This window comes from Desulfitobacterium elongatum (genome assembly GCF_055378975.1).
The window spans coordinates 4,382,232-4,439,902 of the sequence record NZ_AP038772.1; the positions used below are offsets into that span (position 1 = coordinate 4,382,232).

A 57,671-nucleotide genomic window follows, 5' to 3' on the forward strand; every position below is an offset into this window, starting at 1 on the left:
ATGGGGCGATGCGCGAGTTTCCTTTCAGGTTTAGAGAGAAGACGTGGTTCAACAGCCGGTTCAGGTCTCAAATCCCCTACCTGGTGCAGAACACGGTTCACTTCTTTATACGATAAGTCCAATCGGAATCGAAGGGTATAGGAAAAAAACAAAAGCGGCTTCTTCCTCGCATCTACAGATCGGCGAAGAATACGAAGCCCTGAAATACTTTGCTGCGGAACCTTTAGTTTGCGAGCCATCATGAAAGGAAGATTTTCATCGTCCTCTTCCACAGGGACTCGCAAGTTTGTCCATATGAGATTCAAAAGGATTCCTCCACGTATGAGATTACATCTCTTTTCTCTAATCAAAAGCCTACCTAAAAGCAAGGCCTTCAAAGACCTATGACTGTAGCTTTTCGCGCAGAACGAAATCCGTCGTAGGATTTCGGCCTTAGCTGAACGACTTTTAGCGGAGGGGTGATAAATCGAACTAAGCTTCTGAGGGGAAGCGGCGCCACCGGTTCACATGCAGAAAGCAGAAGGGTTTGGCAACGAAAGTGTCCAGTGGACATTTTCGCCCGAGGCGGCATTCCACAAATGATACTCATCCGCTGAAGGTGCTCCCTCAGAAGCGAGTGAGATAACCCTGGAGCTATTGAGTACGTGAGTCTCCGGTGGAGATTCACGCCCGAAGGTACGCTGCGCGAAAAGCTACTGACCCCAGACTTTCATACTTCTTTAAAGGTATCTACAACCCAGGCGTCCCCTTAGCCTTCAAACTGAACGTCACTTTCGGCACTGAAGTCATCTCGACCCCAGCAGGAAGCTGCCAGAACACCTTGCTATCAGGGTGATTTCCAGCAAGTAACCCACTGGCATCCACCCATAAGGAAATCTGATCAGCCGTTAATTTATCCAATACTTCTGGCAACGCCTGCACCGTGATATCGAGCTTAGGGACGGCTTGTTCGACTTCTAGATCTGTGGGAACATTCTTTATCACCACTGGAATTCCCGTCAATGTCTTTGTTTGGACAGCCTTACCCACTTTTGCTATCACTGTGAAATTCGTCTTAGCCCCAAAGGAAACTCCATTCGGCAAACTCACCCTATCCGAAGAAATCTCAAATGTCTTATCCTCAGTAATTCCCGTTAGATCGACGGGTCCAATATTTAGCATATCAAAGCCTTTCAGAGCTTCTGGAGCTCCAAAGACCTGAACTCCATCAGGAATCGTCTGAAGGGATCGTACAATCATCCCTTCTGCCGGGGTTCCTTTACTTAACACTTTTATCGGAATCATCTTATTCCCAAGCCCTTTGGTGAGAATTGGGATGATGATATCCACACTCCCAGGATTTGCTGTCAAGGTTTCCACACTGGGGTCAGGGCCAAAAATAGCTTGCCCTGCTTTATCTCGGAAAAGAATAGGTCGAGAGACTTGCACCGTTTCCGTAGCCCCAGCAACACTGACCTCTACAAGGACTTTATCGACTGAAGCTAAAAGTGTACCTGGTCCCCTAACATTCACCACATCGGGTTTGAGGATTGCTTCTCCAACTTCTTTTCCCTCTGCCGGTACCCCAGTCACATTTAATTGAACAGGAAGCATTTTTTCCTGTACCGTATCTAATTGAAGAGTCACTCGATTCGGGGTAAGCTCGGTTATCTTAATATTAGGAATGGGATCCATCTTAACTTCATAATCTTGTTCCCCCGGCTTGCTTCCCGTGAGATCGACATACGCATATAAGTCCTTTACGTTAACGCTCGGGTTGGATCCTTGTAAGCTTACTCGAATAGAGGGTAGCTTAGTCATAATCATCGAATTCGCGGGCAAATTCTTCGTAACAAGCGGTATGTTCAGGATTTGATCCCTATCTAAAGTCTTGCTTACTCCTTGGCTCGTACTCGTTACATAAAGCCAAAAAAGAATAGCCAAGATAAGGGAAATAACTTTATAACCCAAGTTGCGCTTTAACATCTCATTCATATTTATGACCTCCAAAAGGATACAAAGGGTACAGAACTCTTAGTTGTATTCACTTGTAGCTCGCGGCTTAATATCTCTCTTAAAGCTTTCTCATCGAGGAAGCGACTGAGTACCCCATCGAGAGCTACGGAAATCGCACCCGTCTCTTCCGAGACAATAATAACGAGAGCATCCGAAACTTCGGTCAACCCAATCGCCGCCCGATGTCGGGTCCCTAGTTCTTTCTGGATATTCATGTTCTCAGAAAGAGGCAAAAAACAACCTGCTGCGGCAACCCGATCTCCGCGAATAATTACTGCCCCATCATGAAGTGGGGTATTCGGAATAAATACATTCACAAGAAATTCAGAAGAGACGACACCATCGATTTTGATTCCAGTCTCAACATAATTTTGCACACCGGTCTCCCGCTCTAAGGCCATTAACGCCCCAATCCGATTTTTGGAAAGAACTTGAGTACAACGCACTAATTCCTCGGTCACTTGACTCAAGGCCTCTGGACCAAGTCCCTGTGGATGGCGGATGAAAAAACGTCCCCGTCCAATTTGCTCAAGTGCTCTACGAAGCTCGGGTTGAAATACAACCGGCAAAGCGATAAAGAGCATCTGCCATACTTGATTAAGCAGCCAGCTCATCGTCGTTAACTGAAGAAACTTTGCTGAATTCGATAAAATAAGTAGAACTATAATACCCTTTAAAAGCTGAACAGCTCGGGTTCCTTTGATCAGCATCAATAACTGATAGAGAACGACCGCAACTACAGCGATATCTATAATACTACGCCAATCGAATGCAACACTGAGTTGCGAAAAAAACTGAGCCACGGTCTTCCTCCTCTATCGTTTTCATTCAAACCCACTTCTTTCGATTCTACATGGAGGCCCTGAATCCCTTGCCTGTCTTAAAAATTTATTTTACACTATAGTGAACAGAATATAAAGGAAACTTACTTTAATTGGAGTTATTCCTTTAGGAGGTTTTCACATGGATATCAAAGACTGGCAAAAGCAAGTAGATGATTGGATTTCCCAATTCGAAGAAGGTTATTGGCAGCCATCCTCGATGATGCTCCGTCTGACAGAAGAAGTCGGAGAACTCGCACGGGAAGTCAACCACCGTTATGGGGAAAAACCCAAAAAACCAACTGAACCAGAAGGAGATTTAGCCTTAGAAATGGCTGACATTCTCTTCATCATCGTCTGTATGTCTAACTCCTTAAACATCGATCTTGAAGACGCCTTTGCTCGAATGATGGAGAAATACCGTCTTCGCGATAGTGACCGCTGGACAAAGAAGCAGGAGCCTTCAGATTAAAGGAAACTCACTCCACACTATTTAGGCCCTTTAAAATCCCAAAACATCCCGTTAGCATCATATCTCCATAGGGTGCGACTTCATACCAACCCATACTCTTTGCCATCTCTCGGCGCGGTCCAGCCACTGCGACAAAGTCCCAACCCGGCCTCATGTCCGGATGGAGAGCTACACCATGCCCACCCGCATCGTAGACTTCTTCATGAGTGAGGACTGCCTCTTGGAAACGTCGAACTAAGTCATTTAGGGAATTCTGATCGAGTGCACTGGTATGTTGCTCAAAAATGCCATACACTCGGTTCCCCCGCACCGCAACCCCTAGTGCGTGTGAGTTTCCGATATTGAGAGCAATAATTCCCTCACTTAAATGCTTTTGAACTTGCGGATCGGTCATAATTCCCAGAATCGCTGCAGTTCCAGTATCGGTTACGACTGCATCTGGAATAATTTCGCGTATCGCCTGCATGCGAGTGTACACTGTTGGAATATCTTGAACAAAAATGAGTTCTTCCAAATTCCCACCCTTAGCAACAAATTCTTTCCAAAGTCGAAAACGCAATGTTCGATTACTCTCATAGATGCTATATCCATGATCCTGAACCGCAACTGCATATTTCTGGGGAGGAGTAATTTCGAAGGCAGTTAAAGCTTTTTCAAAGGACTTAACATCGATGTCTCCCATCCAGATTTCCAGAGCTCCGTCAGGAGCTTTTTCAGTGATCTTAACACCCATTTGCTTAACCTTATCTAGGCTATCATGAAAGGTCAAAGCAGTTTTTGGGGTCGCATACGCTTTCAGCCCGGCTTTTATATGCTGCATCAAAGCGAATCCGCACGCTCCTCCACCCATCAAATGCCCGTAGAAGAAAATTTCCTTTCCCAAACGCGTTGCTTCTCGAATTTCGTTGGCTACAATTTGCGTCCGACTTGGGACTACAAACTTAGGGCAGTTTTCTATATTCTTTCCCGATTGATAGACGAGTATATCTTGCGTACCCGAGCCGACATCAATGATCAAATAATCTTCGTTCATCAAACATCCCTCACTCTATCGAAATAGCCTCCGACCCAGCCTTGGCTTAACAATTTCTACCGCCTGATGTGGGCAGAGTTCTTGACAGCAGAAACATCGGATACAGGCCTCCAGATCAATCTGAGGTCTGTTTTTTTCATTGAAGACCAAAGCCTTCGGCGGACAATTCTTTACACAATCCGAACACCCGACACACCGATCATGGTTGAACATAGGTCGTGGGCGGACTCGATTTAGCAAAAATGTTTTCACACTTTGCGGGACAGGTACCATATCTAAGAAATTAAGGGAAACCGTCTTGGGAAGCTCGAAATCCTGGACACGCCATAGCGACCGAGCATCTCCACCTAGCTTAACTTCTTCCATACGGCTCACAAGTCCTCTTTCACGTGCAGCCATTATAGTCGGGACTTTCTCAGGTTTTAACCCAATCAGATGGGTAGCGACGACATCCAGCGCAAAGGGATCCTCGCTTATGAGAAGCGCCCCGACCGACCGAGGCTTCCCTGCTGAGGGGCCATCCCCCTCCATACCAACGATCCCATCCATGATACTCAACGTCGGCTTGACCCAGGTCGTGATATCCACTAATAAATCAGCAAAGCTTCGGACATCAGGCATTCTAAGATGGTACTCTGCTTTAAGCAGCCCTGGAATCACCCCGAATAAAATCTTGACCGCTCCAGTGAAAGTCATCATGCCATGTGTCTTAAGTTTCGATAAAGGAATAACAACATCCGCATCAAGGACATTCTTAGTAACGGTTAAACTTTTAACGATCTTCCCCTCTGGGTGAGAGACAACTTCCTGACCAACATCAAGATTCAATTCGGCGCCTGTTCGCTCAGCGACTTCCTTAAGCCCGGATCGAGCATAGATGCTTTGCAGTGCTGAAACGGTATAAGGCCCCCCTGGACTATCTCCAATAATCGGAATTCCGCCCGCTTCTTGAACCAGTCGTACGACGGCCTCAACGACACTCGGATGAGTAGTCACCGCTTCTTCCGGGCGTTTCTTCATCAGTAGATTCACTTTCAGAAGGACCCTTTGACCGGGCTTAACGAACGCCTCCATTCCACCGAGTTCTTTGAGCCCTTCCTTCAAAATCCCTTCAACACCCGCAGTATATTCTGGACAATATTTTAAAACGACTTTTGAGCCCACTAAGCTCACGTCCTCTCATTTAAACAGAATACTACTATTATACCCTTTTTACTTCGTTTAAGGAAACTTGCATCTTGTGGAGTCTTACTATTCCAAAATAGCAAAAAAACTAACAACTTCATCGATTGCTCTAAGTTGGAATCATATACCACTAGGTTTATCTTATTCATAATGCTATACTCTGTTTGTGCCGAAATGGACAACACATTAAAAAAATGTTTATGGAGGTAAAAATGAAAAAGATTAAAAATGTATCTATTGGTATACAGACACTTGTTATACTTTTTGGACTTGCAGTCCCAGCACAGGCAGCAATTAACGTTGGGACTTCTTATTATCAATCCGGCGGTTCTGTGATTTCCCTTCGTTCTATTACTCCCGCCGTAACAACAACGACTCCTACGACTCCTGCTACTGCTCCAACAAATACTTCTACGAATACTTCAACGCAACCAGGTACCACGCCATCAATTTCGACAACCCCGGTTGTTTCCTCTCCCAATGGGGCAGGTAGTGTTATCTCGCTTAAAAATTATGGTTATAAAATCCCAACAACAACTCAGCCCAGCACAACACCTACCACTGCACCAGCTCCGACGCCAGCTCCAGTTCCTACGTCTCCGACACCAGCTCCGACAACTCAACCTTCACCTCAACCGACAACGAGTCCTGCCTCAGTTCCTGCGGCAACCTCGGTAAGTGCTCAGGAGCAACAAATGATTGACGAGATTAACAAGGAACGTGCCGCTACAGGTTTGTCTGCTCTTAAGATAGACCTACGTCTCGTGGGAGTAGCACAAACCAAAGCAAGTGATATGAAAGCAAATGGCTACTTTAGCCATACCTCTCCGACGTATGGGACTCCCTTTGATATGATCAAGAAAGCCGGTGTTCAGTACCGTTATGCAGGAGAAAACATTGCTCGTAATATCTCGGTCGATGCAGCCATGGCTGCCTTCATGAGCAGTGATGGTCATCGCAAGAACATCTTAAATCCAGCCTACACCCATGTCGGTGTCGGAGTCGTTAGTAGCAGCACAGGCAACTACTATGTCCAAGTCTTCGCGCAGGAATAGAGTACTTCTTAAATTTCAATAAGAAATAGCTAAAAGACAAGGCGTGACCCCGAGGTTGCGCCTTGTTTGTTTTTCGAACTCGAATTTTTCAGTAACAACTGAGCCGTAACCTGAATAGAATACCCCGAAAACACTATAAAGGAGGGAAAATAACACATGGCTGACGTTCCATTCGATCCATATCAAGAAAGAGTCTGCATAATCGTTGAAAAAGTCTTCTTCAGCTGCCAGCAAAGAGAATGTTTCCCAAATCTCGAATTTGCTCTCCCTGGTACCGGCGGCCCCTTCACGTTTGTAAGCATTACATTTAACAATGGAGTGATTCTCCCTGACAGTATCGTTATCACTCCAATTCCAGGCCGGCCTAACTTTGCTAGAGCTCAGTTTACCGTCCGGATTTGCTTCACTGCAACCGTAAGAAATGCTGCTGGCGTACTCATCCCAATCGCAGGTTGCCTACCTGACATCTTCAAGGATATCGTCATTTACAATCCACCAACCCGACCTGAATTTGACTTCAACCTCAGAGTTGAAACCCGCAGTGAGCTCCTCGTTCCAGCGCTAATCTCAGGGAATAACCTCGTAATCACCGTAGGTTCCTTCGTTATCTCCAAACTTACGGGCTTTGTTCAACTCGCAATCGATGCCTTTGGCTATTGCCCAGAGCCACCGTTCTGCGAAGAATTCCCGACCGAAGAGCCATGTATCGACTTCTTGAATCCGAATCTCACACCTTTCCCAACCGATTTCTTCCCACCTCAATTACCCAGTCCGGTGCCTGGCATCCGTTAATCCTTTGATGACTCAATTCTCTCGATAATCTAAACGCACTAGGGCTGTCACCTGACAGCCCTTGCGTATCTACCCAGGAGGTGTGAAAGTTGCCTGCTTTTTCTCCATCGTCTCAATCCTGTCTGATCGTAAACGAAGGCTCATCCTTTTACCTTGAGACGAATCCTCAAGGCATGAGCTTATCCTCGACTTCAAGTAACCTTCTCCTTTTTGAACTCAATGAACCCATCTTTCTTGCTCAGGGATTCGCTGAAGGAGAGAATCAAATTCATATCGCTTACCTTAAAGCGACAGGTGAACTGTGTTACTCCATCATCTCCACAACTGGGGAACATCAAACCACGACGCTCGGGAAGCTGGATACGAGGACATATCGTTATGATCGACTCATTCTTCTTCCGGTCGATAAGGTGATACATATCTTCTATGCGGCTTCTCACCTCGCCCTTCCCGATGTTTGGCGAGTGACCCATCTTTTCTGGAATGCCCAAATTTGGCGGTCAGCACAATTGGGCGAAGTTGTCCACCCAGGTCATCCTCTTTATCACGTACTTATCGACTCAAAGGCCAACCTTCATGTGTTCATGATGACCACCTTAGGAAATCGTTCCGTTCTCATGTCTAGTCTCTTCAATGGAACCTTCCATGTTTGGTCAAAACGCCAAGAAATCTTAAACATTCCCCGCGAAGTCATCGATATGGCAGTTCTCCTTACCCCTCAAAATACGGGCTATATCTTCTGGGCGGCGAAACAACCTGGAACAGACAAGTTCGAAATTGGCTTTGCTTCTCAGCAGCGAGTGTATGATTTTACGAGTGCTTGGCAAATCGAGGCCAACCCAGCTATTAATATCACTGGCCCTTGGAAAGGACTCGGAGCCATTCCTTCTGAAGGAGCTCTTAATTTACTGATTAACGCTGATCAAGCAAGATTACTTCAATTCAAAAACCAAAACTGGAGTTTCGCCTCGAGCTTACCTTCCCAGCGTTCCCCCTTACAGATTGTACAAAAGACAGAATCTGTCCTCAATTACACGGCCTGGCTCAGCGCTGACTCTAAGACTTCTACTCCTCTATTCGCTCGTGAAGTCGGCTTACCCGTTATCTCAACAGCTCCAATCCCTGAGGAGCGCCTTCTAAACCCACTGCTCCCATCGAGTAGTGAGGAGTTAATCGCTTCAGTCTCTCCTGAGGAAGTTCCCCCCGAAATCGAGACCCTAACCGACACACCTCACAGCTTTGAAAACGCTCCTGAAAATCCGGAAGCAAAAGAGGCCCTCGTCTCATTGATCAATGGTATTCAAGTAACAACGTCTTCATTAACAGGCGAGCTACAAGCCTTAGGAGAAAAAGTTGATCCAATCTCCGAGGTCCTGGAGGCCCTAATGAAAAAGAATGAAGAAACACTAGAAGCCCTCCGTCTCCTCGAAGAGAGGGTCAGCTTGAAAATTGAACGTGAAATTGCTACAAAGAAAGGATTTTGGGCACGATGGTTCACATAAGTGGAAAGATGAAGTATGGCGAACTATTAACTCTTTATCCTCAACTCAGATCGATCTTCCAGAAATATAGCATACCCGTCTCAGGCTGAGGGATGCGCTATTTACTCAGTATGAGTATTGAGCAGGTTGCCCAGCTCTACAATCTAACTCCTGAGACAATGATTAAAGCCTTGCAAAGGGGTATTTAATGTGAAAGTTCTTTTTCAAGTGCGGCAGGATTACCGAAAGAATCCTGCCGGAGATACCGTCCAGCTCTTAGCAACAGCCCAAGCGCTAAAAAACCTAGGTATTCAAGTTTACCTGTCCCTTGATCCGCACGTTCGACTTGAGGAATATGACTTGGTTCATATTTTCAACGCAACTCGAGTCTCCGACTCCTCACAGTATTTTGAAAATGCCAAGAAACAGCAAAAACCGATTGTTCTATCCCCTATCTATTGGAATATGGGAAAGTTCTTAGAGAAAGGTGAGGGAAACTCTGCAGCGCTAGCTCAATGGGAAGCCCATCAGCCCTGGAGAGGGCAGCTGCTCCAGGATTCTGATCTGCTCCTGCCTAACGGACAAATGGAAATGGATATGATTCAAAACGACTTTCAGGTCACCACTCCCTATCACGTTATACCCAACGGGTTTCCCGAAGAGTATCTAGGAATCGATGGCTCCTTCTTTCGTGAGCAATGTCCAGGCCTTCCAGAGCAATTTGTCCTTTCCATCGCTCGAATTACCTCACGGAAAAACCAAGTTTGGCTGGCACAGGCTTGTTCTGAACTGGGGCTTACTCTCGTCTTAGCGGGCCCGATCAATGACCCTAAGTATTTCGAGCAAGTGCGCTCTTTTCCTAATGTTATTTATCTCGGCACCTTACAAGGACGACTTCTCGCTTCAGCCTATGCTGCTGCTAAAATTCATGCAATGCCGAGCTGGTTTGAGACCCCTGGACTTTCAAGTCTCGAGGCGGGGGCCTGCGGAGCAGTCGTCTTATCGACGGATCAGGGCTGCACGATGGAGTACTTTAAGGATATGGGAGTCTACGCTAATCCCTTTGAAGAAGATAGCTTAATACCGGCTTTGGAACGAGCCCTAAAATGCTCTCCTGATCCGTTAACAAAACACATACGAGACCATTACTCCTGGTCAAGGATTGGGGAACTGACTCTGTCTGCCTATCGGGCTTTAGTGGAAAAATGAATAGAGATGTAAAAAAACGAGAGCATTCACCTTGAAGTGATCGCCTCGTTTTTTTAATGCTTGTTAACTTTGGGTAATTACAATTTTTTAGGCAGATTTTAGGGGGACTCAGGTTAATTTCCCGTGCGAATGAAATCCAATACTCTCTGACAGGTGGCATAACGATCCGACCCTGATAAAAGGATAGCCCGTTCGATTGGCTTATAGGCCCCCCCCACAACGTAAATTTTCTTCGCAGCATCGAGATATTCTTGCCCAACCCCATCAAGGTAGAGAACAGGCGCTTTGAGGAAATCTGCCAAGTAACCCGCTGCTCTTTCATCTGGCCCACGCCCGACTAAAATCATATGCTCCACTTTCTTGTCACCTCCTGAGCCTTCATCAAGAATTTCTTGCATCTTCCTATCAATCGCCGATAATAAATCGTCCCAAGTGCGCCCATAAGTGCTTAGATACTCAATGGGGTCTGTATGATCTGTTTCCCCATAAGCTCCTGATACACCACGGTGAGACCAAAGCCTTTCTTCCATCCAACCATATCGGATACACGCATCAGCTACTAACCAAACCGTGCGCTTCCAGACTTCCTCAAACCTTGCTGGATCCTTGACTTGTGGTTCACACATCTCCACGGAAAGAAAACGATGATTAGCAGTATACCCCGCATGCCAAGCGACCTCGCTCTCCGGAATTGTCCGCATAATCTCGATCCAGTCCACAAAATAGTGTGCAGAGGCTCCTCGGTAAGCACTATTAAAATAATTGAATTCATTTTGCGCTGTTGCACCAGGTGTCGCCGTGGAATGGATAACCATCCCTTGAGGTTCAAGGGCCTCTCGAGAGCGATTATTAACAATCAGCTTCTCTGTAATGCTGTAAACCGTAAAACTCCCCTCCTTTTCAACTATTCTTTAGGCGCTCCATTTTTCTGCTTATTATAAACGTAATGGAAAAAGTCATGGGCAAAATTAGACCCTTTCCCAATGACTAACCCAGTAATGATGACTCCCACTAAGACATCCTTTGTCTGTATACCGATCAGCTCTAAAGCATTTATCTGCGTTTCATAGGCCAGGAGGATTCCTGTCCCGAGGCTAATCAGTTCTAACGTAAGTGGGCGAAATTTATCCTGTAGGAAAGGGATGGAATAAACTAAAGTCTTAAAAAGATCGACGACTTTCTCGACAACGACGGCCAATAGCATCACTAAGCTTAAAGCATCCACTCGAATCTCTCCTTTTTCTAATCGCTCAATACTCACAACTCCCCTTCTATAACTTATTCGAGTTTCGCTATCTGGTTCTTTGAAGACAAAAAAATGTCTGTCCCTTTAAATATACAAGAGAGAACAGACATTTTCCTGAAAAAGCTGTCACCTATACCTATAATCTTGCTATTTCCTAACAATCAGCCTTTCGTGTTAACGTGATAATTCGACCCCAGTCGTTCTTGCGTAACCTTTAGTATATTCTCGAGCATAGGCAAATCCTTAGTCGAAAGGATCTTTTCTTCATTGGCTTTGATCTTTCGAATGGTTTCCTCCAGTGGGACCACACGAAACTGCTGCTTGCCCTTTTCATAGTAACTGTGAGAATACGTAGGAATAATACGAACCTCTTCTAAGCGGGTTGTTTTTGAAATGCCGACTTCCGGAGTGTCCGAGCTTGAGCCGTTACTAGAGGAAAATCTCTTCTCCTGGAGGAACTTGAGCTCTAAGATGACCCCGCTATTTCTCTCTTCTCCCCTTTGGTCTCCGATAAAGTTACCGAGAGAATACGCTACGAATTTGTCCCTTCCCCCAATATTAAGAACTTCGACCGATTGAAGGACATGGGGATGGCTTCCGATAATTGCATCCGCCCCTGCCTCCAAGAACTGATGAGCTAAACGTCTTTGTTCTTCAGTCGGCTCAGGGCTATATTCAACTCCCCAGTGTAAAATTAATATAAGCACATCCACTTGGGGCTTGAGCTCCGAAATATCTTTTAGTATCCGCTCTTTTTCCAGGATATTGATGAAATACGAATGCTCTTTAGGGAGACCAATTCCATTCGTTCCGTAGGTATAGGCGAGATAACCCACTTTTACCCCACGAATTTCCTTGATGAGGACGCCTGAATCCGTCGCGCTCTTCTTCGTCCCGAGCGTGTCCAACCCTGCCTTCTCTAGGACCTCCACCGTTCTCAGGGCTCCGTTATATCCTCGGTCTAAGAGATGATTATTAGCCGCAACCACGCCATCGATTCCATAGTCCTTTAAGTGCTGAGCAATAGCATCTGGGCTGTTAAAGAGAGGATACCCCGTGTACCCGGTTGCGGGTCCCGCCAGAGCTGTCTCTAGATTCGTTGTGCAATAATCCCCCTGCTCGATTAAGTCTTTGACTTCTGAGAAGAAATTAAATTGATAAGACCCATCAGGCTGCCCCCCTGACCAAATCAGGGTATTATGCATTAATATATCTCCGAGCGCCGTAAGGGTGATTATTTCTTGCTGAGGCTCAGGCACGAGTTCTGCTTGTTTCTCCCCTGAAACTCCCTCTAATAAGCCTTCAGAATTCCCCTCTTGAGCCGGAGGGATGAACTTCAACGACGGCTGGGAGTTACAGCCAACAAGCGTTAATAAAAGGGCTAGAATTATGACCGTGAGAAGCGATGCACGACGCAATATATCCATGACCCCCTTAATAAAACGGATATATTATTGTTCGTTTCTATGTCTTATTTGTCCTGCTTAACTTCACATTGGTTTCTGACCTGAGGCTCCTAGATTATAGAACTTTATTTATTCTTTAATTTATATGAATGCATGGATTTATTTTTTATAATCGATATCGGCTTATCTTGCTTAAAAAGTTTGGTAAAGAAAGCTAACGCTAAACCAAAAACGGCATGTGCGGTCATCGTGACAACCACGCCAGTGGGATCTTGAGGTAACTTCTCCCCCGCTATTCGACTAACTAACATACCAAAAGCACTTACCCAGACAACTAGCCCAAACCCCATACCCTTTAACCATAAGTTCTTTGCGCCAAAAAGGTAAATTACATACACAAAAATCACACCCAATAATGACGTAAAGGTAGCATCTGCAACAGCTCCTATGAGATAAGCGAACTTATCATAGAGGTGCTCCTTGCGGAGAAAGATTGACGCAACAATCTGCCAGAATAAAGCCTTTGAATAACCGAGCGAAAAAAGAATATAATTAGTAATTATTTTCATCACATCCGCTAGAATCCCAATCATAGCTCCTATCAGTATTTTATCTTTAATCAATACAATTCCCTCCTGAATTCAGTTGAGTAATTAACATTATTCCCCTCTGACATTTGCTTTATTATGGCTACCACTTTCCTTAGAGTACAACAAAAAACACCACGATTTCTCGTGGTGTTTAAGTATTCCTTATGGAGCCGATGGCAGGACTCGAACCTGTAACCTGCTGATTACAAATCAGCTGCTCTACCAATTGAGCTACATCGGCTTGTCTTGCGACTTGTTTATATTAGCATAACCCTTTTAAATTTTCAACTCCAAAACCAATAATTTTTTTACCAATTTTTTATAGCCCCATCAGGCAAATCCAAATAAAGATAACCCGCGAAATCATCCGTAGAACTACAAAATGGCTTAAATCCGACGGCTCGCCAAAAATGTGCTGCCCCTTCGTTCTTAGGTTGGAGAATTACTTGTTTGACCGGGGTCAATTTCAGTTCTTCAAGAAAGATATCGGCAAACTTCCTTCCGATTCCATGATGGCGAGGGCTAACCCGGAAGTGTTCCCATTCTAGAAGTAGTGTATAATCCGCTGGAATGCTCTTTTCGCACTCAGGGCCAGCCTGGGATTCCCTGACGCTTACCTTGAACCGGAGCGTAATATAGTATAGTCCGAAACGGTAAACGACCTGCCATTCAGTCCCGTAACCGAGATAGGTAATATCGGTTTTAACTTCTGAATGGGATAGCTCAGCAAGGAATCGAGCTTGATCCAGGAAAAATTCCTCATCAAAGACAACGAATGGGACAACCATAGCCCTCCCCCCCTTTGATGATAAGAACGTTCGCGAAGAAGCTTCTGAATCCCTTTTATCTCACTGGAGGTTTTCTCTCCGGATCCTTTCGTACTTAAAAGCGGGAAGCTTAAGAGTCTTTTAAGTCGGAGAAGATTCCGAGAGAACGTTCTAAGATGCCTGTTAGATAGGCTAGAACCACTCCATAATTCGTGATCGGAGTGCTATTGTCTCGGCAAATGTTAATTCTCGTTTCCATCGTCTTTTGGTTCAGCATGCAAGATCCGCAGTGTATAACCAAGTCATATTCCTTCAGATTAAGCGGAAAATCCTGTCCCATTTTAAAGTCAAACTGAAACGTCTTACCCATCTTCTTCTGAAGTAGGTTCGGAATTTTGTAGCGTCCGATATCCTCATGAGAGTGATTATGCGTGCACCCCTCTGTGATGAGAATCCGAGCATTATCCGGTAAATTCTTAATTACCTGTACTCCTCGAGCAAACTCCTCCAAGTCCCCTTTATACCGCGCAAATAGGATAGAGAAGGAGGTAAGGGGAATCGAAACTGGGACAATTTCGCTGACTGCTTTGAACGCTTGAGAGTCTGTGATGACTAAATCGATGTGTTTCAAATCCTGAAGCGCAGACTCTAATTCACTATCTCGCACGACATAGCTTTTAATACCATGATCTAAGCAATCTCGAATGACTTGAACCTGGGGAAGGATAATTCGACCCTTCGGCGCTTCAGAGTCCACGGGAACCACTAGAACCACGATGCCATTAGAGGGAACTAAGTCTCCTACAATCGGAGGTTCTGTCGTACTCTCCTGAACCCTTTGGATTAGTACCTCTTTCAATTCAAAGATTCCTGTTTTCTCCGTAGAGGAAACGATTAACGCCTCTGGATAGCCCTCCTGAACTCTGAGCCGTTCCTTCTCGCTTACACGATCCGCTTGGTTGATAACCAATAAAAAAGGAATCTTAAATCTCTTGAAATTATCCTTTGCCTCCTGAAACAATTCAGTATCTAAGTCCGCTATATCCATCACATAAAGCGCGAAATCGGTCTTTTGTAGAACCTTAAGGGTCTTCTCTACCCTTAAGCCACCCAGTTCTCCCTCATCATCAAGGCCTGCCGTGTCAATGAACACGACTGGGCCGAGTGGAATAAGCTCCATTGTCTTGCTTACGGGATCTGTAGTGGTTCCCTTTACGGGTGAAACAAGAGAGATATCCTGACCGATAATGGCATTAATGAGCGAGGACTTACCTGCGTTCCTCTTCCCGAACAAGGCAATATGCGGTTGGTTTGCAATAGGTGTCTGGTTGTTCATAGATCGAGCTCCCTTTCTACACTTTGAAGTCGCTTTAGCACCCGTTTGATATATTCATGATCAATAAACATCTATAGTCCTCTGTTTTTCAACCTTCACTAAACTTCCTATGATCTCCTCTTCCCATATCGACTTGGCAGCCCACGCTTTGAATCCGACGTTCGATACAGCCTCGACAATGTGCAGCCTCATCCCCTGTACATATCTTGTTTTCATAGAGCTCATATTTTGCTCGTACATTCGTAGGTGAAAGGTTAGGCATCACAACATTGGCCCCCGCTTTAAGGGCCTTCTCACGCCCGAGCGGATCGATCGTGCCCAAGGCAGTCGTCGAAGGTAACAGGGCTTCTGGCAAAATGAGCCGAGTCAGCGCTAACAAAACGAGGGTCTTCTCGACCGTTCCACCAGGATATTCTCCGAGCGGTGTCTTAGCATGAGGAATAAAGGGGCCGATTCCCACCATTTCCGGCTGAAGTTCCTGAAGAAAAAGCAGATCCTCGACCAAGTCCTCATTTCGTTGACCTGGCAACCCCACCATGAAGCCAGCTCCCACTTGATACCCGATCTCCTTCAACCACTTAAGACAGTTACGACGGTCGTTATAATCCATATCCGGATGCAACTGGCGATAGAGTCTCTCTGAAGCCGTTTCGTGACGTAGAAGATACCGCTCTGCTCCCGCATTATAGAGTCTTTGATAACTTTCAAAGCTTCTTTCCCCGATAGACAGCGTAACTGCCGTATCCGGATAAGTACCCTTAATCCTACGAATGAGTTCTTCTAATACTTCGTCCGTATAGAAGAGGTCTTCTCCACTTTGCAATACGAACGTACGGTAGCCTAAAGAATATCCCTCGGCGCAACACTCCAAAATGTCTTCAAGACTTAAACGGTACCGATCAACCTCTTTATTGTCCCTTCGGATTCCACAGTACGCGCAATTCCTTCTGCAGTAATTTGAAAACTCTATGAGTCCCCTCATAAACACTTTATTACCGTAGTTCGCTTCACGAGTTTGCTGGGCATACTTGAAGAGAAGCTCTTGATTACCTGGATCCAAATGATTGAGTACCAAGAGGAGCTCTTCCCCTTCAGCTTGATGAAAGCGAAATAACTTTTCTAAAATTGATCGGATAATAAGTTCTTTCTCCATTCTTTTTCCTTCCTAGTGTTTCCTTCATTTTTATTATAACACTCTAGATACTTTACGCACTTTCGAGATGCACTATATTTCACTATGTAACTTATTTTGATTTATAGTGACGATAAAGTCAATATCCAATCGACACTCTCCTGCAAGTCGTGCAAATCAGGCAAGTGAGTCAAATCAGGCAAATCTCGCTATTTTCTACCAAAATTGTAAAGTATCGAGGTTTTTTTCAGCTTAAGGGCATACTAATCCTTGATACAAGGAGGATAATTATGACTAAGTTGACGTATGAGGAAATTTTCGGCCGACTCGTAAAAGCCTCTTATCAAGGAAATCTCCAAGCAGAAATCGATTCTCTCGAATCCACAGGTGACGAACACACAAAACAGTATATCCACTATGCCTTGGGCAAGGGGGACCCGGATAAGGTCGTATTCCAAGTCAAAGAGTGTAACAGTGGATCTAAAGATGTAGAGCACAACTGTGAGGCAGGTTGTCTATTTAATGCTATTGTTCGTGATATGGAAGGCAAGGTTGTCATCCAGGATCGTAACTGTACACATTGTGGGCATTGTATTGATACTTGCTCCCTGGATAGCTTAGTGGATAAGAAAGAATTTATTCCTCTCGTCGAGCTATTGAAATCAAGGGAGGTTCCGGTTTTTGCGATTGTTGCTCCTGCCATTGCCGGGCAATTTGGCCCAAACGTGAGCATGGGACAACTGCGCGCAGCCTTTAAACACCTTGGCTTTTACGGAATGATCGAAGTAGCCCTATTTGCCGATGTCTTAAGTCTCAAGGAAGCCCTCGAATTTGATAAGCATGTTCTAACTGACCAAGACTTTGTTCTAACCAGTTGTTGCTGCCCCATTTGGGTGGGTATGGTTAAACGAGTGTATGATACCCTCGTGTCCCATATTTCACCTTCCGTCTCTCCGATGGTTGCCTGCGGACGCGGAGTTAAACGCCTCCATCCTGGAGCAAAGGTCGTATTTGTTGGCCCCTGCATCGCCAAAAAGGCCGAAGCGAAGGAACCAGATATTCGCGACGCTGTTGATGCCGTTTTAACCTTTCACGAGCTTAAGCAAATCTTCGAGGCGACGGATATCGATCCGTCTCAAATGGAAGATATCCCGAGTGAGCATTCATCAACCAGTGGTCGGATCTATGCTCGAACAGGAGGGGTATCCCAATCCATTTCTGATACCTTGAATCGATTGAGACCTGAAAAGCCTGTCAAAATCAAGGCCATCCAGGCCGATGGGACCAAAGAATGCAAAGAGCTCCTACGCGCCATAACAAGCAACGATATCCAAGCAAACTTCTATGAAGGGATGGGTTGCATTGGAGGGTGTGTCGGAGGGCCAAAGGCTTTGCTTGAGATCGAGGTCGGAACAGCACGAGTGAATGAATACGGTCTCGAGGCACATGCTCCAACCCCTGCAGATAATCAGCATGTCCTAGAGTTGCTGACCCAACTGGGAATCGCTAATGTCGATGAATTGCTTAAGGGAGAGTCAGCGAAAATCTTTCAGAGACAGTTTTAAAGACATATAACCACAAACTATTGAAATGGAGGCAAAAATGATGGAAACCAAAATGGTGAACAAGAAAATGACCCTACTTATGTTTAGTGGTGAATATGATAAGGCTCTGGCTGGTCTTATTCTCGCAAATTCGGCCCGAGAAATGGGTCTCGATGTCACGATATTCTTCGCCTTTTGGGGACTCACGCTGGTGCGGGATCCAGGCAAAATGACGATGGAGGATAAATCCTTATTTGAGCAGATGTTTGGGCTTATGACACCTCAAGGGGTGGAAGACTTGCCCCTATCGCGGATGAATATGGCCGGACTTGGCAAGGCGATGCTCAAGGAAATGATGGAGGATGACAAAACCCCTACTCTCACAGACTTCTTAAATGGTGCAAGAAAAAAGGGTGTCAAATTCTATGGATGTAAATTATCTGTCGATGTTATGGGTTTTAAAGAAGAAGAATTTATACCCGAATTAGAGATCATAACTGCCACAGAGTATCTCCAGGATGCTCTCGAATCCCAGATTCAATTATTTATCTGAGTAGGAATACTCGATGAATTGGAAGCTAGATCTAATGTAGACCCATGCATGAAAAGCTTAGCATATAATAAAAGAATCCCCACGTCTGGGGATTCTTCTTGCGCAAGTCTAGAAGAGAAAGCGTCTAGATTTTATGGACTAGATTGCTTTACTTCCTGACTCTTACAAAAAAGTAACACGTGGCATGTCCAAAGTCAATGATTTCAACAAATATAGACATTAAATTAAGAAAAAAATTCTCAAAATGAGCATTAAAACAGCGATTTACAGAATTAAAATTTCTAGGAAAAAGAATTAAGGATTACCTTGGAGAGTGGAAAATATCTCTATTAAATCAAAAGCACCGCAATCACTTGCGGTGCTTCATTACCTTGTGGAGCCGATGGTCGGAATCGAACCGACGACCTGCTCATTACGAGTGAGCTGCTCTACCTCTGAGCCACATCGGCATTTTTTTACCGAATGTCATTCTACCCCATTTTTGAAGGAAAGTCAACTGCACCAAAAAATAAAACCCCCTGCCACTTCTGACAGGGGAACTGAAGAAAGTATATCTTCAAAGGAGGGAAAGAGAAAAAGGTATAGGATTAGTGTAGAAGATAAAAGTGAGCAATCTGTTTCGAGACTGTGAAATATCTGTGAAAAGAAAAATCATTTTTCCATTTTGTGCCAATTACTAAGGACGATACATATCATGTACTATCTAAAGGAAAAGGAGGATACGCAGATGGCATTTGGTGCTGGTGGTGTTGATTGTTGTGGCAAAGGAGTAGGCACAGGAATTGCGATTGTTGTAGTTATCATTCTTCTGCTTATCGCACTGGGAATCGTATTCTAAAAGAAATTTGCTTTAATACGAAAGGAGGAACTTGATTTGTACGGAATGGGAATGGGAATGGGTTATGGCGGCGCATGTTGCCCTCCAGTAGTTACGGGTGGAGGAGTCGGTGTTGGTGTAGCTATTATTGCGATTGCGATTCTGATTCTTATTGCTTTGGGCATAATCTTCTAAATCGACGTGCTCTAGTTAAGAGCTGGGCTCTACTGCCTAGCTCTTAACTTTCTGATTAGCTTATGTTTTATTCCGAGGAAGTGAGGTGCTTTAATGTATTATTCAGATTATCACGTTCATTCCTATTTGACACGCACTTCCTACGCAAACGGGCATATCCACTGTCTAAGTGGGCTGACAGGCCCTACAATCCCTTGGGGAGGCTCTCATGTTCATTATTATAATGGCGTAACAACTTTCGATAATGGTCATGTCCACTGTTACAGAGGATGTACAGGTCCGAGTATACCTTGCCCTGGCGGAGGACACATTCATTGCATGAACGGATGTACTACAGTAGCTGACTATCATTCACATTTCTATGGAACTCTTACAGGTAATGAGGAAACCTCCATGTTATTTAAGAATAAGGCAATCTAACTGAAAGCCCCGGCATGCCGGGGACTCTCAGTTCTACCTTCCTAATCTGGCCGTTCTGCTCGACTTAGTCCTTACCCTAAGAATCCTTCCCAAAAGACCGACAAACCCATCGATTTCCTCCTGTGTATTGTATAGCCCAAAGCTTGCTCTTACCATTCCTGGATGGGGTAAGGACGGATTCGCGATATATCCTTCCATATCACGTTTTGGAATATGGAGGAGACGCTGGACATAAGGCTGTGCGCAAAAGCATCCGCTCCGAACTGCAATCCCACCTTCAAGGGATAACATCTCTGCTACATCCTCATGATGCATCCCTTCAATGTTAAAAGGGATCACGCTGATACGTTGGGAGGCTTGATGGCTGTTCATAGGAACGCCTCCATAAAGCGTTAACCCCTCCATTCCTTGAAGCCTTGCATAGGCATACTCTACCAAGCTTTCCTCATGGCTCTGAACCTTCTTCATACCTATGTTGGACAGTGTCTTTATAGCTGCTACTAAGGCGACTACTCCCATGACATTCGGGGTTCCCGCTTCTTCCTTATGTGGGGGTGCATCCCAAATCACGCGATCTGAAGTGACCATACGGACAGTTCCCCCACCGGAGTATTCCGGAGAGCCCTGTTCAAAAACATCTCTAGGACCGATGAGAACCCCCGTTCCGAAGGGCGCATACATCTTATGGGCGGAGAAGGTAAGAAAATCGATATGTTCTGGTAAGTGGGCGGGGCGCATATCTACCGGGGCATGGGGCACTAACTGTGCTCCATCGACACATATCTTTGCCCCATAGCGGTGTGCCAGTTCCGCGATTTTATAGATCGGATTCCTATGTCCTGTGACATTTGACGCACCTGTTACGGTAACCAATTTAACGGCTCCTTGATACCGTTCGAGCTTTACCTGCAGATCCTCCAGCCTTAACCGACCCTGTTCATCGATATCTACGTAATCAACCGAGTACTTATCACGCCAAGGAAGAAGGTTCGAGTGATGCTCCATCCAGGTCGTCAATACGACCTCTCTTCTGTTTTTATTCAAAAGACGGTAGGAAAGCTTATTAAGCCCTTCTGACGTGTTCTTTAGAAAAACTACCCCATCTGTTCGTGGGTCTGCTCCCACGAACTTCATAACCTCATTACGCGCTTGCTCATAGACCTGAGAGGAGATCACGGACTTATATCCCGCCCCTCGGTGAATTGAAGAATATTGCGGTGCGAATCGAACGATTTCCTCCATTACAGAGAGAAAGGGGGGTGTCGTTGCCGCGTTATCAAAGTTTATCCCTACCGTTGAGCCTCCTAGTGCTATAGGAACGTGGGTATCCAAACCCACAAATAAACTTCGATAATTGGCCCGGTTCTTCAAAGGGAAAAAACGAAAGTTCATCTTCTAGCCTCCTTAGATCACCTTTTACTCTGCATTATATGAACTCCGTTCGAATCGGGTCATCGTCCAGTAAGAGTGCAGGAAATTTATGAGGATATAGCGAATTATTTCAAAGTGCAAATATTCAGAAGGACAAGAAATGTGAGGTGAACCGTTTGCAACGTAAAGACAATATCATCATGTGGGGTGTTTTCTGTTTCGGATTTATTGGAAGCTACATGGTGCTTCTGCAGCAAAGTGAAAGTATTGCTAATAATGCCTATCTCATTAGTGCTTTCATCGCGCTTAGCCTAATGTTTATAGCTGACCGTATCTTGAAGAATCACAAAACCTCTAAGGATAAGAATTCTGGTCCTCAAAAGAAATCCAGGTCGAAAAAAGCTTCTGGTAAACAAAATATGAAAATAGCTAAAGAGAAAACAGATAGAGTCGTTTCAGTGAAACACAGTAAAAGCCATGCCTCAAAAGGGAAAAAGAAGAAGTAAGTATTTTCCTATCTAACATAAAATTGTTCCTTGATATTCGACACGTTACATGATATTTTGACATAGTCAGGAGAATACCGCAAAAAACCTGACATTGCGCTATAAATCCCTGGACGCAGGAATTTGTACCAAGTCACTTCGTTACCCAAAAACGACAAGCGGAGTTAAGCATATGTCTTAGCTCCGCTTGTCGTTTTATTTCTAGTTTCTATCTCCTATGGGAGATTTTTTTTATTCTATACGATTTTATTTCGAATTTGGGGTAAACTACTTTGTCAAGGGGGAGTTTTCTGTGCTAAGACGTCGTGAATTCCTCAAACTTGTCGTCAAAGGAGCTATCTTAGGCAATTTCATTGAGCTAGTTACCCCACCTCTTGAGCGAGCTGTCGCTCAAGGAGAGGTGAGAAGACTCCCCGTCATTATGATCGAAACGGGGACCTGTACGGGTGATAGTATTTCTTTGGATAATATCTGGACCCCCACTTTCTCAGATATCCTCAATAATATCGCAGATTGGCGCTATGATTTGACCATGATGCAATCGCAAGGTGAACCTGCCTATCAGGTGCTTTTAGATACGTACGAAAAAATGCCCCACGAATATGTCTTGATCGTTCAGGGATCAATGTTGCATCGAGATGGGGGACATTATAATCATGTGGGTATCGAGAATGGAAAGATGATTACAGGAATCGAACTTGTACGACGGCTCGGACTAAAGGCCAAATATGTGGTTGCGATTGGACATTGTGCGACCTATGGTGGACCAGTTGCAGGGTATCCTAATCCCACTCAAGCAACTGGCGTGCAAAATATATTGCCTGAACGGCGTGTAATCAATGTGTCTGGTTGCCCTGCCCACCCCGATTGGATTATGGGAACCCTTCTCCATCTTGCACTCTATGGGGAGCCGGAGCTTGAGAAGTTCGGCCGTCCTAAGATGTTCTATGGCGAAACCATTCACAATAATTGCCCCCGTCGTCGTTATTACGACCAAGGAATCTTCGCCACGAATATTGGTCAAAAAGAATGCCTTTATCGTGTGGGTTGTAAAGGCCCGGTCACCTATGCAGACTGTCCCATCCGACGTTGGAACGATCGGTATAATTGGCCAATTGGCTGCAATTCCCCTTGTATCGGCTGCACTGAGCCAGGGTACCCAGACCTAATGGAGCCCTTCACTACTCATGCTCCAGATATCCCTTTTCCTGGAGGAAGCAGAGCTTCTACAGATCGGATCGGTCTAGGTGTGATGGGTTTAGCAATGCTAGGTATCGGTGGCCATTTTCTGACCTCCCTCTATAATGGGCGGCTCCATAAAAATCTCGTGAAATCCTCAGTCAAGGGTAAGCATAGGCCAGCGATACGAAAAGTAAAATCCTTCCGTCAGTACCACCTCAAAACGTTTCAAATTCGTCGTAAGCCTGATTAGTTATAAACAGGTGAAGAAACGCTCTCTGCACAATGCGCTTCCAAGGAGTGAGCTAACTGGAAAAGAAGATTATCTACCCCGTTACCCGAATTCATAACCCAATGCTTGTCGAGGCTTGGCTAGAAGATGGAGTTATCAAAGAGGCCTTTATCGCCGATACCCTTTACCGAGGATTCGAACAAATCCTTGAAGGTCGTCCTGCAGTGGACATGCCCTACTATACCCAGCGAATCTGTGGCATTTGCTCCTCTGCCCATGGAATTGCTGCGGCGTTAGCCGTAGAACAGGCCCTTGGGATGCACGTCCCCCCTAACGGACAGTTTCTTCGCAACTTGATTCTTGCTGGCGACTTTATCCAGAATCACCTCCGACATTTTTATCTTATGTGCATGCCTGATTACTTTCGCGGTCCGGATATCGCACCGTTTATCCCTCATCTCGAAGGAGATATCCGACTTTCTAAAAAGGAAGACGAAGAGATGACTGCTCACTACTTTCAGGCAATAGAAATCTCACGAGACGCTCATGCCGCCTTTGGTGTCTTCGGCGGAAAAGCGCCCCATGGCCACGGAATCGTCGCCGGTGGATGTACGATGAATATCGATGCTGATAAGATCAACCGTTATCGAGGTTACCTTATAAAAATTATAGAATTTATCGATAAAGTAATGCTTCCCGATGCCGAACTTCTCGTGGAGCGCTATCCAGACTATGTCGATTTAGGGAAGGGGAATGGTAATTTCCTCTCTGTAGGTGGATTCAGCAATCCGGATGGGAGTACTTTATATTCTCATGGCCTCTCTCTCCAGGGAAAACGCCAGCCCTTTGATGAGCACCTCATCACGGAAGAGGTCACAACGGCTTGGTATAAGCAAACGGGGCCGATCCACCCCCATGAAGAAAAAACTGAACCTGACCGTAGTCAACCTAAAGGCTATACCTGGGTTAAAGCCCCACGCTACCAAGGTCAAGCGGTAGAAGTAGGACCTCTTGCTCGTGCCGTAATTGCCAAGGAAAAAATCATTGGCTATGGGGCAGTTGCCCGCCTCTGGTCCCGTGCTCAAGAAACAAAACAAATCGCAGAAGCCGCTGAGCTCTGGCTCAATCGGCTTGAGCCGGGAGCCGAAACTCTCGATACTCGAATGGAGCAAGATTCTGGCATGGGAATCGGTTTTTTTGAAGCGATGCGCGGTTCTCTCGGGCATTGGGTTCGAATCGAAAAGGGACGGGTCAAGAACTATCAGATTATTACCCCCTCAGCCTTTAACTTTAGTTCCCGTGATGAAGCAGGTACGCGAGGAGTTGGCGAGATATCGATCATCGGTCTTAAAATCAAGAATCCTGAACTGAAAGAAGCGGGACGAATCATCCGTTCCTTCGACCCTTGTTTTTCATGTAGTGTTCATCTAGTTGACGGAGAGGATCTTCACTCTCTCGATATTCGCATCTGATCTCAGCATAGATTATCGTTGGGAATGAGCTGCCGTGCGGAGGTATAGCCAAAATGAAGCAGACATCAAAACAATCCGTTCAAGCCTCAAAATCACTTCTAACAAAGTGTCAACCTAAGTGTCAATCCCAACTTCGCAGACCTGTTGCAAAACAGCTTCAAAAGGCTAAATTAACCCAGAAAATGGTTCTGACCCAACCAGCTGCAGTGCGCATCTTCCATTGGGGATTTGCCTTCTCTTTATCCGGTCTCATTCTTACAGGGGTAGAGCTCCATAAACCTCTTCCCTTTCTGTCCTTACCCTTCAGCAAAGTTTTCGTTGCCCACTCCGTTTTTGCGTGGCTTGCCCTGAGTTTCTTCGCCATGCGCCTTGTGGATATGCTCCTCCGCAAAGATACCTCTCTCCTTCCCACTTGGAAAGATATAAAGAGCTTTCCTCGCCTCCTAGCTTATCACCTATTTCTTCGCTCAACTCTGCCCCCAGGTGGGAAATATAATAGCGGACAAAAACTCATTTTCTCTTCATGGCTTGTCCTATTTGCCTTTGTCGCCTTTATTTCTATGTCTTCTTACTGGGCGGGTGAGCACTTAGATTGGGTTCCTCGTCTCTTAGGTGGATTTCAGGTTCTACGCTGGATCAAGTTTATCAGCCTTATTTATTTTAGCTCGACGATTCTCCTCCATATCCATCTATCCTTGACCGAGGACATGAGCCGTCTCCAAGCCATGCTTAGTGGGTATGAACAGAAAAAAACAAATGAATAGGATCTGGACCCCCACAAAACAATAAGTCCCTTCGTAAAGGAACTTATAGTGGGTCTTTGTGTAATTTTCAAGATTTGAGATAAATTTGATCATTAATTCCACTCTAGTAATACAGTACGTAGAATCTTTCCTGAGCGAGTCATCGGTAACTTTTCACGGATTTTTACACATATCGCACAACCTAAAGAAAACTGTTGACGAACATATTCGCTGACTTGATTGCCGAACCGATGGTATTCCTCCTCGCTCTCCAAGCCTTCCTCTAAGGCAAGATACACGCTTAAGGTCTGACTTTGCACGAAATCATGCTGAGCAATGACCCCTGCTTCAAGGACCCTTGGATACTCTAGTAAGACTGACTCAACCTGATAGTAGCTAATATACGTTTGACCGGTGTGAAACCCATCCCATTGACTTCCATCAACCCTTTCTGGCTGGTGTAACGAAGCGAAACAATTTCCCATCTCTAACCCCCCTTAGCAGATGGACAGGCCTAATAGTATATCTCTCTTTCTGATTACTATTATAGTACAGTGCTTCCATTGTTCCGTTGTTTTAGCCCTGAATTGCCTGAAATTTCACCCGAACGGTTGCTTTTCATTTCTGAAGGGCGTCCTTGATTTACCATTAACACGGTAAATTGCACTAAAAATTTCCGTGTATAAAATGATACCTTTTGCGTTCATATTGGGTATAATGGAATGTAGAGTTCGAAACTGAAAGGGAAGATGCATCTTGCCATTACATATTCATTTTGTGGGAGTTAAAGGAACTGGAATGAGTGCTTTGGCACAAGTCAGTTCTCAGGTAGAAGGTGCGATAATTACAGGGTCTGATGTTTCAGAACGGTTCTTTACCGATGCTGTTCTTGAACGAGCCAATATTCCAGTCCTTAACTTTTCTGCTGATAATGTAGAGAAGGCAGACTTAATCGTTGCCTCTGCAGCTTACTCTGAAGACCATGCTGAAATCGCCCGCGCACGGGAGTTAAATATTCCGGTCTTATCCTATCCTCAGTATCTAGGCAGACTAATGTCAAAGAAACGGGGAATTGCTGTCTCTGGGACTCATGGTAAGACGACCACAACGGCGATGATCGGCCTGACCCTCCTCCAATCCGGAGTTGACCCGACCATAGTCTGCGGGAGCGACGTACCTAGTATTGGGGGAAATGCTTATTCGGGAAATGGCGATTTCTTTCTCGCTGAATCCTGCGAATATCGTCGGCACTTCTTGAACTACTCCCCTGAATACCTCATCATCACAAATATCGAGTTTGATCACCCGGATTATTTCAAAGATCTCGAAGATGTTATTTTTGCCTTTACAGAATTAGCGCAAAAAATTCCTCCCAACGGTAAAATCTTCATCTGGGCTGAGGACCCCAACCGGAAATTCATCCAAAGCAATGCTCCTTTTGTTACCTTCGGTTTAAGTGAAGAAGCAGATATTCGTGCCACAGACATCCAATTCCATGATGAAGGTAGCTCTATGAAAATCCTTGTCCATGGAAATTACATTGGAGATCTTCATCTCCATGTGAGTGGAAAGCATAACATTCTTAATGCTCTTGCGAGTATCGCACTTTCCTTGGAGATTGGAGTACCCGCCGAAAAAGTATTAGAAGCTCTAGGTCAATTCAATGGAACCAAACGTCGCTTCGAGCACATTGGAGTCAATGGTGGCGCACTCATCGTGGATGACTATGCACATCACCCTACAGAAATTCGTTCTACCTTAGAAGGTGCAAGACTCTCCTACCCTAACCGCCGAATAAGGGCTGTATTCCAACCACATACCTTTAGCCGTACAGAAAAGCTACTCGAGGAATTCTCTCAGGCCTTCCAATCAGCAGATGAAGTCGTGATTGCTGAGATTTTCGCTTCAGCTCGTGAAAAGGATCTGAATACGATCTCCTCCGCTTCTCTCGCCGACCTTATTCAGAAGCAAGGAATAAATGTTCACTATATCCATACCCTCGACGAAATCAAAACCTATCTCGCTCAAACCCTAGCCCCTGAGGATCTGGTCTTAACCTTAGGTGCTGGAGATATCTACAAAGTCGGACAGGGATTAGTCTGCTAAATGAATTCTACTTAATTTAGTCCGCAAAGAATTAATAATTGAGAAGCCCTCCAAGAGAAACTGAACTGAACTCTGTTCAAGCTTTCTTGAAGGGCTTCTTTTAAATGCACTTGAATGTGATGCAAATCAACGATTGTATAGTAGATTATGATAAACTTAACACATTAGATAGGTAATATATTTAATCCGCTTTTTTACTACATACAACTAATAAGCTTTTCGAGATGAGGTGTTTTAGGATGCCCAAATCCCCTCGAGTCGACCGTGAAAAGGCAACCGTTGAAGTTATGATTAAGTTATACTGTAAACAACAACATAAGCCCTCACAGGCGCTTTGCCCAGACTGCCAAGAATTACTTACGTATGCTCACAAACGCGTGGAGCAGTGTAAATTTGGTAAAAAGAAGACAGTGTGCGGGGATTGTCCGGTACACTGTTATAAAAAAGAGATGAGGGAGAAAATTCAGGGGGTAATGCGTTACTCTGGCCCCCAAATGCTTCTCTATCATCCCCTTATGGCCTTTCAACACCTCATTGATAGAAGGAAAAAGAAATAAGGTAATAGCTAGACTACCTACGATTTCCTGCCGAGCAAGCCTGTGGTCTTAGCAATTCCGAGATTTTCTGTATCTCAGTTAAGATCTCTGGCCAATTCTGACACCGGATAACTCCCTGAGGTAGTTTTCCTTGATTATAGCTGGCATCAAGTAAAAGCACCGGTATTCCATGCTCTGAAATTGCTTTAGCATTACCCATATAGTCTTCAATGAAGAGCTCGAGGTTCCACTCCTTTACAAAGTCCACCTTACTTTTATGGCCGGAAAACAGAACCTGCTCATAAGGGATACTACTTTTCTCCATCCAACGCAAGGTAAACTCCTCTTCTTCCTGAGAGCGGGCCGTAACATAAATCACCTCATGCCCATCTTGAAGCAAGCTCTCGATTCCCTTCTTTGCACCTTTCATAGGGTGAGGTATATCAAACAATCGCTCGACATTCTGGACGAAGAAATTATTCATATCATCACAAGGGACATCAAATACAAGATGCATCTCATAATCTTTGAGGACTGTTATATTCTTACCGAAATACTGATTCAGCTCACCTAACCAGGCGGGATAACTATCTGATACCACACCGTCAATGTCTACTCCGATACGCAATATCTCTCTCCCTCTCCTTACATCTCATCTAATGATTAGTCTATACGTAAAATAAGGTTTCCGTACCTTACTCATTATATTCTCGACCAGACAATAAATTCTCCAAAATAGCGAGGGGCAACCGCCCCTCGCTATTTTACTACTAAAAAGCTTATAAGTATAACTAAAAGAGACCTGAAAGCGTAGCTTCTCGCACAGGAGTGAACGATTTGCGTGGAGGTGCGTTAAGGCGAACAAGCTTCAGGGGGGATAGCGGCGCCACCTGGTTCACATGCAGTAAGCAAAAGGGTTTGGCAACGAAAGTGTCCAGTGGACATTTTCGCCCGAGGCGGCATTCCAGAAAATGATACTCATCCGCTGAAGGTGCTCCCCCGGAAGCGAGTGAGTAAGCCCTGGAGCGCTAAGTGAACGGATGTGCGAGAAGCTACACGACCCCTTCTTTTAGGTTTTTACAACTTCTTAAGCTTTGGAAGTTCAAGCCCTGGAGGAAGCTGCCGTTTATGCTCACTCTGACGATGCATCTTTTCAATTTTTGCAACGATATCCTCTGGAATCTCTTCTCCAATAAGATACCGATCGATCAAATCATAGGTAATTCCCATTTCCTGTTCATCCGTCTGCCCCGGCCATAATCCCGCTGTAGGAACACGATTCACAATCGATTCAGGTAGTCCTAATTGAGCTGCCCAAGCACGCACTTCCGATTTGGTGAGAGACGTAATCGGGAGAACATCGACTCCCCCATCTCCATATTTCGTAAAGTATCCCGTGTAACTCTCTGGAGCATTATCCGTTCCAACAACAAGATAATTGAGAGCATTCGCAACCGTATATAACGTTGACATACGCAGTCGCGCTTTTAGATTCCCTTGACTTAATCGCTCTTCCAAAGAATATCCTTGCGTGTGAAGTGCATCTTTTACAGATTTCAGAATTTCCTGATGAGGTTCCGTCAAATCAACTTCAACCACTTTTAGCGACAAGGTCTTCGCGATGAGCAGCGCATCCTCACGATCCACTGGATTAGAGTTTGAAGGCATAATAACCCCCACTGAATGTTCCGGGAAAGCTCGTTTACATAGCCCCGCGACGACTGCTGAATCCACTCCACCTGACACTCCGACGACGAGCCCTTGAGACCGGGCAGATTTTACTCGTTCCTGCAGCCACTCTACTGCGAGATTAATTCGCTGTTCCAGTTCCTCTTTAGTCCACATTTTTTTCAACAACCCCCTTATTGGTAGCCCACCTTTACGGCAGAGCTTGCTTTTTCATTACTTTTTGGTGACTTCCTGAACTTGTTCACTTATCTTATGAAGCAAATCTTGCCTGAGTCCGTAGAGTTTCGGAGACAAATCCACAATATAGCGGTGAGGATTCACTAAACGTTTCACTTCATCCCACAAGGTATCACATTCTTTCTGCGCATAAGTCTGGATATCCTTGAGCTCTGGAAGCTCATAAACCCGTTTCCCACTTCGAAAAACAGGCACAAGTAGTTCGCGGGTCTTAAAGTTCGTAAGCGTTTTGCGTTTCCACGTCTGAATCGGGTCAAATATCGTTAACGGCTCCTTAAATTGTTCCTCATCTAAAGCAATTAAATCGGCCATCGCTTTCCCCTGTGGGTCATAAAAGCGGACAATCTTCTTAATTCCAGGGTTCGTTATCTTCGCGATATTCTCTGAGACTTTGAGGCGTGGTTCAAAAACCCCATCCATCCCTTCAGCGGACAATTTGTAAACCCCACCTAAGGCAGGTGTATCCTTTGACGTAATCAAATTCGTCCCGACTCCCCAGGAATCAATCGAAGCCCCTTGGGTGCGAATCGCGGATATCGTATGTTCATCTAAGTCATTAGAGCCTACAATCTGAGCATGTTTTAATCCAGCAGCATCTAACATCGTTCGTGCTTCCCGAGAGAGATAGGATAAATCGCCACTATCGATCCGAATTCCGAGAAAACGATGTCCCTCAGCTTCTAGCTCAAGTCCGACTTTAATTGCGTTGGGGACCCCGGATTTGAGGACATTGTAGGTATCGACAAGAAGTAAACACTGGTCGGGGAACGTTCGAGCATACGCTCGAAAAGCTTCTAATTCGCTTGGAAAGCATTGAATCCAGCTATGGGCCTGTGTTCCAGAGACAGGAATCCCAAATCGCTTCCCTGCAAGTACATTCGATGTCGATTTGCACCCTCCGATGAAGGCAGCACGGGAGCCTAAAATCCCTGCATCGGGTCCCTGTGCTCGACGCAGACCAAATTCCATCACATTTCCGCCACCTGTAGAGGCGACAATACGTGAGGCTTTCGTTGCGATTAAGGTCTCGAAATTAACGAGATTAAGAAGAGCCGTTTCAATCAGTTGTGCCTCAAAGATCCTTGCCTTCACACGAACTAACGGTTCATAAGGAAAAACCACAGTTCCCTCCGGGACTGCGTCGATATCTCCATTGAAACGGAAGTCTTTGAGTGCAGCTAAGAATTCCTCATCAAATAGCCCGAGACTTTTTAGGTATTCGAGATCTTCGGCCGAAAATTGAAGACTCTCGATATAATCCACGACTTGTTCTAACCCGGCTGCGATAGCATAGCCACCTTCATTCGGTATGATGCGGAAATATAAATCGAAGACAGCCTCTTTCTCCTCATAACGGTTGCGGAGGTACCCCTGCATCATGGTCAATTGATATAAATCGGTTAACAAAGCGATATCGTGCATACTGATCTCCTCCTTTCAAAACTTAAATTCCCCTCTGTCGAATTTTTCGTCGAATTCTTTTTCTAATTCTTGTCGAATTTTCGGCGACTCTTGTATATAATTCTTACTTCTCACAGCTTTATCCCCAGATTTGATTAATCTATCCCCGGTTATCCCCGTCTTTTTAAGACTTATTCTGTAGTTATCCACAAAGTTATCCACACTATACACAGGCTATTTATCATTTTTGTGTACAATAGGGCTTGTACCTATGATTTAGCAAAGATTTCCTTAATTAAGTACTACCCGGTAGGGGTAAAATTCCTCTATTGTCGAAAAAAGGAGCTTCAGTTTAGACTTATCCCCAGATCACTTCTTCGAGAGCTTTTTCTGTTAAATGAATCGCTTGTCCTACACTTTCCGGTGCCGGTCCCCCGGTAATATTCCGATGACGGACACAATATTCGATTCCGATGCTCTCAAAGAGATCTTCTTCGAAGACAGAGGAAAATTCCTGAAATTCCTTCAAAGTCAGATCCTCGAGACCGCATCCTCGTTTCGAACAAAAGAGGACGAGATGACCGACAATCTCATGAGCTTCCCGGAACGGCACAGACTTTTTCGCCAAATAATCAGCTAGATCTGTAGCATTCGTGAAGCCTCCTTTGGCTCCCTCCGCCATCGCACCTGGATTGACTTTCATGGTTCTGAGCATAGGTTCGACGACAAGTAGAGACTTCTGAATGGTATCCACCGCATCGAAGACCTGCTCTTTATCCTCTTGCATGTCCTTATTATACGCGAGAGGAAGTCCTTTCATCACGGTTAAGAGTGCCATGAGATCCCCATAGACCCGTCCTGTTTTACCGCGTACCAACTCTGCGACATCCGGGTTTTTCTTCTGCGGCATAATGCTCGATCCCGTGGAGTACCCATCATCCATTGTAACAAATTGGAACTCTCCAGTAGACCAAAGAACCAATTCCTCGCAAAGCCGACTTAGGTGCATCATCAAGATGGCTGCTGCACTAAGGAATTCCAGAGCGAAATCCCGATCGCTCACTCCATCGATAGAGTTCCAAGTCACTCCATCAAATCCGAGTTCCTCAGCGACCTTCTCACGATTTAACGGAAAAGTAGTGCCTGCGAGCGCTCCAGAACCTAGCGGAGAGCGGTTGAGACGTTTACGCGTATCCTTCAAGCGGTCTAAATCCCTCAGAAACATCTGAGAGTAGGCCATCATGTGATGAGCAAAGGTAATGGGTTGAGCTTTTTGCAGGTGGGTATAGCCAGGCATCCAGGTTTCTTGGTGCTCTTTTGCCAGCTTCAAAATGGTACGCAGCAAGGGCACGAGTAAATCTTTCGTATGATCAATCTCACCACGTAAAAAGAGACGAAGATCAAGAGCAACTTGGTCATTCCGACTTCGACCAGTATGAACTTTTTTCCCCACTGTGCCGACCCGCTCTGTAAGAAGCTTTTCGATATTCATGTGAATATCTTCTGCCCCTACTTCAAATTCGATCTTCCCAGCCTGAATATCGATTAAAATCTCACCGAGTCCTCCCATGATTTGCTCAGCTTCTGCTGGAGACAGCACACCAATCTCGCCTAACATTCGAGCATGAGCAATGCTTCCTTGTATATCCTGCTTGTACAAACGCTGATCAAAGGAAATCGAGGAATGGAAATCCTCGACGAGAGCATCTGTCGATTTCTCAAAACGGCCACCCCAAAGTTTCATCTATTATGCATCCTTTCTTCTTTCCCGTATGTAGATTCAATTTTTGCTTTAATGTAGGGAACCACAAAAGGGGTCTCTCCCTATTATTTCGCTACTTACACTGAAGGTTTAAATAAAAAACCGTGTTTCATGCCTTATTTTACTCTGCTGATGAGATTTGTTCAAATGCTTGAGCAGTTTACCTAAAGAATCCTCATTTAACAGGCTGGAGACATGCGAGAAAAGCGCCCTGCGGCGCTTTCTCTTTATCCTTCTATTATCTCAAACCTGATTTTTTCTCCATCAATGCTCTAACTTTGAGAGGTAGACCGAACAGGTTGATGAACCCTTCAGCATCCTTCTGGTTATAGACTCCATCTCGTCCAAAGGTCGCAAATTCTTCACTATAGAGGGAGTAAGGCGACTTGGTTCCCGCTAAGCTGCAATTTCCTTTATACAGTTTTAAGCGAACGGTTCCCGTAACATTCTGCTGAGTCACGTTCACAAAGGCGTCAAGGGCCTCGCGTAAGGGAGAATACCAAACTCCATCATAAACAAGTTCAGCATATTTTAAGGCGATTTGTTCCTTATAATGCAAGGTTAAGCGGTCCAGTGTGAGGTGTTCTAAGGCTTGATGAGCCGTATAAAGAATCGTTCCCCCTGGAGTCTCATAGACTCCGCGGGACTTCATTCCCACTAACCGATTCTCGACCATATCGACGATCCCAATTCCATGCTCTCCACCCACGGCATTCAGAGCTTCGAGGAGTTTGACTGGTCCGAGCTTTTCCCCATTTAAAGCCACGGGAGTTCCTTGTTCAAATTCCAGCTCGATATAAGCGGGTTCGTCTGGAGCGTCTTCTGGGGAAACTCCAAGAAGATAGAGATCCTTCTTGGGTTCATTCCAGGGATCCTCAAGATCTCCACCTTCATGGCTTAGATGCCAAAGGTTGCGATCCATGCTATACGGACGATCTTTTGTGACTGGAACCGGAATTCCTCTAGCGACCGCATAATCAATTGCATCTTCACGCGATTTGATATCCCATATACGCCAGGGAGCGATAATCTCGAGATCGGGGTTCAAGGCTTTAACGCTAAGCTCAAAACGAACTTGATCATTGCCCTTACCGGTTGCACCATGAGCAACAGCGACAGCCCCTTCTTGCTCAGCAATTTCCACCATCCGACGCGCAATTAATGGACGAGCGAAGGAGGTCCCTAAAAGATATTTTCCTTCATAGACTGCTCCCGCTTTTAAGGTCGGGAAGATAAAGTCAGTCACGAACTCCTCTTGTAAATTCTCGATATATAGTTTACTTGCTCCACTTTTAATTGCTTTTTCATTCAAGGGATCAAGTTCTTCTCCTTGACCGAGATCCGCAGCCATGGCAATAACTTCGTAACCATAGTTCTCTTTCAACCATGGGATAATGATTGAGGTATCTAAACCCCCTGAATACGCGAGGACAACCTTTTTCATTGGGATATCTTCCTTTCTAAAGTGAGTGAAAACTGACTTAAGTCAATAAAGACTACATCATCTTACGGTACTATAATTCTTTATAAATCGGGAAATTCCTCCTGGGAAGGTAGGTTTTCGCACATTTGAGCCTCAAAGGCGGAGCATTCCTATGAAGGCCTCACTTGCGTCCGAGGGTGCTTAGCTTTAGATTAGCAACGCCATAATTGCCTTATGTGCATGAAGGCGATTTTCTGCCTCATCGAAAACTACGGACTGCGGTCCTTCTAGGACCTCCTCCGTGATTTCCTCCCCGCGGTGAGCGGGCAAACAATGCATGACAATCGTCTCAGACTTCGCTTGCTTTAAGGTATCAGCGTCGATGCGATATCCTATAAAGTCCTTCATCCGAATCGCTGCTTCTTCTTCCTGTCCCATGCTTGCCCAGACATCTGTGTAGAGAACATCCGCTCCCTTAGCCGCTTCAAGAGGATCTTCCACCCACTCTACACTTCCTCCACCCTTTACTGCATCGGCTTGAGCCAGAGCAACAATTTCCGAGTTCGGCTTATAGCTAGCTGGCGAAGAAATCACGACCTGCATTCCCATTTTCCCAGCAAACATCAGGGAATGAGCCATATTGTTCCCATCTCCAATATAGGTTAATTTCAAACCTTCAAGCTGCTTTTTATGCTCCTGTATCGTCAGCAAATCAGCCAAAACTTGAGTTGGATGCAACAGATCACTTAACCCATTTATCACAGGCACTTCCGAATACTTTGCAAGTTCCAAAACGTCTTGGTGATCATGTGTGCGAATCATAATTCCATCAACCATCCGTGAAAGAACCCGTGCTGTATCCTTTATAGGTTCCCCACGACCAATTTGAATATCCCGATTACTTAAAAATAAAGCATGCCCACCCAATTGAAGCATTCCTGCCTCAAACGCAACACGAGTCCTCGTTGAAGACTTCGTGAAAATCATGGCTAAGTTCTTGCCCTGAAGAATGGGATGGGGAACACCCGCTTTAGTTTCTTCCTTTAATTCTTTAGCAACCCTTAACATATGCTTGATTTCCTCTGGAGTAAAATGCTGAAGGCAGATAAAGTCCCGTCCTTGAAATCCTTCTTTATCAAGTACTGCCATCCTGATCTCCCCTCTCTTTTCTGATATGTATTATTATACTAATCAATGTATAATAATACAATAGGTTTTTCCCATCTCCTCGTAAATTCTTCCATCCCTTTTTCAAGAGTATAACAAGGAACCTCGTAACATAAGCTTAAAGCAAAATTAGCGTACACATTATTGTGAACTATCTATTCAAAATCCGCTTGGGACATGCAATAATAAAGGCAACTAACAGAAAGGCGGAATAAATCATGAGTTGGTCTGATCGCATGAAAAAAGCTTTTCAAGCTTTTAAAAGAATGGCCCTCCCTCTATATGCCTGGTATTTTATACTATCAATCTTAGGAGTTGTTTTAATCTTTTTATCTCTCCTTCCTATGATTGTTTCATTAGTTCAAGCCGGTATGTTCAGTCCAGAGTTCTCGGGGTTGCCTGGCGTTCCAGGCCTGCCAGTAATTCCAGGGGCACCAGGTTCTCCGGGAGTGCCTACTCCTCCATTTTCCGGCGCTTATCCTAATCCCAATCCTCCAACCCCTCCAGGTAGTAACTTTACCCCAGGGCCTCAAGCCTTTATGAATGGAATCGCTCCATTTCTTTCCTTCGCCCCGACACTTATCCTCAGTTTCCTTGCAGTGATTGTTCTTAGTTGGCTTTTAGCGTCTGCCTTTATGACTGGACTGTTCCATCTCACCAAAAAGGCCTATACTGGCCACGCTAAATTCAAGGACTTCCGCTTCAAAGGCTGCTCTCGTGTGTTAGGTTGGTATGGTCTTCTTACCTTACTTGGGGGCCTTCTCGTCGGATTAGGAGTGATTATTGCGGTAGCCCTTCGCGATATCACCTATGCAGTTCCAGTATTCGCAGTGATATTCGCTCTTTTACTTTGTGCCGTCGCTATCTTCCTTGCCCCCTGGCTTTCAACCTCCGCCTTCTATATGTTAAATCACCGAGAGTTTTCGTTTAGTAAATCCTTCCGGGAGAGCTGGAACTTCTATCGTCGGCACTTAGGGTCCTTTTGGGGTTATTTTCTTACTGCTATCGGCATCCAAATCGTCCTTTCCCTCATTGATCGTAGTGCCTCAGATATCGGTTTCATCCTTGCCCTCCTCGTCAGCCCCTTCACAGCAATTCTCCCCATTATCTGGGTACTCACACACGAGGAGGAAGAGAATCCTCAACCTAGTACCACTGCCTATGAGCAGCTTACTCCAGACAACACCATGGCTATAGCTCCACTAGGAGTTTCAACTCAAGAACCTCGGACTCATGAAGTTGATCCTCGGGAGCATAATGAAGATTATTCACAGGAGCATTCTAAAGAGCCTTCTTATAAACCTTATCAAGAACCTTCATCCCCGAAGCCTAATCCCGAGCCCTTACAAGTTTCTTCTCCTCTATACACTCCTCATGTAACTCCCCAAGAAGATTCTCAAGTCAACTATTGTCCCACCTGCGGGAAGAGTGTTCGCCCGGGTGCAAGTTATTGTTCCCAATGCGGAACTAAGCTGTAGAGAAAAAGCCTCTAGAAAAATCTCGTTTCATAACTAAAGACACTATAGACATAGCCTGTGAGAAAATAGCCCCCAAATATAAATGGGGGCTATTTTCTGTTTACATTTAATTACAAAAGTGATATCATTATGCTATCGATATGATTACATCTTGTCTATTATCTTTAAATCACCAGAAGTGTTCATCAATTACAAGGGAGGCTTTTTAAAATGAAAGAAAAAAAGGCTTGGGCGCTCAATGGCTATCTAGCAATGATTCTGATTTTAGCGTTATTTGTCGGGGGTACAGCACTTCTCATTCAGACAAACTTAAGTGGAATCTGGCTCCTGGTTCTCGGCGTGTTATTGATTACCGGAATTCAAGTAGTTCAACCGAACAAAGCCTACGCAATCACCTTTTTTGGAAGCTACATTGGCACACTCCGTGAGCCCGGGCTATGGTTCACCCTTCCCTTATCCTTTCGCAAGTCCGTTTCTTTGCGGGTACGAAACTTTAATAGTAAAACCTTAAAAGTCAATGACACCGACGGTAATCCGGTTGAAATCGCTGCCGTCATTGTTTTCCGTGTCGTGGATACCGCCAAGGCAATCTTTGATGTCGATAAATATGAGCAGTTTGTAGAGATTCAAAGCGAAACTGCCCTTCGCCATGTAGCCAGTCGCTATCCCTATGATGTCTACGAGAACGGTGGATACTCACTCCGTGGAAATTCGGAAGAAGTAGCAGGTGAACTCGCTCAAGAACTTCAGCAACGCCTTACCCTCGCAGGAGTCGAAGTCACGGAAGCCCGTTTAACACACCTCGCCTACTCTACCGAAATAGCAGGTGCCATGCTTCAGCGCCAACAAGCTAACGCCATTCTGGCTGCTCGTCAGATTATTGTGGAAGGGGCAATGGGTATGGTCCAATTGGCGATTGAACGTCTTGAAAAGGATAAAGTTGTCCAACTGGATGAAGAACGCAAAGCTGCAATGATCAACAATCTGCTTGTTGCCATTGTCTCAGATCGTTCCGCCCAACCTGTTATCAACACAGGATCCCTTTACTAAGCAAAGTTAATACTCTGACAGGTGTTGAATTAATATGGCTAAAAAGCAATTTGCACTACGCCTTGACCCTTCCCTCTACGCCGCTCTCGAAAGATGGGCGTCTGACGAATTTCGGAGTGTCAACGCGCATATTGAGTTTCTACTTCGCGAAGCTACCCGAAAGTCCGGGCGTCTGAGTAAGGTACAAGAAGCACCTGACGAGGATGAGAATTCGGATTAAGGCATTGCTTTGCTTATCGAGCAAAAATTATCAAGAGGTTCGCTCACTAAAACCTTTATACTGTTTGGAGGGGATAAAATTGCTAAGCCTTATGGAAGAGATACTCCTCCTATCCTTGAAAGAAGAAAAAGGAACCCTATACCTCACTGTTTCCACAGGGATTGAATCTGGCATCACAGGTGCACTCCTTATGGAGTTAGAGTTTCTGAAGCGGATTAAGGTAAATAAGAAAACCCTGGAAGTCATTGATCGACGTTCTACAAGAAATCCTCGCCTAGATGCTGCCCTAAAGCAAATAGATTCCAGTAAGCGCCTCCACCCCCCACATTATTGGGTAAGTAAACTTCGAAGCACCATGAAACACCTTCGCAAGGAACTCCTCGAGGAGCTTGTGGATAAAGCCTTTCTACGCGAGGAGGAGCACGAATTTCTCGTGTTCTTCCATACGACTCGTTATCCTCTCCGAGATATCCGAGCGAAGAAGGATATTCTAGACCGTCTACAAAAAGCGCTCCTACGAGGAGAAATACCACACCCTCGTACCGCGAAACTAATAGGGTTAATTCAGGCTTGTAGTTTAATAGGCCCACTCTTCGATAAGGATGAGCGAAAGGAAGCACGAAAAAAGGCCAAGGAAATCGCAAGGGAGGATATCCTAGCTGAAGCCGTCAAGAAGGTCATTCAAGCTCAAACCGCCAATGCCGGTGTTAGTAGTTTTTAACACATCTCTTCTGTATTAGGAAGGCATGAGGACACTTCCTCTGTTTCCTTACGTTTCTTCAAGGATGCAGGGATGGTTCGACGGTTCCTCTGCTCCCTTACATTTTTTCAAAATGACGTGCAGAATGGCAACATTTTGCACGTCATTTCTTATTATGTTCCAAACGTTCAAAGATTTCTTAAAACCGCCCGTTGCAAGGACGACACTGAAATCCATCATACAGATGGCGGTTCTGACTCCTGACGATCCCTATGAAGAAAAGCTTTTTTTACTAAGAGCATCAATATAAGCTTTTACACTGGCTTCTAAGATGTCAGTACTAATTCCTTTACCGACCGTTAGGCTTCCGTCAATATTTCTGAGTTTGACAGTTGCATCACCAAGAGCTTCGCTTCCACGAGTTACGGATTTTAAAGTATAGTCTTCAAGGGTAGCCTCACTTCGGGTAAGCCGGTTAACGGCTTGGAAAAGAGCATCGATTGGGCCTTTAGTACAAGCTGCATCGGTATAAATCTCCCCATCAATCTCCAAAGAAACTGTAGCCATTGCCATCTCCACACCATTTGCTGAGATAGAAAAGTTTTTTAATACGATTCTATTGTTTAGACTCATGGAGTCTCCCATCAAAGCATAAAGATCTTGGTCAAATATTTCCTTTTTTTGATCAGCTAACGCTAGGAACTTCTGGTAAACACTTTCTAATTCTCCCCCCTCAACCTTATACCCCAATTCCTCTAGGCGGTACTGAAGAGCATGTCTACCTGATCGAGCACTCAGGGTAATAAGATTTTGTGGAACGCCAATGGTCTCTGGTTGAATGATTTCATACGTTTCTCTATCTTTTAAGACACCATCCTGATGAATACCTGAAGCATGCATAAACGCATTTGCTCCGACGATAGCTTTGTGATCAGGTATAGCTACACCAGTAATCCTAGAAACGAGCCGACTAGTCGCTGAGATTTCCTTAGTCTTAATCCGGCTTTCCACTCCGTAGCTCTTACGTTGGGTATAAATTGCCATAATTACTTCTTCTAGAGAAGTATTGCCGGCCCGCTCACCAATTCCGTTGATAGTTCCTTCAACTTGCGAAGCTCCGGCTTTAATGCCAGCTAACGCATTTGCGGTGGCCATGCCAAGGTCGTTATGACAGTGAACACTGACGATAGCCTTATCAATGTTCTTTGTATTATCAATGACATATGAGATTAGACTTCCGTATTCCCAAGGACTAGCATAGCCTACCGTATCTGGAATATTTACCACCGTCGCCCCTGCTTTAATAACCTGTTCCAATACACGTACAAGGAAAGCCGGATCACCTCGGAAGGCATCCTCTGCATAAAACTCTACATCGCTCACATATTTTTTAGCATGCTTGACCGCAGCAACAGCCCGCTCCACTATCATTTCCGGCGAAAGATTTAGCTTTTTCTCCATATGCACTGGAGAAATTCCTATCCCCGTATGAATTCTAGGAAATTCTGCACCACGTAAAGACTCGGCACACAAATCAATATCTTTTTCATCAGCTCGGGTAAGTCCACAAATCGTTACCCCTTTTATTTCTCGGGCAATTGTACGTACAGACTCCATATCTCCCGGTGAGGATGCTGGGAAACCTGCTTCAATGATATCTACTCCTAAGTCAACGAGTTTTTTTGCAATCTCTAGTTTTTCATTAACATTTAAGGTGATTCCTAACGATTGTTCTCCATCTCGGAGAGTGGTATCAAATACATATAACTTGCGCATAAGAATTCCCCCTTCTTTTTCTTCGTTCGATCTCATAAGGTCACTAAGGTCAGACTCCACCTCAACCACCTCCTATAAAAATAAAAAACCTTTCATCTCAATCTGAGACGAAAGGTTAATTCGCGGTACCACTCAATTTACGGCTGTTCAAGCCGTCCCTTAAAGATACTGGAGCTAAGCGCCACCATAATGGCACTTATCCTCCGATATCCTCTTCCTTTTAACGGTGGAAGCTCCGTCTAAAGCCTACTCTCAAATCAAGTTCGGCCAGCAACTCAAGGGAGAGTTCTATTCCCAACCATTACTGTCTTGCACCAGACGACAGTTCTCTGAAATGGTCCCAGGAACATGTAGTCCCTATCATCGTTATTTTAACATTTTAGATATTCTTTCATATTTACCGATTTCTGTCAAGTAGCTGATCTTATGATGATGCTTTCAACGTTTATCCGTCTTGGACATAGCCACCCGCTTAACCCCAAGCGGGTCCAACTCGTTTCTCCAGTACTGTATAACTATTATCAAGATTCTCTCTTCCTAACAGATGGCGTGGCGCCTACTCTGAGCAGGGAATGAAGACAATTTCCTCAGTAGAGATAGCCAACACTTCTTCGACTGACTTACCTTTAATTTCGTCTGACGTTATGTACTTAGTAATCGGAAACATTGATATAGAAACATAATTCATATCAAAGGCCTCATTCATGACTGTTCTTCCGTCCTTCATACGCGCATTCACATCATCAAAAACGGCCGCAAGATCGTCTGTTTCAATTTCCCAGATCATTAAGTAGCGCATATCCGGAGCTTCAGATTGCTGGCTGTCTGCTATCTTATAGAATTGAGCTCCCACAAAACCCGGGATTTTCAAAAGGTCATGAACATGTTGGCCTTCATACCATTTGAGATAGGTTTCCTCCTGATTAGCAGCAGGGTTACTGAAAACCATCATTACATATTTTTGTTTTGAAGAATTCCCCATTTATTTTTACCCCCTTATCATTGAATTCCTTCTTCAAAACCGTTTAAAACATAAACCCCCATATCAAAATACCAGAACCCACAACCAAGCATGCCCATAAGAAAGAAATAACATTGTATCCCATAATATCCCGTATCCCCAACCCCGAGAGAGCCAGTGCCGGTAAGATCCACATCGGCTGGATTATATCTTGCACTCCATTACCCAAAGCAACGGACATTGAGACAGTTGCTAAGTTAGCTCCCATTGCATTAGCGGCTTCGATCATGAAAGGACCCTGTACTGCCCAATGACCACCACCAGAAGGAACAAAGATATTAATGAGCATTGAGGATATCCACCCCCAAAAGGGTAGCGTTTGAGGAGTAGATATCGCCACAAACCAATCAGCCATAGTCGTCACAAGGCCGGAGCTTGTCATCATTCCCATGATCCCAGCATAAAACGGAAACTGTATAACCATCGAACCGATGCCTTTAACAGATTCTTGAACTGCATCGATAAAATTACGCGTTGTACCGTGCAGAATCATGGCAAGGAACAGAAAAATAAAATCAACCGCATTGATATCAAAGCTTCCTTTTTTCACCAAGAAATAATGTCCCATAAAAGCTACCCCTAAAGTGACTGTAATAAAGATGAAGATCGGACTGTTTTCTGCTCTTTCGGCGGGGGTTAAATTAACTCGCGACTTTCGTTCGGCACTATTCTCGCCTGGCTCAGGCTTGAATGTAACAAGAGTTCCTTGAGGTTTTATCAAGCTGTTCACGATGGGCATAGTGATAAGCAAGACGGCCGTCATCAGTAACAACATCGGATGAAAAGTCGTCCGGCTAATAGGGATAACCCCCATCTGTTTCTCTAGAAAATGTCCACTCGTGGCGATTAACAGGGGAGTTGCCGCTGAAATGCCAAACGCATAAAGCGAAAATCCCGTGTAGGATGCGGCAATAATCAGTGGATAATGAACACCCGGGACGCGCTCGGCCAATTTCTTAGCGAGCAGCGTTCCTCCTATAAGACCAAATCCCCAATTCAGGTAAGACATGACCCCTGTAGCAAAAGTAGCTAACGCTATCGCTGCTTTCGGAGTTTTAGGAATGCTGGCAACCCTGTTCAAAAAGCGTTGGATCAGAGGAGCTTGAGCCACAACCGAACCGCCTATCAAAATTAGAACCATTTGCATCGCAAATGTCAACAATCCCCAAAACCCTTGACCCCAGTAAACAATCATATCCATAGGACTTTTATGTTGTAAAATAACCCCCAAGATACCCGTAAATAACGTTAATATCACCGCAAATAAAAACGGGTCTGGCAAGTACTTTTTTATAATAGAACTAAAAACTCCGCTGATCGCTGAAATTATTCTAGTAATAAAACCTTCTTGCTTTTCTTCCTGACTTATTTTTGCTTGCATTGACATCCACCTATCTCTCATCATCTCTAGGTTGTCAAAGTCAAATTGGCAATAAAAAATACCAAACGTAAACCGTTTTATTTCTAAGTAAAATTTCATACAACACACGCAATTCGTACTCGAGTAATACACTTGGCTATGAAACCAATCATTAACAGAATAAATCATAGGGGGTTTACGTTTGATGCTATTACCATATCCATTAAGTAAGGTTTATTAAAACTGCACCCTATATTTGTCTATTTTTTCCCAATCGAGTTCAACACCTAGTCCAGGACCTTCCGGAACGATCATCATGCCCTGTTTGATCACGGGAGGCTTTTTTAGAATATGCATAGAGTCAGCATAATCCAGTGTATCGTCTGTATAAACGGCAATTTCACAAGGCAGGCTGATTTGCTTAAACGCAGCTGCTAAATGTGCGCACGCGACGGAACCAAGATCACATTCAGCCTGTGTGCTAATTTGACAAGGGATATTTGCCGCCTCAGCCATGGCGATTACCTTTCTGGAGAGCGTGTAACCCGTCCGCGGAAGCTTTATACCAAGACGTCCAATTGCACCCAGCTTTAGCTGATGGTTAATTGCGGGAACTGTGAAGGTACTTTCGTCGCTGAGAATAGGAATTGTCAGCCTGCGCGCAAGCTCTTTTCTTCCTTCATCGTCCCAAGATGGTAGTGGCTCCTCATAGCTATCTAAAATACCGGTTAGTTCCAACCCGACACGCAGTGCCTGTTCGCGACTGTAAACCATATTGGGATCAATGTTAATTTTCATCTCCGGACCGCAAGCCTCATGAATTAGCCTACAGACCTCGATATCCTTATCGGGATCGACGCCCGCTTTCACTTTTACAGCGCGGTAGCCTTGATCATATCTCTTTTTAGCATCATCCACCATTTCATCCAGCTCAAAAAATGTACCAAATGATGTCCATGAAAGCGAAATTTCTTTTCTATAGCAACCGCCCAACAGATTATAAATCGGTATATTCAGGATTTTCCCATTCAGGTCATACAATGCTATATCAATAGCACCTTTCGCGGCAAGATTCCAGACCAGAACATTGCATTTTTCCCAGATACGCTCCAGATTGAAGGAATCTTCTCCAATGAGGAGCGGCGCCAAATGATTTTTTATAGCATAATAGATGGATTCCTGAGTCTCGCCGTAGATACCCGGCCTTTGAACACCTTCAGCGATGCCATAGGTTCCGTCTTCGCCCTCAATTTTTACAATGACATTTTCAATAGCCGGAACATATCCCGTTGCCCATTTAATTGGGTTTTTAAGTGGTATTCTAACCGGAATGGCTTCTACACTTTTAATAATCATATTCTTGACACTCCTTTGCCATAAGGAATATTGTGGGCGGCAATGGATTCTCTCTATTCATCTCCCTCACATTACCGCCTATCCTAACAGTTATGGTGTTGATATACTTCTGAATAAGGATTAGAGGCTTTGAATAAATTCATCCATATATTCACAAACAAGTTCAGGGTTTTCAACAATGATAAAATGACCGTACTCTGGAATTGGCTTATAGACCAACTTTTCGCAGTTCGTGATTCTAGCCATTGTTTCCAAGACCATCTTCTCCGTAGCAATCTGATCATCAAGCCCGTGAATAATCAAGGTGGGGCATTTAACCTGATCCATTTTGTCCCTTACGTCAAATCCGTTGTATTGGGTCAAATCCCCTTGCTTGGTAACCCCGATTTCCGTCATGACGCCCCACATGATGAAGTCCTTCCGCTCCTGACTTGTCGCGCGACCAATCAGGCACTCGCTAAACTCCAGATGAGAATGCTGACAGCTTACATAGGGATGGTTAAGTAGCTCAAGAATTCTTGCATCGACGGTCGGTGTATAGTCTGAGCCCTGCATGGAAACGATAGCGCGAACGGGATAGGTTTGCGCCATATGATAAACAATATTTCCGCCCATGGAGCAGCCGATTACGATTGGGTTTTCGATGCCGAGCACTTGAATTGTGTCCCAGACGAACTTACCGTAATCGATATAATTGTTAATGACCTTATTGCCCGGAAGCGGCCAGCTCTTTCCATGTGCGGGCATGTCAAAGGAAATCATTTTGTATTTGCCATTAAAAATCTCCATCATATCGTGATACTGACGGTTTTCACGCCCCGCTGTATGTAGGCAGATGATTGTGCCTTTATCTGTCGGGGCGTCATTGGTTTCACAGTAAATTTTAATGCCATTCACCTTAACATAAAATCCAGAAATAGCCATGGTTAATTCCCCTTTCCTATATAAATTGTCTCTTATCGAATTCCCGCGTAAACGCGGATCAGCTGTGCAACCGCATTGAAGTTTTGTCTAAATCTTACTGCGCCTCCAAGAGTGGTCAGATTGTTACTGTTTCCCTTGTTTGTTGCAACGCTTAAGCTTTTGTGGGTGCAGAATTTGTCCCAATCCTCCTTGGAGCCGGACACGCCGATATCTACGCCAGTGTTTGGAATACCCTCGACGACACATATGCACTTCCCTCTGTGGAAGGAAAGAGTACAGGATTCCTTGCCATCGATTAAGGTAATGTCTCCTGTAAAAAATTTACCATAGTAATACTCTAGATACTTTTCCGCCTCTGGCCCATTAATCAATTCCTGAAGTTTTTTCATTTTCTCCAACATAGAAGGTCCTCCCTTTTAAGATTTTTTATAATAAGCTTCTTATAATATTAAAGAAAATAGTTATAAGTTTAAGCTTATTAACATTTTCTGACAATCTTTTGAATTCCGAGCTTTATAATGTGGATCAGTCGATGATATCCTCAAGATTTTTTCTTGCGGTTTCTTTTCCAAAGATGTAGACAATGGGAACCATCAGCCAACCACCAAGGGCACTAACTAGTTCAGCAGTCATCGCAGAGGTGTTTTGCGCAATCAATCCGAGAAGAAGCATTGTAAGCACTGCCGAAGCACGCCCGATTCCTATAGACAGACTAGTGCCGGTAGCGCGAATGTGAGATGGGAAAATTTCGCTAGAATACGCAATCAAAACTGAGTGCTGTCCCATTCCAATACCTAGCATCATGGTTGCAACATACAGAAGTATACTTCCCTGTCCTGCTACAGCGGCAGCACCCTTGGATGCAATGTAAAGCATAATACAGGAAATCACCACAAGGGAACTCGCAAAGAGCATGCCTTTTTTTCTTCCGATGATGTCCGAAATCTTTCCACATAGCGGGTATCCTAAAATGGCGACCCCCCAAAGAAGCATATTCATTTTCCCCATGTTAACCGCATTCATATGGAAATCCGTGCGCATGGCAACCAAAAACCAGGTCATATTACCCCATGCCCAAAACGCTCCTACAACATGAAGCGACATTGCAACTAAAGAATTGCGACGGTACTTTGCCTTAAATAACTCGGAAAGGCTCACCTTTTTCTGATTAGGATCGATAACACCTTTGGCGACATCCTCCCTGTATTGACACCATTGTGGACTTTCCTTCAGAAAAAGCATGATCGGGATAATCAGAATGAGACCAATGTAACCCACGTTAGTGAATGATCTCCAGCCCCATCCCCAGCCTGAAACCAGCGCGAATACGCCAGAGAGGAGGAATGTACCAACAGGGGTACCGCTTTGCATTGCTCCAAGAAATGCTCCACGGTTTTTGGCAGGAACCACTTCTGAGAGGTAGGAGGCGCCGATTCCCCACTGGCAGGTTTGTCCATGCGCGGCGATGAATCGTAAAACAAAGACCTGATAGATATTACTGATCATTCCAAGGCTGCCATTGAATATCGCGGCAGCTAAGATAGACAAGGACATGCCTAAGCGTCGTCCCTTTTTGTCCGCAAGAAGCGGAAGCCAAAGAGAACTGACGAAACCTCCTAAGGAATAGACACTTGCTATGACTCCTATCATACCCAGTTGAAAATGCAATTCTTCAATCATAAAAGGGGCAGACATTGAAAAGACATTACTGAAATTTACAAGAGTCCAACCAAGGAACACGAAGGTAAATACCAGCCAAACACTGTTTTTCGAGCGCTGTTCCGGTATCTCGGTCTTTACGCTTTCAATCATGGTTCATTCACTCCCTAATTAGATTAGTCCATGCTCCTGAAATTCTCTTATCTGCTGCTCCGTAAATCCGAAATTTTTGTAGACCTCCATGTTATGCTCGCCCAAAAGTGGGGAGGAGCTTCGTACATAGGGATTCGTCTCGGACATTTTGATCCCTTGATTTGTAATCTTAACTTTACCAACCTTTGGATGATCGATCTCAGTAAACATCTCTCTGACACCACCGATATGAGGATCCTTTACCACCTGCTCTACAGTAAAGACCGGCGCTGCAGGAAGTCCCGCGTTCAACAACAGATTAACAACCTCGTCAACCGTTTTATCACTGGTCCATTCTTCCAAGATGGCGTCGAGCTTCCTTTTGTTTTTCTCACGCGTTGCATTATCGACAAACTCAGGCATTTCAAGCAAGTCGGTTCTCCCGATCGCATTGCAGAGTTTTTTCCAAAGGGGTTCACCAAGTGCCAAGAAGATGACATCTCCATCGGAACACTGATAGCTCCCTCCAGGTGCACCAGCAGCATATCCGTTGCCTTGACGCTGCGGAACAGTTCCATTGGTCAGATAAACCTGATTCACTGTACCCATACTTACAACGGTCACATCGGTCAGCGCAATATCAATCATTTGACCTCTTCCGGTTTTGTTTCGATATTGCAACGCCGCCAAAATTCCCACAGCTGCGTTTAATCCTCCCAAAATATCTGCAACTGAGGCACCGCATCGGGTGGGCGGAACATCTGGCCAGCCTGTTACCCCCATCATTCCCCCCATAGCCTGGGCTACTGGATCAAAGCCCGCTCGATTTTTATACGGACCTGTTTGACCAAAGCCAGAGACGGCCGCGTAGATGATTCCAGGGTTGACTTTTTTGAGTTCTTCATATCCAAAGCCCAGTTTATCCATGACGCCAGGACGGAAATTTTCTATGATGACGTCAGCCTCCTTGACCATTTTGAAAAAGATCTTTTTTCCCCTTTTCAGATCAAGAGTAATACCCTTTTTACTACGGTTAAAATTCATATAGTAAGTACTTTCACCTTCTTTTTTGGGCATATTGTCTCTTGCATCATCACCCCTACCGGGCATCTCCACCTTGATTACATCAGCTCCCATATCCGCCAAGAGAGATGCACAAAATGGACCCGCTACAACCCTGCCCATGTCCAATACTTTTAAACCTTCTAAAGCTCCGGGATTTTTCATTTTCTATTCACTCCTTTACGTCATAACTATTTCCGTCAAAGTCAGCCCTTTTCATTTCCGCAAATCAGTACCGCGCTCAGCTGAGGTGGCCCGCCAAATGTATTCGATAATCCAAGATTCACATTTTCAATTTGGCGTTTGGGATTATCCACCTTGTGCTGTAATTGCTTGTAAATTTCATAGGTCATGCGGATACCACTTGCTCCAACTGGGTGTCCAAAGCACTTGAGACCGCCGTCTGTATTAACCGGCAAGCCGCCTGTACGTTCAAAGAAGCCGGCATCTATATCCTCCTTGGCATGTCCTCTTTGACTGAAGCCAAAGTCCTCATAAATTAACATTTCTGTTGTAGTAAAGCAGTCATGAACCTCGGCAATATCAATCTCTTCCCTCGGATTTTTTACACCGGCCATTTCGTATGCCTTTCTCGAGGAAATCTTAAGTGCATCAAATCCAGTCCAAGTAAAGCCTGGTCTAAACTGTGGAAGAACCGCATCCATTGCAACACCAAAGCCTTTTATATAAATGGGATCTGGTCTAAAATCCTTCGCCATATCGGCTCTGGTGATGATTGCACAAGCAGAGCCATCGCTGTTTCCACAACAATCATAGAGTCCCAAAGGAGTTGCAATAATTGGTGCTTTTAAAACATCTTCAATCGTAATCTCCTTATGAAAATGAGCCTTTGGAGACAACATCCCGTTTTTATGATTTTTAACTGCGATCTTAGCAAGCATCATTCGACCTTCTTCATAGGTTAAACCGTATTGTTCAAAGTAACGGGTTGCGATTAAGGCGAACGATCCCGGAGCCGTGCGTCTGGCCTCTAAAACCGGGCTCATTCCTCTACCAGCCCCAAGACCGGCATAACCCGTATCCTTAAGTTTTTCGGCACCCAGCGCCATCACCACGTTGTATGCACCACTCGCCACCGCCATACACGCTTCGATCAAAGCGATATGTCCCGAAGTGCAGTAATTTTCATTTCGTATAATAGGGATGTTGGACAGCTTCAGCGTATCGGCCACAGCAGTACCTGCAACGCCATGCGCAAAACCGTTTCCATAAAAAACGGCTTCAATATCCTTTGGCCCCACGCCTGCATCTTCATAAGCCTCATAAGCAGCTTCAATCATTAAATCGTCAATACCACAATCCCAACGCTCTCCAAACTTCGAGCAGCCCATACCAACGATAGCTACTTTGTCCTTCATAACTCCACCCCTCCGTGCTTCCTAATTGGTCTAAATTTCCAATAATAGTTATTAAAGTCTCCCAGGGTATTGATCTTTCTAAAGGTAAACTCCACGTCCATGCCAACTTTTATTTCAGACTGCTCAAAATCTGTCATATTTAAATAATAGCGAACCCCTTCTTGATCCTCTGCAACCGTTTGAACAACAACGGGGTCATCGCTGCGCCCCGCCAGCTTATCGATAGAATAGGTGAATACCTTTGCAGTTTTACCGGATTTGCAGACGATCTCATATTCATCCTTCGCCCCACATTGGTGGCAAACTCTGTTGACTGGGAATATCTCCGCTCCGCATTTTGTACATTTGCTTCCCATAAACCGTAGATAGGTGTCCTGTTCCCGCCAATACATCGCTGTGGAAGCAGGAATCTTAAAGGGTTCTCCGGGAACTGCAGTTAAGATTCCGCGAAAGGAAAGAAATCTACCGTAATCTTCAAATTTCTTCCTGTTTTCCAGATACTTATGAAGGGTGGGCATTCTTTTGATCATATTAATGTTAGAAGTAACCGTAAACACAAATACATCGGCACCATTTCCATAAGAGGCCAAAAGGATTCTGTCATCGGGCTTAGCTTCCTCCAAGGCAGCGGCTAATAGCAATAGTGGCTGCGCCGTTCCACAGTCGCCGACATTCATCATCAAATTATCTTGAACCTGTATCTCATTGAACCCCAATTTTTTAGCAAGCTGAAGGTTCTCCTTAAATCCTGGACTTGTAAAAACAACTTTGGATATGTCCTCTTGGGCCAGCCCTGCTTTCTTTAAAGCATCTTTGACGGCCAACGACATCGCAGTCATATAGCCTTTTTCCGTTACGAATCTTTGTTCCGCATTGTTGATGAACTTTTCCTGACTATTTCTCCAGACATCCGTAATCTCATTGTTAACAGTGGAAAAGCACACTACTTCAGCAATCACATTTTCCGTACCGATTACAACCGCTGCCGCAGCATCACCGAACAACTGCTCCTGGCTTGATTTCGGATAACCGTTTCGGCAGTCTGCAGCCGTGACAAGTGCTTGTCCGGACGATTGCGCCAAGACCGCATCCACGGCGGCTTTCAGTGCACTTGTTCCCGATCGCATGGAGTTTGCGAAGTCCGTCGTAAACACATCGTGGCTTAAATCACATACGGTGGCGATCAAGCTCGCATGGGACTTTTCTGCATACGGTGCGGTAGTTGACGCAAAATACAAGGCACCGATATCATTTCTGTCAACAAAACGAAAACAGTCTATCGCCGCCTCCACAGCCATGGTTACGCTGTCTTCGTCGGAATTGGCCATGCTTCTCTCACCCTTAAGACCGCGCGCACCCCATGCTCTTGCTATCATATTCCGATCCATCGAGTAATACGGAATATATGCTCCAATTGATGTAATACCAACATTCGTCATCGTAAACCAACCTCCTTTGAATCTTTTTTTGTGTATTGATTACATTTCTATTTTGATGACTTGATTAAATTTTATCGAAATCTTACAGTGGTGTCTTCCTTGAAAGCTTCTAAGTAAAGCATGATTCTTTCCTAGTTTTCTACGAATATTCAGAATTGACGTATATCGTTCTCCTATGCTAGTCTAAGTTAATATAGGAAAACTTTAATAAGGGAAACTTCAGCGACTTCCGCTGCACACAATGCTTTTTAAACAAAGATAAAAAGAAGCATGGGAGGCAAAAAATGAGTATCCATGTTTCAGATCTCTGCAATCTAGAAATATTTAAGAATGAAATCCATTTAATCGCCGGCGCAGACGGACTGGGACGTGAACTTCAATATATAACCGTATTGGAAGTTCCTGACTTTGCAGACAAAAACCTGGGTAACGGTCTGTTGGTTTTGACAACCTTTTACACTTATCGGGATAACCTTGAGCTTATTCCAGAGGTTGTTACTAAACTTGCAAAAAAGAACATCAGCGGAATTATCCTGAAAATTAACCGCTTTATCGACAAGGTTCCGAAAAGCATCATAAAGATTGCAGAAGAATATAAACTGCCCTTATTTGTAATCAGTGATAAGGATTTGCCTTTTAGAGATATTATTTCTGCCGTCACTTCAGAGATCATTAATTACCAATTCAATATAATTAAAGGGATCAATGAACAACATGAACAACTTTATCGCGCTGTTTTATGCGGCGAAAAGCTTGACTATTTCATCAAGATCATTGGAAAACATTTAGAAGGCAACTGTGCTTGTCTATCTGCCTGTTGGGAAATACTGGCGCAGTATCCCGAAACGAATACCGAACCTTTAGAAGATATAAAAGCCTTAATTCTGGGAGAAGAAATAATCAATAAAAAGAAGTTGGTTCGTAACGGCTTAGCTTATATATCAATTAAAAATTATTTTGTATTTCCATGCCTAGCTCATAACAACATCATAGGTTATTTCCTCTTGCAAAAAGACGCACAAATCAACGAACGCGAATTGTTGTTTATCCAACAGATGGTTTCATTTATATCCATCAAGTTGCTCGAAAAGCAGCTTGTCTTAGAAACTGAACAGCGCATGACCACCGCTATCATTGATGAGCTTCTGTTCCATCATTCTGATGAAGATATTGTTCGTGATCGACTACAACTTCTAGGGGTTATTCCAAACACAAACTACTATGTTCTGGTTTTGACCTCTAAGTCGAAAATAAAGCAGGAAAGCCCGTATATTTTCCGTTCAAGGCTGCAATCAATCTCTCGTTATATACAAGCTCTTTTCCCAAAAAGCTTGGTTCATTCAGTTGCAGATGGATATATGGCTTTTGTTTCTTTTCCAAGCACATCGTGTCATATGAGGGAAGACACCATGAGAAGTGTATTGGATAATTTGTCTGAACTCTCCGAAATAAAAAACCATATGTATATTGGGTGTAGTATGATTGAAACCGATTTAACCGGAATCCCTCATTGTTACGAGGCGGCAAAGCAAGCGATTCGGTTTGGAAAAGCATTTTTTCCTGATCAATCCATTCACGTTTATAGAGATTACCTCGAAATACGTATGGCTTCCCACATGCTCAATACCGATGAGCATACATTCTTAAAGCGAAATGTAATTCTTCCTCTAGAAAATTATGATAAAAAGTATCAAACAGAGCTTTTTCTTACCTTGGAAAAGTGTCTTACCATTGGTACATTGGAAAAAGCTGCTGCTGATCTGCATATTCATCCCAGCACATTACGTTATCGTCTTCAAAAGATAGCAGACTTGACAAATATTGATTACTTTACAACGCAGGGGAAATACATATTAAACACCGCATATATCCTCGCTAAACTTGGGTCATATTAGAACAAAAACCGGAGCTTCCATAATTGGAACCTCCGGTTTTTGTAGAGAAACTTTAGTTTTGAGATCAGCCAGACTCCCGACATCCGCTCTGAAGAAGACGCCTGAGTCCATCTATATCCAGCTCATCAAACCGTTTGAATCACCTCTGCCTGCGGCGTACCCGTCTTCGCATTACGGACATTATGAGCTAATTTGACAAAAAAGTTTTGCATCTTTAGACGGGCCACAACATGAAACGATGTCCCGTCCCCTTATTACGTGTTCCCCTTCCTCTCTGCAAGGTATCACTTGGAAGATATCTATTTTAAAGAAATCTATTGACATTACTTCTGTTATGTAATAGTATAAATCCAATCAATAGCTAAGTGTAAATAGTCGTATAGGAATACTTAGTATTATTTTACAACTAAATATAGAGTTATCCTTATTCAGAGTGACCGAGGGACTGGCCCTATGACGTCCGGCAACCCCCTATTTGGGAAGGTGCTAAATCCTGCAGAATGACTAACATTCTGAAAGATAAGTCGAAACAGAGATATTTTCGATGTCCCTTTCAGTTTGAAAGGGACATTTTTTAAACTACTGATAAAAAGGAGGGAATGATATGATTGAAATTCGTAATCTCTCAAAGGTTTATGATACAAAGAATGGAACAGTAAAGGGAGTCGATAATGTGTCCTTGACTGTTCAAGAAGGTGAAGTTTTTGGAATCGTTGGTTACTCAGGCGCTGGAAAAAGTTCATTGATTCGCTGTATTAACCTGTTAGAAAGGCCAACCTCAGGGAGCATTTTCGTTAACGGGAAGGATCTTACTTCCTTAAACAGTGAAGACCTACGCCGTGCACGCTTAAAAATAGGGATGATTTTTCAGCATTTCTATTTGATCAGTCAAAAAACGGTGTTTGAGAACGTAGCATTTTCCCTTAAAGCTGCTAAAGTACCGACAGTGAAAATTAAAGAGAGAGTTGAAGAACTCCTCGAAATGGTCGGTCTAGCCGACAAAAGAGATGTCTATCCTTCACAGCTGAGCGGAGGACAAAAACAAAGGGTAGGTATCGCTCGTGCCCTTGCTAATAATCCCACTGTACTTTTATGTGATGAAGCCACTTCAGCCCTAGACCCGACGACGACAAAATCAATCCTAAATTTATTAAAAAAGATTAATACAGAGCTTAATATAACGATTGTTTTGATCACTCATGAAATGAACGTTGTGAAGGAAATTTGCGACCGAATGGCAATCATGCAAGACGGAAAAGTTATCGAAGAAGGCTCTGTCTATGATATATTTGCAAACCCGAAAGCCGAACTCACCAAAGAATTCATAGCGAGTGTTGTTTCCTTCGAAATCCCAGAGGTTATCTTAGAGAGCTGCAAAGGACCAATTATCAAGGTGACCTTCAAGGGAGAGGTCGCTGGAGAGGGTGTCATTTCCGATACGCTCCAGAAATTTAACGTTCACGGTAATTTCCTCCATGGTTCCATTGAATATATTCAAGAATTGCCGCTTGGCATCTTTATTATGGAACTAAACGGGCAAAAGGAAGAAATCGCAAAGGCCCTACAGTATATCGAAAGCAGGGCAGTACAAGTGGAGGTGTTACAAAATGGGCTTTGAATTTAATCATTTTGTAGAACTTATCCCTGAAATCAATTCAGCGTTTATTCAAACCATCTATATGATTTCCATCTCCTTGGTTGTCGCGATTTTAATTGGCTTGCCCATCGGAATCTTCTTATATATCACTGACAAAGGCTTGTTCTTGGAAAATCGGGTGCTTCAAAATGTTTTAGGATTTGTCGTTAATTTGGTACGATCGATTCCGTTCATCATTTTACTTGTCGCACTCATTCCCTTGACAGACTTTCTAGTGGGTACGACCATCGGCCCTACTGCAGCAAGTGTTTCCCTTTCTGTTGCTGCAATTCCATTTTTTGCACGTATCGTGGAAACGGCTTTACGTGAGATTGATAAAGGAGTCATTGAGGCTGCGATAGCCGCTGGTGCAACTCCCTGGATGATCATCAAGGAAGTGCTGCTCCTCGAAGCTAGATCCGGAATTATTTCTGGTGTTACCTTAACACTCATTAGTTTGATTGGTTTTTCGGCCATGGCCGGTACAGTTGGCGGTGGCGGAATAGGTGATTTGGCCATTCGCTTCGGCTATTATCGCTATGACAACACTATCATGATTTCAACCGTTTTGATTTTAGTTATTTTAGTTCAGCTTATCCAATTTGCTGGTGATTTTATTGCCAAAGTTGTAGATAAAAGAAAATAAGAAGAAAGAGGGAAGATAAGATGAGAAAATGGTTAACCGTATTGACTTTACTTTTAGTGGTAGGAGTTTTAACCGCTTGCGGCAGTAGCAAAAGTGGTGGACAAACGGCAAGCACAACATCCAAAGAAATCAAATTTGGTGCTACTGCTGGTCCTTACAGTGACATGGTGACAAAAGCCATTAAACCTGGTTTAGAAAAATTGGGCTATACCGTAAAAGTTGTTGAGTTCAGCGATTACATCCAACCCAATAAAGCATTGAATAATGGCGATATTCAAGCCAATCTATTCCAGCACACAATTTACATGGAAAACTTTGAAAAAGAGAATAAGATGGATTTAACGGCCTTGATCTCCGTTCCAACAGCACCCATGGGCATTTATTCAAAGACCTATAAATCACTCGATGAAGTTAAAACGGGAGCAACTGTTAGTATTCCTAATGACCCTACCAATGCTGCCCGTGCTTTTAATACTCTACAAGATAAAGGGATAATTAAAGTAAATAAAGATGCGAATCCACTAAAGGTTTCAGAGAAAGATATCGTTGAAAATCCAAAGAAATTAGTATTCAAACCGCTTGAATCCGGTCAACTTCCTCGTTCTGTGGACAGCGTAGATCTAGCAGCCGTACCTGGAAACTTTGCACTTGCTGCTAAAATGAACTTGCTTGATGCCTTAGCCCTTGAAAATATGCTTGATCCTTATCGTAATATTGTCGCTGTAACAGCTAGCAATGAAGGTTCACAAATTGCTAAAGATATAAAAGCCGTTATCGAATCTCCAGAATTTGTGAAAGTCATTGATACAGAATTTAAAGGTTTCGGAAAACCAAGCTGGATGAAAAAATAAGACTTAATAAAGACTAATTTGGGCAGTCTTCCCTAACCTGTTGTTTAGATTGGGGAATACTGCCCGTTTTCTAAGATATAGAGAACTTTCTTCAGGTGGAGTTTTGATTCCATCCTTATCGGGAAAATCTTAGCTAAGGAATGAGTGATAACTATGGAAAGCTTTTCAGTACATGGAGCACCAAGTGAATACATTTTAAATGAAGGTATTTTAGAACACCTAGAATCTAAGCTATTGGATCGAGGATTTGAAAAAGTCCTCGTGGTTCATGGGGAAAAGTCCTGGCAGGCGGCAAAGACATTTTGGCCAGAGTTCAGCAAGATTAAATCTGAAGACTACACGTATGGTGGCGATTGCTCTATCACTGAAATTGAAACGGTAAAAGAAATCATCAATAGAAATTCCTATGATGCACTCATCGCGGTAGGTGGTGGAAAAGTACTCGATCTAGTAAAAGCAGCAAGCCATTTGGCACATAAGGCCTTTGTCCTCGTTCCTACACTCGCCTCTAATTGTTCTCCCTGGACGCCACTTAGTGTCATTTACGATGAATCTGGAGCCTTTATTCGTTATGACATTTTTCCAGAAAGCGCTAGTCTCGTATTAATCGAGCCTAGAATTCTAGTCAATGCGCCGATTAACCTGCTTACCGCCGGTATCGGTGATACACTTGCAAAATGGTATGAAGCAGATGTCCAAATATCAATTATTGATAACAAACCTGTGCCTTTACAAATTTCCCACTATGCTGCTAGACAATGTAAAGATATATTACTTCAACATTCAGAAGGGGCAATAAAAGCAGCTGAAACAGGCATTCTAAACGATGACTTCGTTAAAGTTGTTGAGACTATTATCGTTCTTGGTGGAATGGTAGGCGGATTTGGTGATCATTATGGAAGAATTGCAGGTGCCCACGCTATTCATAATGGACTAACTATCCTAGAAGAAACTCATCATGCCCTACATGGAGAGAAAGTAGCCTACGGCATTCTTGTTCAGCTTGTATTAGAGGGGAAGTGGGAGGAAATCAAACTCTTGATTCCTTTTTATAACAAACTTAGCTTGCCGATTTCGTTAACTCATCTAGGAATCAAGGAGATCACTGAAGATATCATTAACGCCATTGCCACAAAATCAGTCGTTCCTGAAGAATCGATTCATGTTATGCCCATCGGGCCCATCACTTCCTCAAGAGTAAGTGAAGCAATAGC

At 44.2% G+C, this 57,671-nt stretch carries 54 protein-coding genes, 2 tRNA genes, 1 riboswitch and 1 other annotated feature (2 of these 58 cut by a window edge); of the genes, 24 read left to right on the forward strand and 32 right to left on the reverse strand.

Annotated features, from left to right (window positions below):
• The 3 genes from ACZ42W_RS20600 to cdaA form a co-directional block, all read right to left on the reverse strand.
• Positions 1 to 305, reverse strand: partial view of an NAD(P)/FAD-dependent oxidoreductase gene (locus ACZ42W_RS20600; RefSeq protein ID WP_464167129.1) — the start only. It extends 1,300 nt beyond the left edge of the window; the window shows 305 of its 1,605 coding nt (coding positions 1-305); the start codon lies at positions 303 to 305; its stop codon lies beyond the left edge, outside the window.
• A 424-nt stretch (positions 306 to 729) separates the two neighbouring features.
• Complete coding sequence (locus tag ACZ42W_RS20605; RefSeq protein WP_464167130.1) at positions 730 to 1,974, reverse strand: CdaR family protein; 1,245 nt, start codon at positions 1,972 to 1,974, stop codon at positions 730 to 732.
• A 2-nt stretch (positions 1,975 to 1,976) separates the two neighbouring features.
• On the reverse strand, positions 1,977 to 2,798 hold the full coding sequence (gene cdaA / locus ACZ42W_RS20610) for a diadenylate cyclase CdaA (RefSeq protein ID WP_464167131.1): 822 nt from the start codon (positions 2,796 to 2,798) through the stop codon (positions 1,977 to 1,979).
• A gap of 160 nt (positions 2,799 to 2,958) precedes the next feature.
• Here cdaA and ACZ42W_RS20615 point away from each other — a divergent pair, with 160 nt between their 5' ends.
• Entirely contained in the window at positions 2,959 to 3,288 is a 330-nt protein-coding gene (locus tag ACZ42W_RS20615) for a nucleotide pyrophosphohydrolase (protein WP_464167132.1), read from the forward strand.
• Positions 3,289 to 3,295: 7 nt separating this feature from the next.
• On the opposite strand, the gene ACZ42W_RS20620 is transcribed toward ACZ42W_RS20615, so the two are convergent.
• Together ACZ42W_RS20620 and ACZ42W_RS20625 are read right to left on the reverse strand one after the other, a co-directional pair.
• The gene (locus ACZ42W_RS20620; protein WP_464167133.1) at positions 3,296 to 4,321 is read right to left on the reverse strand and encodes a DUF1786 domain-containing protein; all 1,026 of its coding nucleotides are present in this window, start codon (positions 4,319 to 4,321) and stop codon (positions 3,296 to 3,298) included.
• Between the two features lie 15 nt (positions 4,322 to 4,336).
• Positions 4,337 to 5,485 carry a DUF362 domain-containing protein gene (locus ACZ42W_RS20625; RefSeq protein ID WP_464167134.1) on the reverse strand — a complete coding sequence of 383 codons (1,149 nt, stop codon included), beginning with the start codon at positions 5,483 to 5,485 and terminating at the stop codon, positions 4,337 to 4,339.
• 233 nt (positions 5,486 to 5,718) lie between these two features.
• On the opposite strand from ACZ42W_RS20625, the gene ACZ42W_RS20630 reads away from it, so the two are divergent.
• From ACZ42W_RS20630 to ACZ42W_RS20645, 4 genes are all read left to right on the forward strand, one after another.
• Positions 5,719 to 6,561 carry a CAP domain-containing protein gene (locus ACZ42W_RS20630; protein WP_464167135.1) on the forward strand — a complete coding sequence of 281 codons (843 nt, stop codon included), beginning with the start codon at positions 5,719 to 5,721 and terminating at the stop codon, positions 6,559 to 6,561.
• A 156-nt stretch (positions 6,562 to 6,717) separates the two neighbouring features.
• On the forward strand, positions 6,718 to 7,353 hold the full coding sequence (locus ACZ42W_RS20635; protein WP_464167136.1) for a hypothetical protein: 636 nt from the start codon (positions 6,718 to 6,720) through the stop codon (positions 7,351 to 7,353).
• Between the two features lie 89 nt (positions 7,354 to 7,442).
• Entirely contained in the window at positions 7,443 to 8,855 is a 1,413-nt protein-coding gene (locus ACZ42W_RS20640; RefSeq protein ID WP_464167137.1) for a hypothetical protein, read from the forward strand.
• 189 nt (positions 8,856 to 9,044) lie between these two features.
• Positions 9,045 to 10,043 (forward strand): glycosyltransferase family 4 protein, encoded by a 999-nt coding sequence (locus ACZ42W_RS20645; protein ID WP_464167138.1) that lies wholly within the window; start codon positions 9,045 to 9,047, stop codon positions 10,041 to 10,043.
• Positions 10,044 to 10,156: 113 nt separating this feature from the next.
• Here ACZ42W_RS20645 and ACZ42W_RS20650 read toward each other — a convergent pair whose 3' ends face one another.
• From ACZ42W_RS20650 to hydE, 8 genes are all read right to left on the reverse strand, one after another.
• Entirely contained in the window at positions 10,157 to 10,858 is a 702-nt protein-coding gene (locus ACZ42W_RS20650; protein WP_464167139.1) for a peptidoglycan recognition protein family protein, read from the reverse strand.
• Between the two features lie 89 nt (positions 10,859 to 10,947).
• Positions 10,948 to 11,268, reverse strand: coding sequence for a hypothetical protein (locus ACZ42W_RS20655; RefSeq protein WP_464171122.1), 321 nt, complete (start codon positions 11,266 to 11,268; stop codon positions 10,948 to 10,950).
• A gap of 182 nt (positions 11,269 to 11,450) precedes the next feature.
• Entirely contained in the window at positions 11,451 to 12,716 is a 1,266-nt protein-coding gene (locus ACZ42W_RS20660; RefSeq protein WP_464167140.1) for a CapA family protein, read from the reverse strand.
• Positions 12,717 to 12,820: 104 nt separating this feature from the next.
• Positions 12,821 to 13,318 carry a hypothetical protein gene (locus ACZ42W_RS20665; RefSeq protein WP_464167141.1) on the reverse strand — a complete coding sequence of 166 codons (498 nt, stop codon included), beginning with the start codon at positions 13,316 to 13,318 and terminating at the stop codon, positions 12,821 to 12,823.
• 132 nt (positions 13,319 to 13,450) lie between these two features.
• A tRNA-Thr gene (locus ACZ42W_RS20670) sits at positions 13,451 to 13,526 on the reverse strand.
• A gap of 67 nt (positions 13,527 to 13,593) precedes the next feature.
• Complete coding sequence (locus tag ACZ42W_RS20675; RefSeq protein ID WP_464167142.1) at positions 13,594 to 14,073, reverse strand: N-acetyltransferase; 480 nt, start codon at positions 14,071 to 14,073, stop codon at positions 13,594 to 13,596.
• A 109-nt stretch (positions 14,074 to 14,182) separates the two neighbouring features.
• Positions 14,183 to 15,388 carry a [FeFe] hydrogenase H-cluster maturation GTPase HydF gene (gene hydF, locus ACZ42W_RS20680; RefSeq protein WP_464167143.1) on the reverse strand — a complete coding sequence of 402 codons (1,206 nt, stop codon included), beginning with the start codon at positions 15,386 to 15,388 and terminating at the stop codon, positions 14,183 to 14,185.
• Positions 15,389 to 15,476: 88 nt separating this feature from the next.
• Positions 15,477 to 16,541 (reverse strand): [FeFe] hydrogenase H-cluster radical SAM maturase HydE, encoded by a 1,065-nt coding sequence (hydE, locus tag ACZ42W_RS20685; protein ID WP_464167144.1) that lies wholly within the window; start codon positions 16,539 to 16,541, stop codon positions 15,477 to 15,479.
• Between the two features lie 269 nt (positions 16,542 to 16,810).
• On the opposite strand from hydE, the gene ACZ42W_RS20690 reads away from it, so the two are divergent.
• Positions 16,811 to 18,085 carry a [Fe-Fe] hydrogenase large subunit C-terminal domain-containing protein gene (locus tag ACZ42W_RS20690; protein WP_464167145.1) on the forward strand — a complete coding sequence of 425 codons (1,275 nt, stop codon included), beginning with the start codon at positions 16,811 to 16,813 and terminating at the stop codon, positions 18,083 to 18,085.
• Between the two features lie 37 nt (positions 18,086 to 18,122).
• Complete coding sequence (locus ACZ42W_RS20695) at positions 18,123 to 18,617, forward strand: DsrE/DsrF/DrsH-like family protein (protein WP_464167146.1); 495 nt, start codon at positions 18,123 to 18,125, stop codon at positions 18,615 to 18,617.
• A 374-nt stretch (positions 18,618 to 18,991) separates the two neighbouring features.
• Here the strand turns inward: ACZ42W_RS20695 and ACZ42W_RS20700 are convergent.
• Positions 18,992 to 19,066, reverse strand: a tRNA-Thr gene (locus ACZ42W_RS20700).
• Positions 19,067 to 19,491: 425 nt separating this feature from the next.
• Here ACZ42W_RS20700 and ACZ42W_RS20705 point away from each other — a divergent pair.
• On the forward strand, positions 19,492 to 19,629 hold the full coding sequence (locus ACZ42W_RS20705; RefSeq protein ID WP_464167147.1) for a hypothetical protein: 138 nt from the start codon (positions 19,492 to 19,494) through the stop codon (positions 19,627 to 19,629).
• A 93-nt stretch (positions 19,630 to 19,722) separates the two neighbouring features.
• Positions 19,723 to 20,049 carry a YmaF family protein gene (locus ACZ42W_RS20710; protein ID WP_464167148.1) on the forward strand — a complete coding sequence of 109 codons (327 nt, stop codon included), beginning with the start codon at positions 19,723 to 19,725 and terminating at the stop codon, positions 20,047 to 20,049.
• A gap of 33 nt (positions 20,050 to 20,082) precedes the next feature.
• Here ACZ42W_RS20710 and ACZ42W_RS20715 read toward each other — a convergent pair whose 3' ends face one another.
• Positions 20,083 to 21,441, reverse strand: coding sequence for an aminotransferase class V-fold PLP-dependent enzyme (locus ACZ42W_RS20715; RefSeq protein ID WP_464167149.1), 1,359 nt, complete (start codon positions 21,439 to 21,441; stop codon positions 20,083 to 20,085).
• Positions 21,442 to 21,587: 146 nt separating this feature from the next.
• Here ACZ42W_RS20715 and ACZ42W_RS20720 point away from each other — a divergent pair, with 146 nt between their 5' ends.
• The 4 genes from ACZ42W_RS20720 (at position 21,588) to ACZ42W_RS20735 (ending at position 25,573) form a co-directional block, all read left to right on the forward strand.
• The gene (locus tag ACZ42W_RS20720; RefSeq protein WP_464167150.1) at positions 21,588 to 21,926 is read left to right on the forward strand and encodes a hypothetical protein; all 339 of its coding nucleotides are present in this window, start codon (positions 21,588 to 21,590) and stop codon (positions 21,924 to 21,926) included.
• A gap of 292 nt (positions 21,927 to 22,218) precedes the next feature.
• Positions 22,219 to 23,358, forward strand: coding sequence for a hydrogenase small subunit (locus ACZ42W_RS20725; protein ID WP_464167151.1), 1,140 nt, complete (start codon positions 22,219 to 22,221; stop codon positions 23,356 to 23,358).
• Between the two features lie 101 nt (positions 23,359 to 23,459).
• Positions 23,460 to 24,809 carry a nickel-dependent hydrogenase large subunit gene (locus tag ACZ42W_RS20730; RefSeq protein WP_464167152.1) on the forward strand — a complete coding sequence of 450 codons (1,350 nt, stop codon included), beginning with the start codon at positions 23,460 to 23,462 and terminating at the stop codon, positions 24,807 to 24,809.
• Between the two features lie 53 nt (positions 24,810 to 24,862).
• A complete protein-coding gene (locus tag ACZ42W_RS20735; protein ID WP_464167153.1) occupies positions 24,863 to 25,573 on the forward strand; it encodes a cytochrome b/b6 domain-containing protein in 711 nt (236 codons plus the stop codon).
• Between the two features lie 92 nt (positions 25,574 to 25,665).
• On the opposite strand, the gene ACZ42W_RS20740 is transcribed toward ACZ42W_RS20735, so the two are convergent.
• Positions 25,666 to 26,037, reverse strand: coding sequence for an AMP-binding enzyme (locus ACZ42W_RS20740; protein WP_464167154.1), 372 nt, complete (start codon positions 26,035 to 26,037; stop codon positions 25,666 to 25,668).
• Positions 26,038 to 26,308: 271 nt separating this feature from the next.
• Here ACZ42W_RS20740 and murC point away from each other — a divergent pair, with 271 nt between their 5' ends.
• Positions 26,309 to 27,658: a UDP-N-acetylmuramate--L-alanine ligase gene (gene murC / locus ACZ42W_RS20745; protein WP_464167155.1), complete on the forward strand. Its 1,350-nt coding sequence runs from the start codon at positions 26,309 to 26,311 to the stop codon at positions 27,656 to 27,658.
• Positions 27,659 to 27,897: 239 nt separating this feature from the next.
• A complete protein-coding gene (locus tag ACZ42W_RS20750; protein WP_464167156.1) occupies positions 27,898 to 28,215 on the forward strand; it encodes a nitrous oxide-stimulated promoter family protein in 318 nt (105 codons plus the stop codon).
• Positions 28,216 to 28,228: 13 nt separating this feature from the next.
• Here ACZ42W_RS20750 and ACZ42W_RS20755 read toward each other — a convergent pair whose 3' ends face one another.
• The 6 genes from ACZ42W_RS20755 to argF form a co-directional block, all read right to left on the reverse strand.
• Positions 28,229 to 28,822, reverse strand: a complete 594-nt coding sequence (locus ACZ42W_RS20755; protein ID WP_464167157.1) for a 5' nucleotidase, NT5C type — start codon at positions 28,820 to 28,822, stop codon at positions 28,229 to 28,231.
• Positions 28,823 to 29,271: 449 nt separating this feature from the next.
• The gene (gene nadE / locus ACZ42W_RS20760) at positions 29,272 to 30,039 is read right to left on the reverse strand and encodes an NAD(+) synthase (protein ID WP_464167158.1); all 768 of its coding nucleotides are present in this window, start codon (positions 30,037 to 30,039) and stop codon (positions 29,272 to 29,274) included.
• Positions 30,040 to 30,096: 57 nt separating this feature from the next.
• Positions 30,097 to 31,542, reverse strand: coding sequence for a nicotinate phosphoribosyltransferase (locus ACZ42W_RS20765; RefSeq protein WP_464167159.1), 1,446 nt, complete (start codon positions 31,540 to 31,542; stop codon positions 30,097 to 30,099).
• Between the two features lie 337 nt (positions 31,543 to 31,879).
• On the reverse strand, positions 31,880 to 33,265 hold the full coding sequence (argH, locus tag ACZ42W_RS20770; RefSeq protein WP_464167160.1) for an argininosuccinate lyase: 1,386 nt from the start codon (positions 33,263 to 33,265) through the stop codon (positions 31,880 to 31,882).
• 256 nt (positions 33,266 to 33,521) lie between these two features.
• Positions 33,522 to 34,727, reverse strand: a complete 1,206-nt coding sequence (locus ACZ42W_RS20775) for an argininosuccinate synthase (protein WP_464167161.1) — start codon at positions 34,725 to 34,727, stop codon at positions 33,522 to 33,524.
• Between the two features lie 186 nt (positions 34,728 to 34,913).
• On the reverse strand, positions 34,914 to 35,855 hold the full coding sequence (argF, locus tag ACZ42W_RS20780) for an ornithine carbamoyltransferase (RefSeq protein ID WP_464167162.1): 942 nt from the start codon (positions 35,853 to 35,855) through the stop codon (positions 34,914 to 34,916).
• Between the two features lie 236 nt (positions 35,856 to 36,091).
• Between argF and ACZ42W_RS20785 the strand changes: the two genes are divergently transcribed.
• The 4 genes from ACZ42W_RS20785 to ACZ42W_RS20800 all read left to right on the forward strand — a co-directional run bounded on the left by ACZ42W_RS20785 (position 36,092) and on the right by ACZ42W_RS20800 (position 39,342).
• The gene (locus tag ACZ42W_RS20785; protein WP_464167163.1) at positions 36,092 to 37,351 is read left to right on the forward strand and encodes a zinc-ribbon domain-containing protein; all 1,260 of its coding nucleotides are present in this window, start codon (positions 36,092 to 36,094) and stop codon (positions 37,349 to 37,351) included.
• Positions 37,352 to 37,561: 210 nt separating this feature from the next.
• Positions 37,562 to 38,401, forward strand: coding sequence for an SPFH domain-containing protein (locus ACZ42W_RS20790; RefSeq protein WP_464167164.1), 840 nt, complete (start codon positions 37,562 to 37,564; stop codon positions 38,399 to 38,401).
• Positions 38,402 to 38,435: 34 nt separating this feature from the next.
• Positions 38,436 to 38,621 carry a type II toxin-antitoxin system antitoxin gene (locus tag ACZ42W_RS20795; RefSeq protein ID WP_464167165.1) on the forward strand — a complete coding sequence of 62 codons (186 nt, stop codon included), beginning with the start codon at positions 38,436 to 38,438 and terminating at the stop codon, positions 38,619 to 38,621.
• A gap of 79 nt (positions 38,622 to 38,700) precedes the next feature.
• Positions 38,701 to 39,342: a GOLPH3/VPS74 family protein gene (locus ACZ42W_RS20800; RefSeq protein ID WP_464167166.1), complete on the forward strand. Its 642-nt coding sequence runs from the start codon at positions 38,701 to 38,703 to the stop codon at positions 39,340 to 39,342.
• A 249-nt stretch (positions 39,343 to 39,591) separates the two neighbouring features.
• Here ACZ42W_RS20800 and ACZ42W_RS20805 read toward each other — a convergent pair whose 3' ends face one another.
• The 10 genes from ACZ42W_RS20805 to ACZ42W_RS20850 form a co-directional block, all read right to left on the reverse strand.
• Positions 39,592 to 41,097 (reverse strand): 2-isopropylmalate synthase, encoded by a 1,506-nt coding sequence (locus ACZ42W_RS20805; RefSeq protein ID WP_464167167.1) that lies wholly within the window; start codon positions 41,095 to 41,097, stop codon positions 39,592 to 39,594.
• Between the two features lie 100 nt (positions 41,098 to 41,197).
• Positions 41,198 to 41,470 (reverse strand) — a binding site (T-box leader).
• Between the two features lie 183 nt (positions 41,471 to 41,653).
• On the reverse strand, positions 41,654 to 42,079 hold the full coding sequence (locus ACZ42W_RS20810) for a hypothetical protein (RefSeq protein ID WP_464167168.1): 426 nt from the start codon (positions 42,077 to 42,079) through the stop codon (positions 41,654 to 41,656).
• A 43-nt stretch (positions 42,080 to 42,122) separates the two neighbouring features.
• Positions 42,123 to 43,499, reverse strand: a complete 1,377-nt coding sequence (locus tag ACZ42W_RS20815) for a short-chain fatty acid transporter (RefSeq protein WP_464167169.1) — start codon at positions 43,497 to 43,499, stop codon at positions 42,123 to 42,125.
• A gap of 216 nt (positions 43,500 to 43,715) precedes the next feature.
• Positions 43,716 to 44,834 (reverse strand): mandelate racemase/muconate lactonizing enzyme family protein, encoded by a 1,119-nt coding sequence (locus tag ACZ42W_RS20820; RefSeq protein WP_464167170.1) that lies wholly within the window; start codon positions 44,832 to 44,834, stop codon positions 43,716 to 43,718.
• Between the two features lie 120 nt (positions 44,835 to 44,954).
• Positions 44,955 to 45,758 (reverse strand): alpha/beta fold hydrolase, encoded by an 804-nt coding sequence (locus ACZ42W_RS20825; protein WP_464167171.1) that lies wholly within the window; start codon positions 45,756 to 45,758, stop codon positions 44,955 to 44,957.
• A gap of 32 nt (positions 45,759 to 45,790) precedes the next feature.
• Entirely contained in the window at positions 45,791 to 46,159 is a 369-nt protein-coding gene (locus ACZ42W_RS20830) for a hypothetical protein (protein WP_464167172.1), read from the reverse strand.
• Positions 46,160 to 46,283: 124 nt separating this feature from the next.
• Entirely contained in the window at positions 46,284 to 47,570 is a 1,287-nt protein-coding gene (locus tag ACZ42W_RS20835) for an MFS transporter (RefSeq protein ID WP_464167173.1), read from the reverse strand.
• A gap of 18 nt (positions 47,571 to 47,588) precedes the next feature.
• A complete protein-coding gene (locus tag ACZ42W_RS20840) occupies positions 47,589 to 48,776 on the reverse strand; it encodes a CaiB/BaiF CoA transferase family protein (RefSeq protein ID WP_464167174.1) in 1,188 nt (395 codons plus the stop codon).
• A 41-nt stretch (positions 48,777 to 48,817) separates the two neighbouring features.
• Complete coding sequence (locus ACZ42W_RS20845) at positions 48,818 to 49,990, reverse strand: acetyl-CoA acetyltransferase (RefSeq protein WP_464167175.1); 1,173 nt, start codon at positions 49,988 to 49,990, stop codon at positions 48,818 to 48,820.
• Positions 49,987 to 51,429, reverse strand: a complete 1,443-nt coding sequence (locus tag ACZ42W_RS20850; protein ID WP_464167176.1) for a hydroxymethylglutaryl-CoA synthase family protein — start codon at positions 51,427 to 51,429, stop codon at positions 49,987 to 49,989. The genes ACZ42W_RS20845 and ACZ42W_RS20850 overlap by 4 nt, the downstream gene beginning before the upstream one ends.
• 284 nt (positions 51,430 to 51,713) lie before the next feature.
• On the opposite strand from ACZ42W_RS20850, the gene ACZ42W_RS20855 reads away from it, so the two are divergent.
• The 5 genes from ACZ42W_RS20855 to ACZ42W_RS20875 form a co-directional block, all read left to right on the forward strand.
• Positions 51,714 to 53,324 carry a PucR family transcriptional regulator gene (locus tag ACZ42W_RS20855; RefSeq protein ID WP_464167177.1) on the forward strand — a complete coding sequence of 537 codons (1,611 nt, stop codon included), beginning with the start codon at positions 51,714 to 51,716 and terminating at the stop codon, positions 53,322 to 53,324.
• Between the two features lie 421 nt (positions 53,325 to 53,745).
• Positions 53,746 to 53,850, forward strand: a riboswitch (SAM riboswitch).
• A gap of 78 nt (positions 53,851 to 53,928) precedes the next feature.
• On the forward strand, positions 53,929 to 54,942 hold the full coding sequence (locus tag ACZ42W_RS20860) for a methionine ABC transporter ATP-binding protein (RefSeq protein WP_464167178.1): 1,014 nt from the start codon (positions 53,929 to 53,931) through the stop codon (positions 54,940 to 54,942).
• Positions 54,932 to 55,606, forward strand: coding sequence for a methionine ABC transporter permease (locus tag ACZ42W_RS20865; protein WP_464167179.1), 675 nt, complete (start codon positions 54,932 to 54,934; stop codon positions 55,604 to 55,606). Before ACZ42W_RS20860 ends, ACZ42W_RS20865 begins: the two co-directional genes overlap by 11 nt.
• Positions 55,607 to 55,626: 20 nt before the next feature.
• A complete protein-coding gene (locus tag ACZ42W_RS20870; protein ID WP_464167180.1) occupies positions 55,627 to 56,457 on the forward strand; it encodes a MetQ/NlpA family ABC transporter substrate-binding protein in 831 nt (276 codons plus the stop codon).
• Between the two features lie 153 nt (positions 56,458 to 56,610).
• Positions 56,611 to 57,671: the 5' portion of an iron-containing alcohol dehydrogenase family protein gene (locus ACZ42W_RS20875; protein WP_464167181.1), read on the forward strand. 37 nt of this gene lie beyond the right edge of the window; only the first 1,061 of its 1,098 coding nucleotides appear in the window; its start codon is at positions 56,611 to 56,613; the stop codon falls past the right edge of the window.

Excerpts from the sequence above, each read along its gene's own strand:
- ACZ42W_RS20605 (WP_464167130.1), bottom strand. The coding sequence starts at position 1,974 with ATGAATGAGATGTTAAAGCGCAACTTGGGTTATAAAGTTATTTCCCTT.
- ACZ42W_RS20615 (WP_464167132.1), top strand. The coding sequence starts at position 2,959 with ATGGATATCAAAGACTGGCAAAAGCAAGTAGATGATTGGATTTCCCAA.
- ACZ42W_RS20620 (WP_464167133.1), bottom strand. The coding sequence starts at position 4,321 with ATGAACGAAGATTATTTGATCATTGATGTCGGCTCGGGTACGCAAGAT.
- ACZ42W_RS20630 (WP_464167135.1), top strand. The coding sequence starts at position 5,719 with ATGAAAAAGATTAAAAATGTATCTATTGGTATACAGACACTTGTTATA.
- ACZ42W_RS20635 (WP_464167136.1), top strand. The coding sequence starts at position 6,718 with ATGGCTGACGTTCCATTCGATCCATATCAAGAAAGAGTCTGCATAATC.
- ACZ42W_RS20650 (WP_464167139.1), bottom strand. The coding sequence starts at position 10,858 with ATGGTTATCCATTCCACGGCGACACCTGGTGCAACAGCGCAAAATGAA.
- ACZ42W_RS20660 (WP_464167140.1), bottom strand. The coding sequence starts at position 12,716 with ATGGATATATTGCGTCGTGCATCGCTTCTCACGGTCATAATTCTAGCC.
- ACZ42W_RS20675 (WP_464167142.1), bottom strand. The coding sequence starts at position 14,073 with ATGGTTGTCCCATTCGTTGTCTTTGATGAGGAATTTTTCCTGGATCAA.
- hydF (WP_464167143.1), bottom strand. The coding sequence starts at position 15,388 with ATGAACAACCAGACACCTATTGCAAACCAACCGCATATTGCCTTGTTC.
- hydE (WP_464167144.1), bottom strand. The coding sequence starts at position 16,541 with ATGGAGAAAGAACTTATTATCCGATCAATTTTAGAAAAGTTATTTCGC.
- ACZ42W_RS20690 (WP_464167145.1), top strand. The coding sequence starts at position 16,811 with ATGACTAAGTTGACGTATGAGGAAATTTTCGGCCGACTCGTAAAAGCC.
- ACZ42W_RS20695 (WP_464167146.1), top strand. The coding sequence starts at position 18,123 with ATGATGGAAACCAAAATGGTGAACAAGAAAATGACCCTACTTATGTTT.
- ACZ42W_RS20710 (WP_464167148.1), top strand. The coding sequence starts at position 19,723 with ATGTATTATTCAGATTATCACGTTCATTCCTATTTGACACGCACTTCC.
- ACZ42W_RS20715 (WP_464167149.1), bottom strand. The coding sequence starts at position 21,441 with ATGAACTTTCGTTTTTTCCCTTTGAAGAACCGGGCCAATTATCGAAGT.
- ACZ42W_RS20730 (WP_464167152.1), top strand. The coding sequence starts at position 23,460 with ATGCTTGTCGAGGCTTGGCTAGAAGATGGAGTTATCAAAGAGGCCTTT.
- ACZ42W_RS20735 (WP_464167153.1), top strand. The coding sequence starts at position 24,863 with ATGAAGCAGACATCAAAACAATCCGTTCAAGCCTCAAAATCACTTCTA.
- ACZ42W_RS20740 (WP_464167154.1), bottom strand. The coding sequence starts at position 26,037 with ATGGGAAATTGTTTCGCTTCGTTACACCAGCCAGAAAGGGTTGATGGA.
- ACZ42W_RS20750 (WP_464167156.1), top strand. The coding sequence starts at position 27,898 with ATGCCCAAATCCCCTCGAGTCGACCGTGAAAAGGCAACCGTTGAAGTT.
- nadE (WP_464167158.1), bottom strand. The coding sequence starts at position 30,039 with ATGTGGACTAAAGAGGAACTGGAACAGCGAATTAATCTCGCAGTAGAG.
- ACZ42W_RS20765 (WP_464167159.1), bottom strand. The coding sequence starts at position 31,542 with ATGCACGATATCGCTTTGTTAACCGATTTATATCAATTGACCATGATG.
- argH (WP_464167160.1), bottom strand. The coding sequence starts at position 33,265 with ATGAAACTTTGGGGTGGCCGTTTTGAGAAATCGACAGATGCTCTCGTC.
- ACZ42W_RS20775 (WP_464167161.1), bottom strand. The coding sequence starts at position 34,727 with ATGAAAAAGGTTGTCCTCGCGTATTCAGGGGGTTTAGATACCTCAATC.
- argF (WP_464167162.1), bottom strand. The coding sequence starts at position 35,855 with ATGGCAGTACTTGATAAAGAAGGATTTCAAGGACGGGACTTTATCTGC.
- ACZ42W_RS20785 (WP_464167163.1), top strand. The coding sequence starts at position 36,092 with ATGAGTTGGTCTGATCGCATGAAAAAAGCTTTTCAAGCTTTTAAAAGA.
- ACZ42W_RS20790 (WP_464167164.1), top strand. The coding sequence starts at position 37,562 with ATGAAAGAAAAAAAGGCTTGGGCGCTCAATGGCTATCTAGCAATGATT.
- ACZ42W_RS20795 (WP_464167165.1), top strand. The coding sequence starts at position 38,436 with ATGGCTAAAAAGCAATTTGCACTACGCCTTGACCCTTCCCTCTACGCC.
- ACZ42W_RS20805 (WP_464167167.1), bottom strand. The coding sequence starts at position 41,097 with ATGCGCAAGTTATATGTATTTGATACCACTCTCCGAGATGGAGAACAA.
- ACZ42W_RS20810 (WP_464167168.1), bottom strand. The coding sequence starts at position 42,079 with ATGGGGAATTCTTCAAAACAAAAATATGTAATGATGGTTTTCAGTAAC.
- ACZ42W_RS20815 (WP_464167169.1), bottom strand. The coding sequence starts at position 43,499 with ATGCAAGCAAAAATAAGTCAGGAAGAAAAGCAAGAAGGTTTTATTACT.
- ACZ42W_RS20820 (WP_464167170.1), bottom strand. The coding sequence starts at position 44,834 with ATGATTATTAAAAGTGTAGAAGCCATTCCGGTTAGAATACCACTTAAA.
- ACZ42W_RS20825 (WP_464167171.1), bottom strand. The coding sequence starts at position 45,758 with ATGGCTATTTCTGGATTTTATGTTAAGGTGAATGGCATTAAAATTTAC.
- ACZ42W_RS20830 (WP_464167172.1), bottom strand. The coding sequence starts at position 46,159 with ATGTTGGAGAAAATGAAAAAACTTCAGGAATTGATTAATGGGCCAGAG.
- ACZ42W_RS20835 (WP_464167173.1), bottom strand. The coding sequence starts at position 47,570 with ATGATTGAAAGCGTAAAGACCGAGATACCGGAACAGCGCTCGAAAAAC.
- ACZ42W_RS20840 (WP_464167174.1), bottom strand. The coding sequence starts at position 48,776 with ATGAAAAATCCCGGAGCTTTAGAAGGTTTAAAAGTATTGGACATGGGC.
- ACZ42W_RS20845 (WP_464167175.1), bottom strand. The coding sequence starts at position 49,990 with ATGAAGGACAAAGTAGCTATCGTTGGTATGGGCTGCTCGAAGTTTGGA.
- ACZ42W_RS20850 (WP_464167176.1), bottom strand. The coding sequence starts at position 51,429 with ATGACGAATGTTGGTATTACATCAATTGGAGCATATATTCCGTATTAC.
- ACZ42W_RS20855 (WP_464167177.1), top strand. The coding sequence starts at position 51,714 with ATGAGTATCCATGTTTCAGATCTCTGCAATCTAGAAATATTTAAGAAT.
- ACZ42W_RS20860 (WP_464167178.1), top strand. The coding sequence starts at position 53,929 with ATGATTGAAATTCGTAATCTCTCAAAGGTTTATGATACAAAGAATGGA.
- ACZ42W_RS20865 (WP_464167179.1), top strand. The coding sequence starts at position 54,932 with ATGGGCTTTGAATTTAATCATTTTGTAGAACTTATCCCTGAAATCAAT.
- ACZ42W_RS20870 (WP_464167180.1), top strand. The coding sequence starts at position 55,627 with ATGAGAAAATGGTTAACCGTATTGACTTTACTTTTAGTGGTAGGAGTT.